This is a genomic window from Vibrio sp. J383 (assembly GCF_023503985.1).
Lineage (GTDB): Bacteria > Pseudomonadota > Gammaproteobacteria > Enterobacterales > Vibrionaceae > Vibrio > Vibrio splendidus.
Genome location: NZ_CP097293.1, coordinates 980,413 through 1,038,083 on the forward strand (window position 1 = coordinate 980,413; position 57,671 = coordinate 1,038,083).

At 44.8% G+C, this 57,671-nt stretch carries 46 protein-coding genes, 1 other RNA gene and 1 riboswitch (2 of these 48 only partly in view); of the genes, 28 read left to right on the top strand and 19 right to left on the bottom strand.

From position 1 onward, the window contains the following. The 3 genes from M4S28_RS04395 to M4S28_RS04405 form a co-directional block, all read right to left on the bottom strand. A protein-coding gene (locus M4S28_RS04395; RefSeq protein ID WP_249632367.1) for an MBL fold metallo-hydrolase crosses the window boundary here: on the bottom strand, window positions 1-567 show its 5' portion. Its footprint begins 789 nt before the window's first position; the window shows 567 of its 1,356 coding nt (coding positions 1-567); it begins with the start codon at window positions 565-567; its stop codon lies off the left edge, out of view. 177 nt (window positions 568-744) lie between these two features. Continuing rightward, a complete protein-coding gene (locus M4S28_RS04400; protein WP_249632368.1) occupies window positions 745-1,512 on the bottom strand; it encodes a 1-acylglycerol-3-phosphate O-acyltransferase in 768 nt (255 codons plus the stop codon). 197 nt (window positions 1,513-1,709) lie between these two features. Continuing rightward, window positions 1,710-2,648, bottom strand: coding sequence for a hypothetical protein (locus M4S28_RS04405; RefSeq protein WP_249632369.1), 939 nt, complete (start codon window positions 2,646-2,648; stop codon window positions 1,710-1,712). A gap of 255 nt (window positions 2,649-2,903) precedes the next feature. Between M4S28_RS04405 and M4S28_RS04410 the strand changes: the two genes are divergently transcribed. The 4 genes from M4S28_RS04410 (at window position 2,904) to M4S28_RS04425 (ending at window position 7,568) form a co-directional block, all read left to right on the top strand. Next, window positions 2,904-3,698 (top strand): YeeE/YedE thiosulfate transporter family protein, encoded by a 795-nt coding sequence (locus M4S28_RS04410; protein ID WP_249632703.1) that lies wholly within the window; start codon window positions 2,904-2,906, stop codon window positions 3,696-3,698. A 46-nt stretch (window positions 3,699-3,744) separates the two neighbouring features. Then, window positions 3,745-4,473 (top strand): DUF429 domain-containing protein, encoded by a 729-nt coding sequence (locus M4S28_RS04415; protein ID WP_249632370.1) that lies wholly within the window; start codon window positions 3,745-3,747, stop codon window positions 4,471-4,473. 99 nt (window positions 4,474-4,572) lie between these two features. Then, on the top strand, window positions 4,573-5,382 hold the full coding sequence (locus tag M4S28_RS04420) for a M15 family metallopeptidase (protein WP_249632371.1): 810 nt from the start codon (window positions 4,573-4,575) through the stop codon (window positions 5,380-5,382). 305 nt (window positions 5,383-5,687) lie between these two features. Then, on the top strand, window positions 5,688-7,568 hold the full coding sequence (locus M4S28_RS04425; protein WP_249632372.1) for an ATP-dependent zinc protease family protein: 1,881 nt from the start codon (window positions 5,688-5,690) through the stop codon (window positions 7,566-7,568). A 208-nt stretch (window positions 7,569-7,776) separates the two neighbouring features. Here the strand turns inward: M4S28_RS04425 and ssrA are convergent. Together ssrA and smpB are read right to left on the bottom strand one after the other, a co-directional pair. Then, window positions 7,777-8,143, bottom strand: a transfer-messenger RNA (tmRNA) gene (gene ssrA, locus M4S28_RS04430). A 66-nt stretch (window positions 8,144-8,209) separates the two neighbouring features. After that, complete coding sequence (smpB, locus tag M4S28_RS04435) at window positions 8,210-8,695, bottom strand: SsrA-binding protein SmpB (RefSeq protein WP_004735156.1); 486 nt, start codon at window positions 8,693-8,695, stop codon at window positions 8,210-8,212. 119 nt (window positions 8,696-8,814) lie between these two features. Here smpB and M4S28_RS04440 point away from each other — a divergent pair, with 119 nt between their 5' ends. Then, the gene (locus M4S28_RS04440) at window positions 8,815-9,243 is read left to right on the top strand and encodes an SRPBCC family protein (protein WP_004735157.1); all 429 of its coding nucleotides are present in this window, start codon (window positions 8,815-8,817) and stop codon (window positions 9,241-9,243) included. Window positions 9,244-9,246: 3 nt separating this feature from the next. Further along, window positions 9,247-9,558: an RnfH family protein gene (locus M4S28_RS04445; RefSeq protein ID WP_004735158.1), complete on the top strand. Its 312-nt coding sequence runs from the start codon at window positions 9,247-9,249 to the stop codon at window positions 9,556-9,558. A 150-nt stretch (window positions 9,559-9,708) separates the two neighbouring features. Here the strand turns inward: M4S28_RS04445 and bamE are convergent, their stop codons facing one another. From bamE to nadK, 3 genes are all read right to left on the bottom strand, one after another. Beyond that, window positions 9,709-10,068, bottom strand: coding sequence for an outer membrane protein assembly factor BamE (bamE, locus tag M4S28_RS04450; protein WP_009848326.1), 360 nt, complete (start codon window positions 10,066-10,068; stop codon window positions 9,709-9,711). A gap of 167 nt (window positions 10,069-10,235) precedes the next feature. Beyond that, entirely contained in the window at window positions 10,236-11,900 is a 1,665-nt protein-coding gene (recN, locus tag M4S28_RS04455; protein ID WP_054548067.1) for a DNA repair protein RecN, read from the bottom strand. Window positions 11,901-12,180: 280 nt separating this feature from the next. Further along, the gene (gene nadK, locus M4S28_RS04460; protein ID WP_004735161.1) at window positions 12,181-13,065 is read right to left on the bottom strand and encodes an NAD(+) kinase; all 885 of its coding nucleotides are present in this window, start codon (window positions 13,063-13,065) and stop codon (window positions 12,181-12,183) included. 143 nt (window positions 13,066-13,208) lie between these two features. Here nadK and grpE point away from each other — a divergent pair, with 143 nt between their 5' ends. The 6 genes from grpE (at window position 13,209) to dnaJ (ending at window position 21,942) form a co-directional block, all read left to right on the top strand. Then, complete coding sequence (gene grpE / locus M4S28_RS04465) at window positions 13,209-13,790, top strand: nucleotide exchange factor GrpE (protein WP_017059864.1); 582 nt, start codon at window positions 13,209-13,211, stop codon at window positions 13,788-13,790. A 392-nt stretch (window positions 13,791-14,182) separates the two neighbouring features. Continuing rightward, entirely contained in the window at window positions 14,183-15,457 is a 1,275-nt protein-coding gene (locus M4S28_RS04470; RefSeq protein ID WP_004735163.1) for a dicarboxylate/amino acid:cation symporter, read from the top strand. Between the two features lie 256 nt (window positions 15,458-15,713). Further along, window positions 15,714-16,751, top strand: coding sequence for a polysaccharide lyase family 7 protein (locus M4S28_RS04475; protein WP_249632373.1), 1,038 nt, complete (start codon window positions 15,714-15,716; stop codon window positions 16,749-16,751). A 160-nt stretch (window positions 16,752-16,911) separates the two neighbouring features. Beyond that, window positions 16,912-18,234 carry an IS4-like element ISVbsp1 family transposase gene (locus tag M4S28_RS04480; RefSeq protein WP_249632268.1) on the top strand — a complete coding sequence of 441 codons (1,323 nt, stop codon included), beginning with the start codon at window positions 16,912-16,914 and terminating at the stop codon, window positions 18,232-18,234. A 343-nt stretch (window positions 18,235-18,577) separates the two neighbouring features. Then, window positions 18,578-20,491 carry a molecular chaperone DnaK gene (gene dnaK / locus M4S28_RS04485; protein ID WP_004735165.1) on the top strand — a complete coding sequence of 638 codons (1,914 nt, stop codon included), beginning with the start codon at window positions 18,578-18,580 and terminating at the stop codon, window positions 20,489-20,491. A 305-nt stretch (window positions 20,492-20,796) separates the two neighbouring features. Continuing rightward, a complete protein-coding gene (gene dnaJ, locus M4S28_RS04490; protein WP_004735166.1) occupies window positions 20,797-21,942 on the top strand; it encodes a molecular chaperone DnaJ in 1,146 nt (381 codons plus the stop codon). Between the two features lie 137 nt (window positions 21,943-22,079). On the opposite strand, the gene M4S28_RS04495 is transcribed toward dnaJ, so the two are convergent. Continuing rightward, window positions 22,080-22,511 carry a type IV pilin protein gene (locus tag M4S28_RS04495; RefSeq protein ID WP_249632374.1) on the bottom strand — a complete coding sequence of 144 codons (432 nt, stop codon included), beginning with the start codon at window positions 22,509-22,511 and terminating at the stop codon, window positions 22,080-22,082. A 102-nt stretch (window positions 22,512-22,613) separates the two neighbouring features. Between M4S28_RS04495 and M4S28_RS04500 the strand changes: the two genes are divergently transcribed. From M4S28_RS04500 to tadA, 7 genes are all read left to right on the top strand, one after another. Beyond that, entirely contained in the window at window positions 22,614-23,120 is a 507-nt protein-coding gene (locus M4S28_RS04500) for a GspH/FimT family pseudopilin (RefSeq protein ID WP_249632375.1), read from the top strand. Beyond that, window positions 23,101-23,733 carry a PilW family protein gene (locus M4S28_RS04505; protein WP_004735169.1) on the top strand — a complete coding sequence of 211 codons (633 nt, stop codon included), beginning with the start codon at window positions 23,101-23,103 and terminating at the stop codon, window positions 23,731-23,733. Before M4S28_RS04500 ends, M4S28_RS04505 begins: the two co-directional genes overlap by 20 nt. Next, on the top strand, window positions 23,730-25,070 hold the full coding sequence (locus tag M4S28_RS04510; RefSeq protein WP_249632376.1) for a hypothetical protein: 1,341 nt from the start codon (window positions 23,730-23,732) through the stop codon (window positions 25,068-25,070). The genes M4S28_RS04505 and M4S28_RS04510 overlap by 4 nt, the downstream gene beginning before the upstream one ends. Then, window positions 25,060-25,509: a prepilin-type N-terminal cleavage/methylation domain-containing protein gene (locus tag M4S28_RS04515; protein ID WP_017079902.1), complete on the top strand. Its 450-nt coding sequence runs from the start codon at window positions 25,060-25,062 to the stop codon at window positions 25,507-25,509. The genes M4S28_RS04510 and M4S28_RS04515 overlap by 11 nt, the downstream gene beginning before the upstream one ends. Window positions 25,510-25,806: 297 nt before the next feature. Beyond that, on the top strand, window positions 25,807-27,369 hold the full coding sequence (locus M4S28_RS04520) for an AbgT family transporter (RefSeq protein WP_016792168.1): 1,563 nt from the start codon (window positions 25,807-25,809) through the stop codon (window positions 27,367-27,369). Between the two features lie 199 nt (window positions 27,370-27,568). Next, window positions 27,569-28,858: a hemolysin family protein gene (locus tag M4S28_RS04525; RefSeq protein ID WP_017091996.1), complete on the top strand. Its 1,290-nt coding sequence runs from the start codon at window positions 27,569-27,571 to the stop codon at window positions 28,856-28,858. A 100-nt stretch (window positions 28,859-28,958) separates the two neighbouring features. Further along, complete coding sequence (gene tadA, locus M4S28_RS04530; protein WP_249632377.1) at window positions 28,959-29,597, top strand: tRNA adenosine(34) deaminase TadA; 639 nt, start codon at window positions 28,959-28,961, stop codon at window positions 29,595-29,597. Window positions 29,598-29,655: 58 nt separating this feature from the next. Here the strand turns inward: tadA and M4S28_RS26450 are convergent, their stop codons facing one another. Together M4S28_RS26450 and mltF are read right to left on the bottom strand one after the other, a co-directional pair. Next, on the bottom strand, window positions 29,656-29,790 hold the full coding sequence (locus M4S28_RS26450) for a hypothetical protein (protein WP_004735176.1): 135 nt from the start codon (window positions 29,788-29,790) through the stop codon (window positions 29,656-29,658). 316 nt (window positions 29,791-30,106) lie between these two features. Continuing rightward, on the bottom strand, window positions 30,107-31,675 hold the full coding sequence (mltF, locus tag M4S28_RS04535) for a membrane-bound lytic murein transglycosylase MltF (RefSeq protein ID WP_249632378.1): 1,569 nt from the start codon (window positions 31,673-31,675) through the stop codon (window positions 30,107-30,109). Window positions 31,676-32,004: 329 nt separating this feature from the next. Here mltF and purL point away from each other — a divergent pair, with 329 nt between their 5' ends. Both purL and M4S28_RS04545 read left to right on the top strand, forming a co-directional pair. Beyond that, window positions 32,005-35,937 carry a phosphoribosylformylglycinamidine synthase gene (purL, locus tag M4S28_RS04540; RefSeq protein ID WP_249632379.1) on the top strand — a complete coding sequence of 1,311 codons (3,933 nt, stop codon included), beginning with the start codon at window positions 32,005-32,007 and terminating at the stop codon, window positions 35,935-35,937. 252 nt (window positions 35,938-36,189) lie between these two features. After that, window positions 36,190-36,723 (top strand): DUF3332 domain-containing protein, encoded by a 534-nt coding sequence (locus tag M4S28_RS04545; protein ID WP_004735180.1) that lies wholly within the window; start codon window positions 36,190-36,192, stop codon window positions 36,721-36,723. 119 nt (window positions 36,724-36,842) lie between these two features. On the opposite strand, the gene dapD is transcribed toward M4S28_RS04545, so the two are convergent. Beyond that, window positions 36,843-37,874: a 2,3,4,5-tetrahydropyridine-2,6-dicarboxylate N-succinyltransferase gene (dapD, locus tag M4S28_RS04550; RefSeq protein WP_249632380.1), complete on the bottom strand. Its 1,032-nt coding sequence runs from the start codon at window positions 37,872-37,874 to the stop codon at window positions 36,843-36,845. Between the two features lie 502 nt (window positions 37,875-38,376). On the opposite strand from dapD, the gene ushA reads away from it, so the two are divergent. After that, the gene (ushA, locus tag M4S28_RS04555; protein ID WP_249632381.1) at window positions 38,377-40,077 is read left to right on the top strand and encodes a bifunctional UDP-sugar hydrolase/5'-nucleotidase UshA; all 1,701 of its coding nucleotides are present in this window, start codon (window positions 38,377-38,379) and stop codon (window positions 40,075-40,077) included. Between the two features lie 71 nt (window positions 40,078-40,148). Here ushA and M4S28_RS04560 read toward each other — a convergent pair whose 3' ends face one another. From M4S28_RS04560 to M4S28_RS04580, 5 genes are all read right to left on the bottom strand, one after another. Then, entirely contained in the window at window positions 40,149-40,790 is a 642-nt protein-coding gene (locus tag M4S28_RS04560; RefSeq protein WP_249632382.1) for a MarC family protein, read from the bottom strand. A gap of 232 nt (window positions 40,791-41,022) precedes the next feature. Continuing rightward, window positions 41,023-42,012, bottom strand: coding sequence for a GGGtGRT protein (locus M4S28_RS04565; RefSeq protein ID WP_249632383.1), 990 nt, complete (start codon window positions 42,010-42,012; stop codon window positions 41,023-41,025). A 24-nt stretch (window positions 42,013-42,036) separates the two neighbouring features. Beyond that, window positions 42,037-42,729, bottom strand: coding sequence for an iron-sulfur cluster assembly scaffold protein (locus M4S28_RS04570; protein ID WP_065206889.1), 693 nt, complete (start codon window positions 42,727-42,729; stop codon window positions 42,037-42,039). Window positions 42,730-42,923: 194 nt separating this feature from the next. Continuing rightward, a riboswitch (Fluoride riboswitch) is annotated at window positions 42,924-43,008 on the bottom strand. Window positions 43,009-43,163: 155 nt separating this feature from the next. Then, window positions 43,164-43,457 carry a YebG family protein gene (locus M4S28_RS04575; RefSeq protein ID WP_004735185.1) on the bottom strand — a complete coding sequence of 98 codons (294 nt, stop codon included), beginning with the start codon at window positions 43,455-43,457 and terminating at the stop codon, window positions 43,164-43,166. An 89-nt stretch (window positions 43,458-43,546) separates the two neighbouring features. Continuing rightward, window positions 43,547-44,443, bottom strand: coding sequence for a LysR family transcriptional regulator (locus tag M4S28_RS04580; RefSeq protein ID WP_249632384.1), 897 nt, complete (start codon window positions 44,441-44,443; stop codon window positions 43,547-43,549). Between the two features lie 160 nt (window positions 44,444-44,603). Here M4S28_RS04580 and M4S28_RS04585 point away from each other — a divergent pair, with 160 nt between their 5' ends. From M4S28_RS04585 to recD, 5 genes are all read left to right on the top strand, one after another. After that, a complete protein-coding gene (locus tag M4S28_RS04585; RefSeq protein WP_249632385.1) occupies window positions 44,604-45,599 on the top strand; it encodes a TDT family transporter in 996 nt (331 codons plus the stop codon). A gap of 127 nt (window positions 45,600-45,726) precedes the next feature. Beyond that, on the top strand, window positions 45,727-49,239 hold the full coding sequence (gene recC / locus M4S28_RS04590; RefSeq protein ID WP_249632386.1) for an exodeoxyribonuclease V subunit gamma: 3,513 nt from the start codon (window positions 45,727-45,729) through the stop codon (window positions 49,237-49,239). A 6-nt stretch (window positions 49,240-49,245) separates the two neighbouring features. Then, window positions 49,246-49,407, top strand: coding sequence for a hypothetical protein (locus M4S28_RS04595; RefSeq protein ID WP_249632746.1), 162 nt, complete (start codon window positions 49,246-49,248; stop codon window positions 49,405-49,407). A gap of 242 nt (window positions 49,408-49,649) precedes the next feature. Beyond that, entirely contained in the window at window positions 49,650-53,324 is a 3,675-nt protein-coding gene (gene recB, locus M4S28_RS04600) for an exodeoxyribonuclease V subunit beta (RefSeq protein ID WP_249632387.1), read from the top strand. Next, complete coding sequence (gene recD, locus M4S28_RS04605; RefSeq protein ID WP_249632388.1) at window positions 53,324-55,525, top strand: exodeoxyribonuclease V subunit alpha; 2,202 nt, start codon at window positions 53,324-53,326, stop codon at window positions 55,523-55,525. Before recB ends, recD begins: the two co-directional genes overlap by 1 nt. Before the next feature lie 81 nt (window positions 55,526-55,606). On the opposite strand, the gene M4S28_RS04610 is transcribed toward recD, so the two are convergent. Both M4S28_RS04610 and argA read right to left on the bottom strand, forming a co-directional pair. Then, a complete protein-coding gene (locus tag M4S28_RS04610) occupies window positions 55,607-55,798 on the bottom strand; it encodes a hypothetical protein (RefSeq protein ID WP_004735192.1) in 192 nt (63 codons plus the stop codon). A gap of 283 nt (window positions 55,799-56,081) precedes the next feature. Then, window positions 56,082-57,419 carry an amino-acid N-acetyltransferase gene (argA, locus tag M4S28_RS04615; protein WP_065206883.1) on the bottom strand — a complete coding sequence of 446 codons (1,338 nt, stop codon included), beginning with the start codon at window positions 57,417-57,419 and terminating at the stop codon, window positions 56,082-56,084. A gap of 163 nt (window positions 57,420-57,582) precedes the next feature. On the opposite strand from argA, the gene M4S28_RS04620 reads away from it, so the two are divergent. Next, a protein-coding gene (locus tag M4S28_RS04620) for a DUF2850 domain-containing protein (RefSeq protein WP_249632704.1) crosses the window boundary here: on the top strand, window positions 57,583-57,671 show its beginning. The gene runs 385 nt beyond the window's last position; 89 of the gene's 474 nt are visible here — the first part of the coding sequence; the start codon lies at window positions 57,583-57,585; the stop codon falls past the right edge of the window.

Below are 57,671 nucleotides of genomic sequence, written 5' to 3' on the forward strand. Positions count from 1 at the left end.
CAGTGGTGTGTTACTTGGGCCTAAGTCGCCAGAAAACACAACTACTTCTTGGCTTGATAACTTAATCTCTATATAGGCCGAACCTAAGATATGCCCTGCAGGTTGAAAACGGGCATACAGAGTATTTGGCCTATGGTGATCCTTTCCGTTGTTTTGCTGTGTGGACGTGATGGGAAACCATTCCCCGTAAGGCTTGGGAGCTATCAACGAATGAATCTTTTTGAGTATCAGCTTCGATTGTTTATTGCTGAGCCCTTGTAGTTTTAACCCATCCTCAATCATTAAAGGAGCGAGTTCGGCGGTGGCTTGCGTGCAATAAATAGGTTGGTTAAATCCACTGGCGAGTAACCAAGGTAATCGGCCAATATGATCAATGTGGGTATGGGTCAGCAGCAGAGCGTTGAGGTGGGAAGTTTCAAATTCAATATCAAGAGAACGTGCATCCGAACCTTGGGACTCTTTACCTTGAAACAAGCCACAATCGATGAGCACCGCTTGGCCTGAATCTCTTAGTTCGTGACAAGATCCTGTGACAGTATGTTTTCCGCCATGGTGAATCACTTCCATCGTTTACTCCCATTGCTCTTTAAAGCCATTAACGCCTGTTTTTATTTTGCGGATAAGCGCCGGCATGTAAAACAAGAACAATGAGAGTTGCGATCGTTGAGTGTCTTTTAAAGTAATTGAGCGATGACTCAGTGTGTTCGTTGCGAGTTAGCTCTTGTTCTCTCTGTGACTACCTTGTTAGTTCGTAGAAGAACGGTCTGAATCCAGCTCTGGATTTTGCTGTGCTTCTAAACGAGCCACTTCGTCATCAAGCTCTGCTATTTTTTCTGCCATGATTGCGTGACAGCGATTGGCCAGTTCTCTAGCGTCGCTGATCTTGTATCCAGACACATCGATAGGTTCAAGCATCTCGGTGATCACAATGCCATTATTAACTCGGTTGAGGTCAATCTTATTGTGTGTGGTGCTGGTACACATCGGGGTGATAGGTACGCCAGCTTCAATCGCCATTCGAAAAGCGCCCGTTTTGAATGGCAGTAGTCCACGCCCTTTGCTGCGCGTTCCTTCAGGGTAAACCCAAACAGACAGATCTCGCTGATGAATGGCTTCTGCCACTTGCTTGATCGTATCGCGTGCTTTGGATTTATCTTCGCGGTTAATCATGATGTTACCTGTGATCCAATACAGCAGACCAAAGAAAGGCACATACAACAAATCGCGCTTGCCTAAAGAAACGGTACGAGGCCTTAGCATCCCAGGGTCAGTCACAAAGTCTAATATGCTTTGGTGGTTAGAGATGTAGACGCTTTTTTCTGATGTCGGCGCATTGTCTAGGCCGCGCTGCACCAGTTTTACACCGACGATCTTTTGTAGCTGGTTGAACCAACGACAGAAAACGTAAACATGCTTGGGGTTCTTGGGGCTAAACAAGCAGTAAACAAAAGCACAGAGGGTGGTGAAAATAATAAACACCGTAGCCAAAATAATACGAAGAACAGCAAGCACAATTCACTCCTTACTCACCGCAAGATTGCAGTGATTAAATAGTTTTAGATGCTTGAAGTTTTCACTCTATTTAACCAAATTGCAACAATTAACTGTTATAGGTGGTAATTTTTAGATCTTTATATAAAACAAAGACTAACAATAGATGTTTGACACACTTATCGAGCTTACACGTGTTCACCAGTAATGGTTAATGATCACCAATATTGTTTATTTGGGTCCGATTTTTCTACCCATTCAGGATCTTGACGCGACTCTAAATAGAGTTGTAGGCCGTTATAAGACATGAAAGCCGCAGGGCCACCAAGATGCTCGAAATAGTCAAAATAATCATCCTCGAGCGCGCAAAGGTGAGCTAAATCTTTAACGTTATTCATCATTGCCCATTGAATAGCGAACACCGGAGCCGTTGAACCTGAAATGCTGACCTTTTCGACATTCGGGTTGAACAGTGAGTTGGCTTGTTCAAGCAGTATCTCTTCTTGCTCAGACTCTTGCTGTAACACCTCTTCGACGATCTCTGAGCGTTTGGTATTAGAGACATTCTTGTTTAGCTTGGCGATTCGTAGTGCGTAGCTAAAACGGTCTGTTGAAACTACGTCGACAAGTTGCGATAGCAGCTCTTTGTCTACGCCCGCAGCCTTAGTGAAATAATCGATACATGAATTGATTGAAGCATAGCGAGTACCGTCGAATTCAAAGCCACTGGTTTCGTCGTAGACCTCTATTACAATGTCATCAACGGACAAAGGCCAACCTTTATAGTCGATTCGCTGTTTGGCTATTTGATACATCTTCCAAGCACTGCGCCCAAACCCGCCAAGTGTCGAGCCCGAGAAATCTGAATCAATAAGCTCTTGCTCCGTCCAGTTCTCACCGATGCCTAGGTGCTTTGCGTACTTATCGATGAGTGCGTGTTTTATCTGATCGCGCACAGCCCAAATCGAAGTTAGATCTTTTGCATACCTAACACTCGCGCACTCCTTACAAGCAGGCAGAGCAATCGGCGAATAGTCTATCTTGGCAATAGCCTGTGCAGTCTTAGGGAATTCAACAACATCATTGGAAGGTTCACCACAAAACCAACAGGTGTGGCGCAGGTTAAATGGGATGTCTATATACGAGTATGTGGTCATTAGTCTTTTATCGGCTGGGTGCTTGAGGGTGGTTAATTATCAAAACAATTATCCCTGTTCGGACTTGTCCTTGCACGCTGTTATTGGATGTTCTGACTACATTTAACCAACGACAATAATAAAATCAACGCAATTCGGAGGCTATGTATGTTGTTTATTCTCGCTTTGCTCTGCATCTTTCTGGTGGGGTACCTCGCCCAAACTACCGGCCTTTGCATGGTTCGGGGAGTTAAAGAGGCGACAAGCGGATCACCAATGCTGATTGTCGCGATTGTGTTTAGTGGCTCATTGGCTTGGGTGTTTATGGCATTGGGATCGGCTGTGGAAGGACGAACTTTATCCACTGCGTTTTGGCCGAGCCTGTTTTCATTGTTCGGCGGTTTTTTATTTGGTATCGGAGCTGCGATTAATAGTGGTTGCGGAGTTTCGACGGTTAGCCGTTTAGCTCGTGGCGAAGTGGTTATGTTGGCGACCATATTAGGGTGGTTCGTTGCTTGGCTGTTGTTTGCTCCAGTGTTGCCGACGGAGTTAAAAGGTTCTCGGTTGGTTTTATCTGATTTTTCTCGTTATGCATTTCTTGGGATCATTTCGTTCATTATTGTGGTGAGTTGCTACTTCATGAATGCGATAAATCGCAAGTTATGGTTCTCAATGTTAGGGATTGGGTTAATGGCGGGCTTTGTTTTCTTGTATGAACCGCATTGGACGCCAAGTGGGTTATTGAAATCAATGGGTACTTCACTCTGGCATGGAAAAGTTGAAGATTGGCCAAGCAGCGAGCGTTTTATATTAATGGCCATGCTATTGGTTGGCATGGTCAGCGCCGCGTTATTTACTGGGTCTTTTTCTTTGAGGTTGAGCTCTATACGTCGATTGGGCAAACATTTGGTTGCTGGTGTACTTATGGGGTTTGGAGCAGTAATGGCTGGTGGCGGGAACGATACTCAACTGTTAGTGGCGATGCTTGTGCTGTCGTTGGCGGGTGTTTTTTCTGTGTTGAGTATCATTGTGGGCATATACACCGGAGTTAAGTTGATTCAAAGCCGATAGTTAGAGACAGTACGTAAATAACATGAGCACGTAATTTGAGAACACAATGAAATACATCGGAATTGATGGCTGCAAGGCGGGTTGGATCGCTTGGATTGTCTCTGATAACGCGGTGCCAGCGTATAAAGTGGTAAACACGCTCGATGAGTTGGTTGATGAACTTGCAGGTTCGACGACGTTAATCGATATGCCGATTGGTTTTAGCGATTCACAGACTCCGGATAGATTATGCGACAAAGCAGCAAGGCGTTTTCTCACTAGCAAGCGTGGGTCTTCAGTGTTTCCGGTGCCGTGTCGTGAGGCGGTTTACCAAACCGATTACATTGCGGGATGTAATGCCAATGTGGAGCAGCTTGATAAGAAGTTTTCTAAACAGACTTGGGGAATTGTGCCCAAGATCCGCGAGCTTGATGAACTCATTGAAATTCATCCCAATCTTTCCTGCAGGGAATCACATCCTGAGGTCGTGTTTGCAGCTTTGAAAGGCGAACCGCTGACGTTTTCCAAACGAACGCAAAAAGGCAAAGAGGAACGGCTTTCTATTATTCAGCAGCTCGCCCCTCAATGGTGTGACCGCTTGTCGTTGGCCATTTCAAAGACCAAGCGTAAAGACGTGGCAATAGACGATATCTATGATGCGTTCGTGCTTATGTTGGTTGCCTATTACGCTCCGCAATTATCGACCTTACCTGAACCTTCTGATGTTGTTGGAGAAGCTGATGTCGACCAGAACGGACGAGCTAGAGAGATTGTCTATTGGAATAAAGCGCGCTAACAAAGCGTGCGCTCAACTTGGCTTAATATGCTATTTTCTAACTTATGCTATTTTCCAACTTCTGTTACTTTTCACTCTTACTATTTTTGAGTCTTTGATATGAAACGTTTTATTGTCGGCTGGCTGGCCATTGTGCTCAGTGCTGCGAGTTATGCCCAGGTTGCCCCTATATCTCAATGGCAATGCGACATGATGAAAAAGAACAATGTCTTGAGTAGTGGCGCGCCTGTTGGTTGTGAGCGACTATCTAAGGTGGATTTCGATTTCATTAATTTCAAAGGGGAAACGCAACAGGGTAATATGATCGTGCTTGATGTTATTGCGCCTGCTGTTGAACAAATCTTTTCAGATCTTAAACAGCGCAATTTCCCTCTTCATTCTGCTCGCTTAATGCGTGAATTCAGAGGTGACGATAACGCCTCAATGGACGCGAACAACAGCAGTGCGTTTAACGCTCGTCCTATTACAGGCGGAGGAGGTTGGTCGAAACATGCCTATGGTGTGGCAATCGACATCAACCCAGTTCAAAACCCTTTCTTAGAGTTTGATAGCAACGGAAGAATCACGGTAAAGCCTTCACAATCTGCGACAAGTTATGTGAACCGTACTCGCTTTCGTGCGCGTGATGAAATAGAACGCAGCGGCATGGCAGAAGATGTGGTGGAGCTGTTTGCCCATCACGGATTTATGATCTGGGGAGGGGATTGGAATAGCCCCATCGATACTCAGCATTTTGAGGTCGGCTCAAGAAAATTTGTTAACCAACTGCTTTCTAAACCACAACCTGAAGCCAAAGTGTTATTTGAGCGCTACGTCGAATCTTATCGACAGTGCTATCTCAAAAATAAAGGTGAGGACGCAGAAAAAGCTCGAGCTATCTGTGCAAAGGAAACAGTCGGGACTTTTTAGTGCTATGTTTATCTAGAACCGTTTGTGTTTTAGCAAGTTAAACTCGCTTCAGGTGTGTTTTGAATCGCTAAGGTCAGCGCTTGTCGTTGGCCTTTTTTGTATTCATTTCTCCAATAGAACACCGAGTATTGAAAAGATTATTGGGTATCCATTAGTCAATAATCGATAAGCGAATGCAGCGCAAAGTCATCGGTTTGTCATTAAAAAACTCATAGCGTTAACGTTTTGTGAGAACCATTACTGGTGGGGGAACTCTTTACCGAATCGCCAGTATTATTAGTGAACTGATCACAACGGACCAACTAATGAAAAAGATACCTTTGGCTCTAACTCTTTTAAGCACTCTACTTTTTTCACAATATACTTTGGCTACTGATACTTCACCTACCACTCAAAACCCGACTTACGAACTCGATGGTAAGGCGGTATTAGGCCGTACTGAGAATGTATACCTCTCTAGCGTTCAAGGGCTAAAAGACGTTCCTTTCATTGGCAAAATCGACACTGGTGCAGAAACTACCTCTATGCATGCTGAAGATATTCATGTGAAGAGCACGAATGCCGATTACAAGAATCTTAAAGACAAAGAGTTGATGGCAGCAATAACCGAAGACCTGTTGAATAATTCCGATGTTGATTACGATGATTGGGATGGCAGTACCTTTGCGAAATATGAGGCTGTGGTCTCTTTCAAGGTTCAAAACCCACGTACGGGTGACATGGTATTAATTAAAGCGCCTTTAGAGCGTGTCAGCATGATACGCAGCCGCACCAGCAGCACGCCTTTGCTTCGTCCTACCGTAAAAATGTCGCTCACCATTGCAGACCAAGAGCTAAAAACCGATGTTAACCTGACCGACAGAAGCCATTTCTCTGCGCCTGTGCTGATTGGTAAAACCTTCCTTGCGGATAACGCTTTAGTGTTTGCGGGCTATGACTACTTGCAAGAGCAGGAAAACGCGACCGTTGTTGGCCGAAAAGAGGTGGTGTCTATCTCTGGAATGGCGATGAACGCGACCTTCTCATTAAAAAATCGCTACAGCATCCTTCATGCAAAAGACATCGATGTAGATAAGAAGAACAGTGAAGTGACGTTTGATATGTTCGACAACGATGGCAAGCAGAAAGAGATGACACTGCCATTAGTTCGTATGTTAAGCGTGAGTGGTAAGAAAAGGCCTTTGGTGTATGTGCCGGTTCAACTCGATGAAAACACAACTAAAGACGTTCTGGTGTACCTACGTGAGCGCTCGAGTAGTGAGTCGCAGTTGAGATTTGGTACCAGTACCGCCAGTGAACTCTTCATGATTGATACCAATGCAGAAAATATTCTTTCTGAAGGTTCAGAAAGCTTTAGTGATGTCGCTAAAAAGAGTGAACCTTTGGTTATTTCCCCAGAAGAGGACATCACCCTTGATGACTTCCCACTCAAGGCTGTTGCCTCATTCACTGTCAACACGCCTTTGTTGAAGGTCGACAGTTTTGAAATGACAGGTAAAGGCAAAGATGCCTCCGTTGAATTTTATCTTACGGATGTAAACGGTGAGAAGCAGAAGGTGACCAAGCCAATTATTAAGAAGCTTAAAGTCGGTGATGATACTCGTCCGGTAGTGAGTGGTGAGTTTGCGGTCTCTGGAAACGTTCGTACGCAAGAGTTTGCCATCGATGTGCTCAATACGAATGAGAAAGAAGCGTACTTTATTTTAGGCAAGAAGATGGCAAAAGACGGTGTGTATGTGAACACTCGATCTGACTACCTTTTGAAAGCTGAGCCGCTGTTTAAAGTAGGGCACATCGAAGTTGTTGAAGTGAACGGTATGAAGTTCCCGGCCAAGCTCGACACAGGTGCGGATGTGAGCTCAATGAATGCAGTCAACATCAAACGATTTAAGAAAGACGGCCAAGACATGGTGAGCTTTACCTATCAAAACAACCAAGGCGATAAGCAAGATTTCACCAAGCCAGTGATTGATGTTATGCGCATCAAAGCCAAGAAAGGCGAGAAGGTGAACATTCGTCCTGTCGTTGAAATGAAGGTTAAGTTGGGTGACTTAGAGAAAGAGGTGAGGGTAAACCTTCAAGATCGCTCTCGCTTTGAATACAGCATGATCTTAGGTAAGAACTTCTTAAAGCACGGCGCAGTAGTGAGCAGTGATGAAGATTACTTGTTAGGTGATATGGAGTAACACCTAAACTTATCTAAGTTCGTATCAGAACAGTTCTAAACAGCCACACATTTCAGTCATGGGATGTGTGGCTTTTTATTGAGTGTCTGGTTTTATTGTTGATGTGCTAAAGGTAAGTCATTGTTAAAAAGAAACTTTCTTTGTTATGGCAAGTAAAATAAAGATAAAAAAAGGGCCAACTCTTTCGAGTTGGCCCTTTCCAAACGTTTGGTGGAGCTGGCGGGAGTTGAACCCGCGTCCAAAAATCATTCATCATTGGTACTACATGCTTAGTCGATCTTTAATTTCACCAGCAACCTGCGAACCGACACGCTAGTTAAAGGCTAACCTGAATTGTTATTCGCGCTTTTCCTCTCAGGTGGGAGAATCCGCGCTAGCTAGTTTGGGTTTGATCTCTTATTGGTCCCCGTCTTACGAGCGGAAGCTAGGGTAAGAGAGCTCTGAGCAGGTTATTAAGCTGCTAGTGCGTAGTTTTCGTCGTTTGCGACTATTTTTTTGCGGCTTTTAACGTGGCCAACCGCCCCACGGCATGCACCTCAGACTTCAAAATTCCTGTCGAATCCTAAATCAGCCCCAAGTGTTATTTGCATAATACCAGAAAAGCATTGCCTGTCTAGCACTGTGCGTTTAAGTGCTTAAAATTAACGCAAATTACTCTTCATAATTCGTGCTTTATCTCTCGCCCAATCTTTTTCTTTCATATCAGTACGTTTATCGTGCAGCTTTTTACCTTTCGCTACGCCAACTTTAATCTTCGCCCAAGAGCGAGACCAGTAAAGTGCGGTTGCGACAAGTGTCATGCCTTCACGGTTAATACGACCGATAAGGTTGTCGAGCTCTTTTCTCGACATAAGTAGTTTACGGATGCGTGTTGGGTTCGCCACGATATGAGTACTCGCCTGAGTGAGCGGAGTGATCGTCATACCACTGATGAATGCTTCGCCGTCTCGGATGTAGACGTAGCTTTCTGCGATATTGGTTTTGCCTTCACGTAGGGATTTTACTTCCCAGCCTTGTAGCTCAAGCCCCGCTTCTATCTCATCATCGATGAAATATTCGTGGCGAGCTTTCTTATTAAGCGCAATGGTATTACTACCGGCTTTTGATTTTGATTTATTCTTTGCCATAATGGCCTCATTATACGGATTGCACCCTAGTTGGGGAATCCTTTTTATTTGCGCTCTGGCCCAATACAATTAAAATTGCAGTTTGTGTTAATGTAACGCTGTCTTTAACAGGAGTCTATATGCCAAAGGTTACTCGTTCAGCATTAGTGTCGTTTAGTGCCGACCAGATGTTCAGCTTGGTCAATGATGTTGCTCGTTATCACGAGTTTTTGCCAGGGTGTTCTGGTTCACGTGTGATCGAATCTTCAGATTCAACTATGGTGGCTTCGGTTGATGTCTCTAAAGCTGGTATCAGCAAAACATTTACCACATCGAACCGTTTAGCGGATGGCGCTGAGATCTTGATGGAGCTGGTGGATGGCCCGTTCAAAAAATTGCAGGGCGGTTGGTATTTTACTCCGCTCGATGAGCAAGCGTGTAAGGTTGAGCTTAAGTTGGAGTTTGAATTTTCTAGCCGAATGATTGAAATGGCATTTGGTAAGGTTTTCAATGAGCTGACGAGCAATATGGTCAGTGCTTTTACTCAACGCGCGAAACAGGTTTATTAAGCCATGACTATTGAATCGGATATGATCCACGTAGAGGTTGTGTTTGCGCTTCCGCACGAGCAGCGTGTGTTTACCTTGGTGGTGAACAAAAACGCGACTGTGGAAGAGATTATTGCGCAGTCTGGTGTTTTGGAACTGTATCCAGAAATCGACTTAGCGAAAAATAAGGTTGGCGTGTTCAGCCGTAACGTTAAGCTAGATGCGACGGTTCGCGATAAAGATCGTATCGAAATCTACCGAGCACTGTTAGCCGATCCAAAAGAGATTCGCCGGAAACGTGCTGAACAAGCAAAAGCGGCCGCTGCTAAATCGTAATGCCAAACAAGTTTGACTAAGAAGAGAGCTCGCTATGTTGGCGAGCTTTTTTTGTGCTTGTTGGTTAGACAACGCACTTAATTTGTTAGCGGATATTAAAAAGCCTGCTCGTGAGCAGGCTTTTGAGATTTTGGCTTTGTCGACTGAAAGCTAGCGAAGGCTTTCGAAGAACTCATCACTGGCTTCAAAGTCACCATTGATCGTTACTAGAGTGCCAGTGGCATCAAAGTTCACGACAAGGTTTTTCTGAATAGGGTCGTTATGGCCTTTTTGGTGGTGGTAAATGTAATACCACGTATCTGGGTAGCCGTTTTCGATAAGCATTGGTGAGCCCATAACGTAACGAACTTGTGTTTTTGTCATGCCAAACTTGAGCTGATCGACAGCTTCTTGTTCAACATAGTTACCCTGATTGATGTCAATTCGATAAACCAACTTCTCTAGTAGAGAGCAACCGGTCAACATTGTTAGTGCAAGTGGAACTGCAACTAACCACTTTTTAATTCGCATAGTTTGAGATCTTTCTTCGCTAAAATACTGCCTGATAATAAACAAGCTCCAGCAAGAAGTAAAAAGCTCCTTGCGCTTTGAGCTTGTTATGACTGGCAATTTTGAATTAAGTTGCAAAATTGCCAAGAATTTTCGGTAAATTATCAGAAAGTTGCCGAATATGTAACCTAAGCTGCGATTAATAACTCTTTTGCATTGGCAAGTGTCGATTCGGTAATTTGGCTGCCACCAAGCAGTCGAGCAAGCTCTGAAACGCGTTGTTGTTCATCAAGCGTGTGCATTTGGGTCTCGGTTTTACCTGATTTCGTGTTCTTCGCAACAAACAGCTGTTGGTGACCGCAACCGGCAACTTGAGGTAAGTGAGTCACACACATCACCTGCGTAGATTCGCCCAGCTTACGTAGCATTTTCCCGACAACCGCAGCCGTTGGCCCACTGATACCCACATCGACTTCATCGAAAATCAGGCTTGGTGTATCCACTTTTTGCGCTGTAATCACCTGAATCGCTAGTGAGATTCGTGATAACTCACCACCAGAAGCCACTTTAGCAATTGGCTGCATTGGTTGGCCTGGGTTGGTCGAAACAATGAAGGTCACGTTATCCATACCCAATGGGGAAGGGTGCGTGTTGGTGTTGTTCACTTCAATGGCAAACTGCGCTTTTTCCATGCTCAGTTCGTGCATGCTTTGCGTGATCAGTTTGTTGAGCTCTTTTGCATAACGAGTTCGAGATTTATGAAGCTTCTCTGATTTGGCAACGAACGACTGGTATTGGTTCTCGACATCATTGGCCAATTCATCGAGTTTTTCATCCGAGCAATCAAGTGCTTCAACCTGTTGTAATAAGTCTTGATGGTGCTTGTAAAGCTCTTCTGGTAACACGTGGTGCTTACGAGACATCGACATCACTTTAGAGAAACGCTCTTCAACGTAAGCCATACGACCCGGATCGACATCAATGCTGTCTAGGTAGGTTCTTAATTCGTTATTGGTCTCTTCAATCTGAATAATGGCTTCAGACAATAAGCTCGGCAATTCAGCCAATCTTTCATCAAGCTCAGCTAACTGAATTAGGGAGTTATTGGCCGATTGCAGAATACCAAGCGCATTAACTTCTTCGCCTTCATAAATAAGCTCGATAGCTTGCTGACAGGTTGTGGCCAGTTCTCCGCTATTGGAGAGGCGCTTATGCTCTTGTTCGAGGTCTTCATATTCTTCCTCCCCAATAGACAGCTCATTTAACTCTTTGATTTGGTATTCAAGAAGTTGTTTTTGAGCTTGATTTTGCTGGCTATTTTCACGTAACTCTTTCAAGTGGTTATCGGCTTGTCGCCAGGCTTGGTAAGCATTACGTGTCGATTTCAACAGGTTCAAGTGGCCTGCGTATTGATCAAGCATGGCCATTTGGTAATCGCTCTTCATCAATTGATGGTGCGCGTGTTGACCGTGAATGTTGATCAACAGCTGCCCAAGCGATTTCAATTGTGAAAGAGGGACAGGACTGCCGTTAATGAATGCGCGAGAACGACCTTCTTTTGAGATGGTTCTGCGCAAGATGCATTCACCGCCATCAAGCAGCTCGTTGTCTTCTAACCAGCGGGTAGCGTGTAGATTGTTCTCAAGTAAAAAAGCAGCACTGACTTCGGTTTTTTCTTCACCTTGTCGAACCATTCCCGCATCTGATCTTCCTCCAAGACATAAGCCTAAAGCATCGATAGCGATAGATTTACCCGCCCCCGTTTCTCCGGTGATTGTTGTCATGCCTTTAGAGAGTTCTAGCTGTAAAGACTTAACAATAGCGAAATTATTAACACTTAGATGAGCCAGCATTTTTATTTACCTGTATAACTGAACAATACTGTATATAAGCTCAGTATATACTGTTTCTTTATACAGTAAAGTCAGCAGGTGAAAATTTTTTGTGACCGTTATCAGAATTGAGGTTGTTCGTAGATCACTGAAACCGCTATAGATTCCCAACCCAGTCGTTCCTCCCTCTTGGGAATGACGGTGTGGTGGATTGGCGTAAAGGTAGAGGCGGTGGGCTTTTAATCGGCAATAAAAAAGGCTGACGAATGTCGTCAGCCTTTTAAAATAGTTCGCTTTTCACTTAGAACAGCTTACTCGACCAGCCTAGTTTGTTACGTAGAACATGGTAGTAATTGTAGTCTTTAGGGTGGATTAGCTTGAGCACATTTGGGCTTTGGTAAATGTGGATCTCATCGCCAGGAGAAACCGGTAGCGAGATTTGACCATCGCAGCTGACTTCCTGTGTACCGCGGTTATCAGGCGATACGATCAGCTTGATACGACGCTTTCCATCCACCACAAGTGGGCGGCTTGAAAGGGTGTGCGGGAACATTGGCACTAGTGAGATAGCATTTAGGCTTGATGAAAGGATAGGGCCGCCGCCAGAAAGCGAGTAGGCGGTAGAACCTGTCGGTGTTGAGACGATCAAGCCATCAGAGCGCTGTGAGAAGGCGAAGCTGTCATCGATATACACTTCGAACTCGATCATGTGCGCGACTTGGCCGGGGTGCAGTACAGCCTCATTAAGGGCTGCATTGTGGCTTTTTATCTGGCCGTGACGATGAATTTCAGTTTCAAGTAAGAAGCGCTCTTCTTCCATGAACTCTCCCTTAAGCACATCAGTCAGCGCGCTCTGGAAGTTTTCAGGGTTGAGATCGGTTAGGAAACCAAGATTACCTCGGTTAACACCTATCACTGAAATGTCGAAACGTGACAAAATTCTAGCGGCACCGAGCATATTTCCATCACCACCCACAACAATTGCGAGATCGGCACGTTTACCCAATTCAATCAGGCTAGAAAAATGTTCTTGTGGGATATCGTCCAAAATGCTGGAGAGCCTATCATCAACAAACACTTGATAACCCTCAGTACTTAACCACTGATAGAGCTCTCTATGAGTCTGAATTGCTTGCTGATCTCGAGGTTTACCAATAATTGCGATGACTTCAAATGGCTTTTTCATAACGTTTCCAAACGAATTAGGCTTGAATCAAAATTCTTCATCCCCATAATAAAGGCAAGTTGAACGTCTATGCGAGTGTTTTATATCAATTTGAGGCGCAAACACGCCTGTCACTGGCATTGAAAACGAATTCTGGAGATATCATGAGCAACGAAGAAAACAAAGTAACCGAAGAAGAGCTAGATCAGATCATTGCTGAAGCTGAGAAAGTTGAAGAAGCTGAACTGAATGAAGACGCGGCTGATGAGCAGGAATCAAAAATTGCTCAACTAGAAGCCGCACTGCTTTCTAGTGAGTCTAAAGTGAAAGAGCAGCAAGATTCTGTTCTTCGCGCAAAGGCTGAAGTTGAGAATATGCGTCGCCGTACTGAGCAAGAAGTGGATAAAGCACGTAAATACGCGCTAAACAAATTCGCTGAAGGCCTACTACCTGTTATCGATAACCTAGAGCGTGCAGTACAAGCTGCAGATGCTGAGAACGAAGCGGTTAAGCCGATTCTTGAAGGTGTTGAGCTAACTCACAAAACGTTCGTAGATACAGTGGCTAAATTTGGTCTTACAGAGATCAACCCTGAAGGTGAAGCATTCAACCCTGAATTCCACCAAGCAATGTCGATTCAAGAAAGCCCAGACCACGAGTCAAACACTGTGATGTTTGTTATGCAGAAAGGCTACGAGCTTAACGGCCGTGTTATTCGCCCTGCAATGGTAATGGTTGCTAAGTAATTGAGTAGCCGCTTGCTAAGCAGTTGATTATTGCAATTGTGAAGTAAGACAATAGCGGCGACAAAATAATTCACTGGTTAACGTGAAATGAAAAGAGAGGCATATGCCTCTCTTTTTTTATGCCTGTAACTTGAGAGTCCACGTGAATAGTCACCAAAATCGCATTAAGAATGTCGTTCTTTTTATTTTATCCAGAACAATGATTTAGAGTTTTATATTATGAAACTGGTTGTTAGTGAAGAAATGTTTTGATGTCACACTTGTAATGTTTTTGTAAATAAATGCTTTTAATTGTTACCTTTGTATGTAAAATCCACTGCAATATAGCGATTTGGGTCGCATATATAACTATAAAAGTAAAATTTTTAAACACAACAAACTGGAGAAGAACGATGGATAAATCGCTCTCAAGTAAGATTTTTGTAGGCTTGTTTGCCGGCCTTATTATTGGTACTGCTATTCAGTACCTATTCAGCGGCATTGCTATTTTTGATACGTACCTACTCGGCGCTGCTGAAGGTGCTGGAGGTATGTTCGTATCACTTATCAAGTTGCTTGTAGTACCTCTTGTATACGTATCTATTGTTTGCGGTATCGTTGAGCTAAAAGATATTCGTTCATTCGGTCGTCTTGGTGGTAAAACCTTTGGTCTTTACATTATTAACACCATCATCGCGATTTCAGCTGCTCTAACGATTGGTCTTATTTTCCAACCGGGTGCTGGTGCGAATCTAGCGGGTACAGTTTCTGAGACAATTGCGCTTACAACAACTGAAACGCCAGATATCTTCTCTCTTGTTGTTAATATCGTTCCTAGCAACCCTGTAGAAGCATTTGCAAGTGGCGACATGCTGCAAATCATCTTCATGGCTATTCTGACTGGTCTTGCTATCCAAGCTCTTGATTCTCGTGGTGGCCCAGCTATCAAGACATTCAAGATGGCTAACGAAATCATGATGAAGCTTATCGGCCTAGTAATGAGCCTTGCGCCATACGGTGTATTTGCTCTGATGATTCAATTAGGTGCAACACTTGATGCAAACACGCTAATGTCAGTTGCTGGCTATGTCGCGCTTGTTGTGGCAATGCTTGTGTTCTGGATCTTCTTCTTCTACCCAATGATGGTTGGTTCATTCACGGGTATTTCTCCAAAGCAGTTCCTACGTGCAACTCGTGAGCAAATCCTTTTCTCACTATCGACTGCAAGTTCGAACGCGACGATTCCAGTAACAATGCGTACTCTGACGGACAAACTGAACGTATCTAAGTCAGTGGCAGGTTTCGGTGTACCACTAGGTGCAACAATGAACATGTCTGGTGTATCTATCTACATCGCACTAGCAACTATGTTCGTAGCAAACGCATTCGGTCAGCCAATCAACACTGCTGATATCTTTACTCTAGGTCTAACTATCTTGCTACTGTCTATCGGTGCTGGTGGTGTTCCTGGTGGTGGTGTGGTTATGGTCGGTGTTCTATTGCACCAACTAGGTTTGCCACCAGAAGGTCTAGCGATTGTTGCTGCTGTTGACCGTATCTGTGACATGTTCTGTACTTCTTCTAACGTTGTTGGTGATACTGCGGTTAACACTATCGTAGCGAAATCTGAAAACGAAATCGGCGTTGAAGCTAACGAAGAAGCTGAACTAAAGAAAGCAGAAGCATAATTCTTAATTAAGATTCGATAACTAGAAGCCCCGCTCAATGAGAGCGGGGCTTTTTTGTTTCTGCTGAGAAGTGCTTTGGGCTATCTGATAACTTGGCTAAAAAGATATTTGGTTGGTATTAAGTCTCATTTTTTCTTTTTATTCGTGCCGAATTGGCCATCAGTTTTCAATCTTTAATATAGATCACATATAATAATACAATATTATTTTATTGTTCTGGCAACCTACATTATGACGACATAAAGGAAACCCAATAATGAAGCTGTCTTACCTTAGTCTACTGACTGCCAGCCTTTTAGCCGCTCCCGCTCTTGCTTCTAATCACGATATTGGTCAACAGTTCAATCTTGACCCTGCAAAAGCACCAGCACAAAACTTCGATTTATCTAAATGGAAAATTAACTTACCGGAGCTGACGATTGAAGGGTCTAGAAAAGGTAAAACGCTGGAGATTGGAAAAAAGGAACTGTCGAATGTAGACACGCCTTACGTTCACCCTAAATGGTTCTACACGGATGCTGAATCTGGTGCGATGGTGTTTGTGGCTCCGAATACAGCTCCAACGACGCCAAACAGTAAAAACACGCGTAGTGAGCTAAGAGCGATGCTAGCGGATAGCTACTCTGCGCCGAGCAACAACTTCGCGATTTCAAGCCATAAGAACGCGGAAGAGTTTGGTTCTATCGGTGGGCAGATGACGGCGACACTTTCTGTTGATCAGGTCAGCACCAGCGGTAACTATAAGAAAACAGGCGCATTCTCAGTCGTAATCGGTCAAATCCACGGCTCGGATAATGAACCTCTGAAAATTGTTTACCGTAAACTGCCAGAACATGAGCATGGTTCGTTAACGTGGAACTATGAATTAAATCCGCCGACAGAGATGAAGAATGCGAAGGATGAAAATGGTAAGAAGCTTCGTAAAGACATTCGCCATGATGTATTTGGCCAATACAATCTGAAAAAAGGCAGCTCGGATCCTACTGATGGTATCAAGCTAGGTGAAGTATTCTCATACGATGTGAATATCAAAGATAACATCATGCACTTAACCTTTACGAAGAATCCAAACTCAGCGGATCCTATTGTGAAGACCTATGATGTTGACTTGGCAAAGGGCAAATATCAGGGGCATGATATCGATCTTGGCTATGGTCAAGATTGGATGTACTTCAAAGCGGGTGCGTATAACCAGTGTAATACTAAGAAGTCGAGCTCTGCCTGTGAGTGGCGTGGTATGGAAGCGGGTGACTACACCCAAGCAAGCTTCTACCAGTTAGTTCTTAATCAATAATATTGCCGAATCAAAAATAGTGCAGAATCAATAACGGTTCGACTCGCTGTTAGTTGAAAAAAGACCTTCCATATGAAGGTAATGCCGATCGTTTAAGAAGACTTGAACGATCTTGCAGTTAGCCGATAATCCCCATCAACAACGTTGATGGGGATTTTTTATGCTTGAACAAGAATTAGCAATGGCACACGAGACCATTGAAGATGCCGACAATTATGAATCTGTCGTCGACGCCATTCAGATTGAGTGGATAGAACAAGCTCTTCTTGAAACCAATAAAGCGAGCATAAGACGACGCCGACTTCCCGCTCAGCAAGCTGTCTGGTTAGTTATTTGGATGGGGCTGCAACGCAACATGTCTATCAAAGAGGTATGCAGTTCATTAGACATTGCGCTTCAGCCTAAACCTGAAGATAGCTGGTCTCGTGTTGCACCTAGTGTCCTAACTGATTCACGCCGACGTCTAGATGAGAGTCCATTAGCGGCTCTGTTTCACACAACGGTAAAGGCTTGGAACGGAGATATCCTTCAACAAGATAAAGACTTAGAGCTTAATGTTCTTGCTGTGGATGGAACAACATTTAGGTGCCAAGATTCCCCAGAGAACGCTGAAGAATTTGGGTTCATCTCTAAAAAATTGAAACCTTACCCTCAACTTCGTTTAGTCGCTTTGATGTCAACAGAAACTCGAATGATTATGGGGGCGGCTTTTGATGGCTGTCATGTCGGTGAAACGACCTTAGCTAAGCGTCTATTCAATGATATCCCCGCACATTCATTGACCTTATTTGATCGTTGTTATTTCTCGGCAGACCTCTTGTTGTCGTGGCAAGAGAGTGCGGAAAATGCTCACTGGTTAATGCCTGCAAAACGTAAGCTACGCTATGAAGTGTTGGAGAAATATGCGGAGAACGACATGCTCATCTCAATGCCCATCTCTCCTCAAGCTCAACGGCAGAATCCGAATTTACCCGCACGTTGGGAAGCCAGGTTAGTCCTATATCAAGAGCCAAAAGGTGAGATAAAAGGTTTTATTACTTCACTTACAGACCCTAGTAGATACTCGCTAGAAAGCCTGCTGCGTATTTATTGGCAACGCTGGGAGATAGAAGAAGGTTATGGTGAAATTAAACAGACTCAACTGCAAAGTCACGTCACTTTACGAAGTCGTTTTTCTGCCGGTGTGAAGCAAGAGCTTTGGGGCGTATTACTTGCCTATAACTTAGTGCGATTAGAGATGGTTAAGATAGCTTCAGAAGCCGGGGTTCGAGCGACTAGGGTCAGTTTTACAGCCGCAATTAACCTTATTGATGCGCAATTACGTTGGTTAGCTTTAAGTCCAAACGGAACTCTACCTGTAAAACTGAAAAGGATGAGAGACAGTTTGAGTCACTTCATTCTTCCAGATAAAAGAAAGGACCGAACGTTTCCACGTTCAGTCCTCTTTGTCCCAGCTAAATATCCGTTCAGGTTCAAGCAATAATGCTTATCCGAACGGCATTATTCCATATGAAGGTCTTTTTTATGCGAGATAGAATAGGGAGACATTTTATTTATGAAGATGAACGCGTGAATATGTCAACTTTCGAGCCTTAAGCAGTAAGGGGTAAGCCACTTTTTACCTTTAAGTGGAAAGATAGGGGGAAAAACAGATTTTTTTTACCTATTTCCCTTGAAAATTAGTTTGCAGCCCTTATCTATGGTGCATACGAAAGCAAAATACATTTGCATTTAAATTTTGTGTATTAGGGTTGAATCCCTGATTACTACCCCCCACATAGTGGGTATAGCAAAAAACTAAATAGAATTTATTCGGAGAAAGCCTGATGGGTCGAATCATTGGTATTGATTTAGGTACTACTAACTCTTGTGTTGCTGTTCTTGACGGTGACAAACCACGCGTATTAGAAAATGCTGAAGGCGAACGCACAACAGCATCGGTAATCGCATACACTGAAGGCGAGACGCTAGTTGGTCAACCTGCGAAACGTCAAGCAGTTACTAACCCTCAAAACACGCTATACGCAATTAAGCGTCTAATCGGTCGTCGTTTTGAAGATGAAGAAGTTCAACGCGATATCGAAATCATGCCTTTTAACATTGTTAAAGCTGATAACGGTGATGCATGGGTTGAAGCGCAAGGCCAAAAAATGGCTGCTCCTCAAGTATCTGCTGAAGTTCTTAAGAAAATGAAGAAAACAGCTGAAGACTTCCTAGGCGAAGAAGTAACTGGCGCAGTTGTAACTGTTCCTGCTTACTTCAACGATGCTCAACGTCAAGCAACGAAAGATGCTGGCCGTATCGCTGGTCTAGATGTTAAACGTATCATCAACGAACCTACTGCTGCTGCTCTGGCTTACGGCCTAGACAAGCAAGGTGGTGATCGCACTATCGCTGTATACGACCTTGGTGGTGGTACATTCGATATCTCTATCATCGAAATCGATGAAGTAGAAGGCGAGAAAACTTTCGAAGTTCTTTCAACTAACGGTGACACTCACCTTGGTGGTGAAGATTTCGATAACCGCATGATCAACTACCTAGTAGATGAGTTCAAGAAAGAGCAAGGTATCAACCTTAAATCTGATCCACTAGCAATGCAGCGTGTTAAAGAAGCAGCAGAAAAAGCGAAAATCGAGCTTTCTTCTACTACTCAAACTGACGTAAACCTACCTTACGTTACTGCTGATGCAACTGGTCCTAAGCACATGAACATCAAAGTGACTCGTGCGAAGCTTGAGTCTCTAGTTGAAGACCTAGTTCAACGTTCTCTTGAGCCACTAAAAGTTGCTCTAGCAGATGCTGACCTATCTGTAGGCGAAATCACTGACGTTATCCTAGTTGGTGGTCAGACTCGTATGCCTATGGTTCAAGCTAAAGTAACTGAGTTCTTCGGTAAAGAGCCACGTAAAGACGTGAACCCTGACGAAGCTGTTGCAATGGGTGCTGCTGTTCAAGGTGGTGTACTAGCTGGTGAAGTTAAAGACGTTCTTCTTCTAGACGTTACTCCTCTATCTTTCGGTATCGAAACGATGGGCGGTGTAATGACTAAGCTTATCGAGAAAAACACAACTATCCCTACTAAAGCGGATCAAGTGTTCTCTACAGCTGAAGACAACCAAAGCGCAGTAACTATCCACGTTCTTCAAGGTGAGCGTAAGCAAGCGACTTACAACAAGTCTCTTGGTCAGTTCAACCTAGAAGGAATCCAACCAGCACCACGTGGCATGCCACAAGTTGAAGTAACATTCGACCTAGATGCTGACGGTATCCTGAACGTATCTGCTAAAGATAAAGCGACAGGTAAAGAGCAGAAGATCACTATCCAAGCATCAGGCGGTTTGTCTGAGGAAGAGATCGAAGCAATGGTTCAAGAAGCAGAAGCTAACAAAGAAGCTGACAAGAAGTTCGAAGAGCTAGTAACTGCACGTAACCAAGCTGACCAAATGATTCACGGCACTAAGAAGCAAGTAGAAGAAGCTGGTGAAGCTCTACCTGCAGACGAGAAAGCTAAAATCGAAGCAGCTATCGAAGCTCTAGAATCAGTTAAGTCTGGTGACGACAAAGAAGCTATCGACGCTAAAGTTCAAGAACTTATGCAAGCAGCTCAAAAGCTAATGGAAATTGCTCAACAGAAAGCTCAAGCTGAACAAGCTGGTGCTGACGCTGGTGAACAACCTAAGCAAGATGACGACGTTGTTGATGCAGAGTTTGAAGAAGTTAAAGAAGACAAAAAATAATTTTTCGTCGCTATAACACGTGATTTCTGCGTCGAAGGTACTCACTTACACTTGCCTTTTGGTTGGTTAAGAAAGTCCGTGCCTTCTCCTTGAACTAACGTGTTTTAGCTTAGAAAAAGTCGTTTTTCGATTTCTAAAGATACGGGCGTCAGAGGTAACTCTCACGCCCGTAAATTTGTATTTAGACTTGTCGATCTAGATAATAGCTTTATTCGGCATTTCAGCCGGCAGAACTTTTATCTAGATTGATACATAGACTACTGAAGTGATCATTCGGTAGTAGCAATTATTTGGTGACCTAGAACATGTCAAAACGTGATTTTTACGAAGTATTAGGCGTAAGCCGCGATGCATCAGAGCGCGATATTAAAAAAGCGTACAAACGCTTAGCGATGAAATTCCACCCGGACCGTAATCAGGGTGATGACAGCGCAGCAGACAAATTTAAAGAAGTAAAAGTAGCGTACGAGATCTTAACCGATTCTCAAAAGAAAGCAGCTTACGACCAATACGGCCACGCAGCTTTTGAACAAGGTGGCATGGGCGGCGGCGGTTACGGCGGCGGTGGCCAAGGTGACTTCGGCGATATCTTCGGTGATGTGTTTGGCGATATCTTTGGCGGCGGTCGTCGCGGTGGTGGTCAAGCGCGTGCACAACGTGGTTCTGATTTGCGTTACAACATGGAGCTTTCTCTAGAAGAAGCCGTTCGTGGTGTATCTAAAGAAATCGAAGTACCAACTCTTGTAGAGTGTGATATTTGTGACGGTAGCGGCGCGAAAGCGGGTTCTTCTGCACAAACGTGTGGTACTTGTCATGGCCACGGCCAGGTACAAATGCGCCAAGGTTTCTTTGCGGTTCAACAGACTTGTCCTACTTGTAACGGTAAAGGCAAGATCATCAAAGACCCATGTAACTCATGTCATGGCCAAGGTCGCAAACAGAAAACGAAAACGCTTAACGTTAAGATCCCAGCAGGTGTTGATACTGGTGATCGCATTCGTCTATCTGGCGAAGGCGAAGCAGGGGAGCATGGCGCTCCAGCTGGCGACTTGTACGTACAAGTACACGTAAAAGAGCACAACATCTTTGAGCGTGACGGCAACAACCTTTACTGTGAAGTGCCAGTAAGCTTCTCTATGGCTGCTTTAGGCGGTGAAGTTGAAGTTCCAACACTAGATGGTCGTGTAAACCTTAAAGTGCCAGAAGAAACACAAACGGGCCGTATGTTCCGTATGCGTGGCAAAGGCGTGAAAGGCGTTCGTGGCGGCGGTGTGGGTGACCTAATCGTTAAACTAGTGGTTGAAACACCGGTTAAGCTAAGCTCTCGTCAGAAAGAACTACTGCGTGAATTCGAAGAGACATGTTGTGGTGAAGCGGCAAGCAAGCACAAGCCAAAGTCTGAAGGTTTCTTTAGCGGTGTTAAAAACTTCTTCGATGACCTAACTAAGTAATTGATAGTGATTTGAAAAATTTAAAGCCTGCCAGTGTGCAGGCTTTTTTGTATCTGTAGATCAGAGAAAAGAAGATCAGAGAAGAAAGAGTCGAGATTTCTCAGATAAATTATCGAGCCCTTTGGTGGTTGTTCTTGTTACTTCCAACACGCTTCTGGCTCTGAAACACCCGAGTGGTGTAATTCCAATATATCGGTATTCGAGTCTAAACATTCATCATTCACTTGCTGTGAAAGTGGTTCTGCTTGAATGGCATAGGTTGTACTACTCGCCGAAATTGCTAACGTGTATCGGCTGGTGTCGGTATCGCAAAACAAACATGTCCCTCCGGAAATAATATTCTCCGCTGCGGATGCATAGTTCCCCGTGTACAGCGTCTCTATTTCCAGTTGAATCTTGGTCATGTCGGCCATTGCAGTGACTCGATGCGCTTTAATTACATGGCTCGTATAACTTGGGTACGCAATGGCACCGAGTATCCCCACGATGGCGACAGCGATCAATAATTCGATCAATGTCATCCCTCCAATGCTTAAGTTGTTGTTGTTGCATATATTTCTTCGAATCATCGCGAGTAGTTTCCTTTAATATCTCTGCCTATTTTTCTCCGGTGGTAGCATCGGCGCAAGATTAAATACGGTTACGAGCGGTATTACATAGGAAATTGGGAAATGACTCGCGGGTTTACTTTATTAGAGCTTTTAATCACGGTGTCGGTGTTATCGATACTGATAGCGACGGCTGCCCCGAGTTTTAGTTCAGTAACGCAAACTGTGAAGATGCAGCGATTGGCTAGCGAGTTGAATGGTTTCCTTATTCAGGCTAAGTCAGAGTCAGTAAAAAGGAATCAAGATCTTTGGGTTCATTTCTCTATGGATAAAAATGAAGAGCAATCTACAGGGGAGTGGAGTCTGTTGTTGAAGCCGACCGAAGATCTCTCCGGCGAAACGCTGGTGATGCTATCGGGTCAACCGTTTCGAGATGTCTCGTTTTCTCATAACTACACAGGCGCAAGAATTAGCTTTGAGAGTGTGAGAGGAAGGCCAGCAAGAGGGACGATTTACCTTTCTCCTAATACAGCTTCAACCGATCGGATGTTGATCAAATTATCCAGCCCGCCGGGGCGAATTAATGTGTGCGGTGAATCGAGTGCACAGTATGGCTATGATGCCTGTTAAATCGACAGCGGTAGCTCCTAGCAAGCAGCAAGGCACATCATTAATTGAGTTAATGGTGGCGTCTGTGATTGGTGTGTTCGCGATTTCGATTATCGGTAGTGTCTTTATAACAGGGCAGAGAATAGCCAAAGACAAAGGCATTGAATTATTGCTGCTACAAAACCTAACAAGCACGATGCAGGTGATGAAGGAGGATATCCAACGGGCGGGCTACGATGGCTCTAATGGTTACTCAATCAAGCTGTCTGGAGCGAGTAACACCATCCAAGTGAGTGGCGGTGTTGCCGTTGGGTTTGTCTATTTCAGAGAGGGCTCGAACGGAAACAAAGATAATCGAAATATCGTTTATCGGAAAGATGGAACCAAGCTACAAATTTGTGAGAAGGGCACCACTGTATCTGAGGCGATTCCTACTTTTAATCAGGTTACTGGATGTTACTCACTTTTCGATGACAGCCTGATCGAGGTAGACGCATTCAGCGTTGATGCTCAGTTATTAGAGCAGAACTCTATTAAAACCACGCTTACCGATATCAGCATTACGGCTTCAATTCCAACCGCAGGTGTTACCAAATCGGTTTCGGTTTCCGTTAAACAAAGGAACTGGCAATGATGGTGTTTAGAAAGCAATACGGCGTGGTGACCTTATTGATCACATCGGTGCTTTTAATTGGTGCTTTAGTGGTGACATTAGGTACGTATCGCAGTGTATTCCATCAAATTAAAGTAGCTCAAAATGAGGTGCAAGGAAGGCAAAATCACTGGCGTTCAGAAGGTGGTTTAGAGTGTACTTATTCCTATCTACGTGAGCTCGATAAAGCCATTTTAGATATCAAAGACGCGAGTGCACGCCCTGCCGACTTTTCTGATTGGTGTTCTCCATATGACAACGCCCCCCAAATTGAGGTTTCGGATAGTGCGAGTTCCATTGCTTATATTGTTGCATCTACAACCGATACACAGCTGCTATCTAAAACCATTCGTGAGAGCTCTCAGTTAGGAAGTGGGGCGATTCAATCAACAGGGCCGATTGAGATCATCGGTACATTGAGCCTGAAGCCTACAGTTAAAGAAGAACCGATTAGTGGTAATGAATATGAATGCGTGAGTGTTACTTTTGCCGACCTTTTTACTTACCAATACGATTCAACACATGGTGATTCAGGACAAACGTTAGGCTTAGAAGTGCTTGACCCAAGTGCGGATGGTCCGTTTTCTGGTTTTGATGGCGTGTGTGATAGCGACTATAAGACGGAGATCCCTAAAGGCAGTTCGGGAAGTAGTTATTCAATCTATGCGCCTGATTCCTATCAAGGAACGAATCCGCTTCCCTTCAAAAAAGATTTTAATCCTGATCCTAATATGAACCCGTTTTATACCTTTTTTGGTATCGCTAAAACGGATCAAAATATTGTCGACTTATCTCAAGACACTGACCTTTTTAAGCACGTACAGATACTGAATGCGACAGAGTGTGGCACCGAAATCATGGACCATTTTACTCCTGGGCAAACCAAGGGATTGTGGGTTGAGGGAAATTGCTATATCAATTCAGCGGTTGCCGCCGCCAACAATCAATCTCAACTTCTAGTGATTCAAGATGGTGTGCTCGCGTTAAATGGTGCCATGGCTTACAACGGTGTGATTTATCATTTGGTCGATTATCAAAAGAGTCATGTTAAAACTCGTATAGATGACTTCTGGGAAGCGCTTGTTACTCCTAATGTATTTGCACCTTTTATCAAAGACATCGATGACGCTACCGTCCTGAAAAATAGTGTCGGGATTCAATTTGCTTCTGGTTTACCTTCAGGTGGCCTTATCTTCGATTCGCCACTTGGGGTGACAACGATTGTGGGTGATATGGATTTGGATTTTCGTTCAGAGTCTAATCCGAGTGATCCGCCTTCTATTTATCAATGGAAGCGAGGATCATGGAATGATTTCTAAACACTCAGGTTTTAGCCTGATAGAGGTTCTTATCTCTTTTCTATTGATCGGTGTAGCTTCTTTAGGGTTGGTTAAGCTGCAAGTTTATGCGGAACAAAAGTCGGACTTTGCGCTTCACAGTGTAGAGGCACTTCACTTTGCTGAAAGGCAAATGGAATATTATCGAACGCGAGTCTCGGATGTGAGTGGGGCAGTAGGGCTTATTCCTTTTTCGCAACTCAATCAAGCGAACTATTGTCTCAATACGGCAAGCTCAGATCCTTTATCCGGTTTGTCGGACTCTGGATATGCGATGACTTGTGAGGTGGAGAATGCTGCTGGCGCTTTGTCGGGGGCGTTAAAAAGCATTACTGTTTCCGTTGCATGGCAAGATCGTATGAACCGTTCGCAAAGCATTTACCTCGAGACTATGCTCTCCAAATACAGTGAATTTGATTGATCTATTAAGCAAACGTTTACTGCATGCCAAGGCCTACGCATCACCTTTACTGATAGTTTTCACTCCTCGGACATTGTTTACGTGCCAGTTAAAACTCTGTATATGGAATGGTGTTTTTTGTGTTTTTATATTGTTGCTGTTGTACAGTATTTTTGCAAAATATGTCTCCATTTATGGAAAATGATGTGGAACCTTGTGCTTTTTAACAGCGACTTTAATAGAATATGTGCTGTACCAATAGGCCATGGTCAAAACTTTTATTAGGCCTAAACAAACAACATCACATATGGAGTTACAATGAGTAACCAAGCTGTAAAAAAAGCACCATCGACTGAGAAGATCAGTGGGATGGACCGCTTTCTAAACTTCATTGAACGCGCCGGCAACAAAATTCCAGACCCTGCAATTCTGTTCTTCTGGGCTCTAGTTATCGTATGGGTAGCATCTGCACTTTTATCGAATCTTTCATTCGACCTAATCAACCCTCAAACGGGTGCTGCTCTAGAAGTAAACAACCTATTAACTGGTGAAGCGCTTGCTAGCTTCCTAGCGAATATGGTTACCACGTTCACAGGCTTCGCACCGCTAGGCATCGTACTTGTTGCTATGCTAGGTGTTGGCGTTGCTGACTCTTCAGGCTTCATTACGACTGGCCTTAAGAAGATGCTTAACTTCACGCCAGCTAAGCTACTAACGCCAATGCTAATCTTGGTTGCTATCGTGTCTCACACAGCAGCTGATGCAGGTTACGTTCTAGTAATTCCTCTTGGCGGTATCATCTTCCACGCTGCGGGTCGTCACCCTCTAGCGGGTATTGCAGCAGCGTTTGCTGGTGTATCAGGTGGCTTCTCAGCGAACTTCATACCTTCAGGTATTGATCCGCTACTAGCAGGTTTCACTCAAACAGCGGCAAACGTTCTTGACCCTGCATACGTGGTTAACCCCCTAGCGAATATCTTCTTTACTGGTCTATCTTCAGTTCTAATCGTTGGTATCGGTTGGTACGTAACAGAGAAGGTTATCGAGCCTCGTCTTGCTAACACTCCTGTTGATGAAGATGCAGAGCAAGCTCCTGACCTAGGTACGTTCACGGCGATTGAATCTAAAGCATTCAAATTTGCTGGTTGGGCAATGGTTGCAGGTATTGGTCTGCTTATCGCAGCTTTGGTTCCTGAAAACTCAGCACTTCGTTCGCCTGAAGGTGAGCTAACGGCGTTCTCAGCACCAGTAATGAAGTCTATCGTTCCTCTGATCTTCATTCTGTTTATTATTCCGGGTATCGTCTACGGCCGTGTAGCGGGTACATTCAAGAATAGTAACGATGTTATCAAAGCGATGTCTGAGACAATGGCAACGATGGGCGCATACATTGTAATGTCGTTCTTCTGTGCTCAGTTCTTATCAGCATTTGCTCAATCAAACATCGGTACTATGCTGGCGCTTTACGGTGCTGAAGGCCTGAAAGCGATGGATCTTCCTGGTGAAGCAACGGTTGTTGGTATGATTCTACTAACGGCTGCAGTTAACCTTCTTGTAGGTTCTGCTTCAGCTAAGTGGGCACTGATTGGTCCTATCCTAGTTCCTATGCTAATGGTTGTGGGTATCTCTCCAGAGCTATCTCAAGCGGCTTACCGTGTAGGTGACTCAGTGTCTAACATCATTTCTCCATTGATGGTGTTCTTCCCACTGGTTGTTGTTTACTGTCAACGCTACGTTAAGTCGACTGGTATCGGTACTCTAGCTTCTTTAATGATGCCATTCTCGATTGCTATGCTAATCGGTTGGTCTATCTTCTTGCTAGGTTACTGGGCTCTTGGTATCCCGCTAGGTATCCAAGCTCCTTACACTTACACAATGTAAGATAAGTAAAGCCAAACGAACTAACATAAAAATCATCGAAGCCCGCACCGAAATGTGCGGGCTTTTTTTCGCCATCTTTTTCCGTTTTTTATCCAAGATGTTTATATCCCAAACTTTTTATATTCAAAATAAAGGCACTCAGCTTATACTCCGGATCACGGCTAATTGTTGGCCGGTAAAATTAGGAAATCCAAACCACATGAAGATTCTGCTTTTAGTAGGGTTAATTGTTTTAAATGGTCTGTTTGCCATGTCAGAGATTGCATTGGTAGCAGCAAAAAATAGTCGGCTGAAACGCTTAGCCGAAAAACATCGCTCCGCTCAGATTGCTCTTGAGCTCAAAGAAAACCCAACTCGCTTCCTTTCAACCATTCAAATCGGTATTACGGTAATCGGCCTACTCAGCGGTATCGTGGGCGAGGCGACGCTCTCTGCGCCACTGGCCGTTCAACTTGAGCTGTGGGGATTCGACCCAACACAAGCGAATATCTTGTCTACTGCGGTAGTCGTTGTCGGTATTACTTACTTCGCGATTGTTGTGGGTGAGTTGGTACCAAAGCGTTTTGCTCAGTCTCAAGCTGAAAACATCGCCGTGTTAGTCGCGCTGCCAATCTTCTGGTTATCTAAAATCGCGACGCCGTTTGTGTTTGCGTTGTCTGCATCAACCGAAGGTATTCTCAAGTTAATGGGGCGTGGTGGTGAAGAAGACAGTGTGACTGAAGACGATATTCATGCACTCGTGAAAGAGGGCTCTGAATCAGGTGTGATAGAGCGTGGCGAGCAAGAGATGATTCGCAATATCTTACAGCTTGATGATCGCCTTGTGAGCTCGTTGATGACGCCACGCCGAGACGTCGACTTTCTAGATATTGAGCAACCTGTAGAGCAGATATTTAAGAAACTACGCTCTTCAAAGCACAGTGTATTTCCACTATGCCAAGACCATCTCAATAAAGTGGTCGGTACGGTGTCGTCCAAAGCCTTGCTGAATCAGGCGGGCAATTTAAGTATTCAAGTCATCATGGGACTGTCTAAGTCGCCGATCTATGTTCCAGAATCGATGAAGGCACTGCGGCTACTTGGCTATTTTAAAGAGTCGGGTACCGAGATGGCATTCATTGTCGATGAATATGGCGATGTGCAAGGCCTTGTGACTCATTACGATATTCTTGAAGCGATTGCAGGTGAGTTATCCAATAACCCCAATGACCTATGGACAGAGCAAGTGGAAGACGGATTGCTGGTGGATGGATTAATCCCTATCAGTGAGCTCAAGAACCGCTTAGAGCTGTCAGAGTTAGAAGGGGAAAGCGAAGGCTTCCAAACATTGAATGGCCTTGTGACTTGGTTAATCGGGCGTTTACCCGATACGGGAGAAGTCGTTCAGTGTCAGCAATGGCAGTTTGAAATTATCTCGGTCGAGAACAACCGTATCGTGAGTGTGAAAGCGACAAAAATAGTCAATGAGTTAGGCGATGCTGTTAGTTAGATAAGCCGCTAGCTAGAGATTAAACGAACAAGCCCGCGCTTGTTCGTTATCTCTTTATTGTTCAGAATCACTTTATTGTTCATTATTACTAAGATTAGGTATGCTTCTCCGCATACCTTTTTTTGTTCTTATCCTTTGTTTTCTGGAGTTCCCTTTGTCAGACCATCAATTCACCCCTCAAGATGAAATCTTCATGCGACGTGCCATTGAGGTGGCCAAGCAAGCTGAGAATGAGGGAGAGGTTCCCGTGGGTGCTGTGTTGGTAAAAGAGGGGGAGATTATTTCTGAAGGTTGGAACCGTTCGATTGGCAGCCACGATGCCACGGCACATGCAGAGATCGAAACCTTGCGTAAAGCGGGCCAAGCTTTGGAAAACTATCGCTTACTCGATACCACCTTATACGTCACGCTTGAACCGTGTCCTATGTGCGCTGGAGCCTTGTTACACAGCCGAGTAAAGCGCATTGTGTTTGGTGCCCCTGACTTAAAAGCGGGTGCAGCAGGTACGGTGTTAAATCTCTTTGAAAGCCAAGCCTCATACCACTATGCAGACGTGGAAAATGGTTTGTTAGAGCAAGAGTGCCGTGAGCAACTGCAAGCGTTTTTCAAGCGTCGTAGAAAAGAGATAAAAGAAAAACGAAAGCAAGACCGTCTGTTGGAAGAGCAGTGTTTAGAATCTGACAAGGCAAGTAATAAGAATAAGGTCAGTAACAAGAACAAGGTCTGTAACAAAAAATAGCAGCAAGCTTTCTGCACTCTCTATCGCAAGAGTGCCGCAGAAAACTTACTCGGTATATTTACTCAGAAAGTATCTGCATGAAAGCACGGTTGCGCCAAATGATTTTCTTCTTATTATTTGAAAGCATACGCTTACGACGGTTTGCAGCAACGGTCTTATCAAGGCGCTTCGATTTCAGTTTACTCTTCATCATTTCAACGATTTCCTATTTGTCGTCTAGCTTTGTAATTATGACTTCAGTTTTAATTATAGTGGTTATTTGTTTATGAGCTCTGTCGCGAACTTAGCGTTAGCTTTCTGAACCACTATTGCAATGGTTAGTATCTGAATCCAACCGAGCATGATGTCGCTTATGGTGTGACGTTATAAAGTTCGATTGTTACTGCAATATGACACCTCAAATTTAACGGTCACTTTGCTGGTTTAGTTTCTCAATGCGAACTAGCCAATACGAACCAGTGGCTCATGTATAAAAAAAGAGCAACGCTATATAGCATTGCTCTTTTTATTTATTTGGAAGACTCAGCTTCGTCGACAGCGGATTCAGCCGCACTGATTGTCGATTCAGCGCCCGAGATCTCTAAAGGTGGGATAACCACCAACCCTTCAAGGCTCGCTTCTTCTTCTTTATTTCGCTTATTCACATGACCAATAATGCTTTGGTAATAACGGCGAATGTTCTCAACGTAATTCCTTGCTTCATCACCACGCGCATAACCGTAACGAGTTTTGCTGTAGTACTTCTTCTGTCTTAGCAGAGGAAGCCTGTCTTTCACATCACCCCAAGCGTCAGGATCACCGCCTTGTGCTTTGGTTAAGCGACGAGCATCCATCATGTGCCCGTAACCTACGTTATATGAGGCAAGCGCAAACCAGATCTTTTCGTGTTGAGTGATTGAGTCGGGCACTCGGTTAACGATACGACGTAAGTATTCCACGCCACCTTGTACCGATTGTTTCGGGTCAAGACGATTGGTTACACCTACGCTCTTTGCGGTTGGCAGCGTCAACATCATCATGCCACGAACACCGGTTGGAGAACGCGCGACAGGATTCCAGTGTGACTCTTGGTATGCCAAAGCAGCAATCAAGCGCCAATCAAATTCTTGCGAATATTTCTGAAACAGTGGAGACCATTTTGGCAGCTTGCTATCCAAGGCGCGGATAAAGGCACGAGTATCGACATAATCGAAGGTGCCGATATGGCCAATATATTTCTCTTCCAGTGAAGCGAGCTCACCAGACTGCTTTAGGTTACCGAAAAACTCAATCAGCAGCGCATAAAGGCTTTCATCTTCTGAACGTTCTAAATACCAAGAGATCGGTTGGTCTTCTGTAAGTTCAAAAGCCAAAGCGACGTCTGGGTACAAACGCTGTGCGAGTGACAGCTCAATCGAATCCGCCACAGTAAACAAGCGTTCCCCTGTAGAGACTTCTTTTAGCAAGTCGTTGATATCAGCATTGCCGATCGCATCGTAGATAAAGTCATCGTGTGTGTTTTGCAGCTGTTTTAATGTTGGCTCAAAGTGTGAGTCTTTCACTACAACCAAAGATGGCGTCAATGTGTCAGTAGTCGCTATCTCTTCTGATTCAGTTTGTGCTTTGACGAAATCAGCCTGACGCTCATTCTCGAACTTGATCAGTTGCTCAAGGTTTCTTGGGCGCCACTGGCCTTTTTTGTACACGACCTGCTGGCTTACATAGTAATAAGCGGGCGCGGCGCGATAGGCACGTGTCAGGTTGCTGTTTTGTGTTAACCCCGTTGCGATAAGATCGATCTCGCCTTTCTTTAACGCAGGAAATAGGCCGGATAGACGGTAAGCAGGTTTAACCTCAAGCTTTACACCAAGCTCTTCTGCAAACTCGCGAGCTAACTCGTAGTCCAAGCCAGCAGGACCATCTGGACCGATGTAATAAGAGAGTTGGTTATTCAGGGTGCCGACACGAAGAACGCCACGCTCTCGTATCTGCTCAAGGACACTTTTAGGTTCAGATTCAATCTGGCATCCAGCCAACCCAAATAGGGCAATAGCGAGCAGAAGGAACTTAGACGAAAAGATGAGCGTAAATTTAGGCATCAAAATGAAATCTCGAAAAGTGGAAGCCCCTTTATACCAAACCCCGCAAGGCTGGCAAAGCAGGTTTATTTAAACAGTTGTAAAAGTGGTGATAAATGCAGCAAAAGTACCATTTACACAGAAAGATAAAAAAAATAACGCAAACGGTTGCTTTTGGTGTTACGTCACAAAAAGAAATGCTTTATAATGCGCTCGCATTGAAGAGGTGGAATCGGCATAGGTTTGGCAACCTTCGGGAATAGCTTCGAAGAAAACAGTTAGGTTGTTCCTATAACCCACTGAATTTATTCCAATATTACCTTAATCAACTGCATAAGAGACGTAAGCACATGAGAATTTTGCGTGGCTCCCCAGCTCTATCTGAGTTTCGTGTTAACAAGCTTTTAGAGCTTTGTCGTGAATTAAGCTTACCTGTAACAGGTATTTACGCTGAGTTTGCCCACTTTGCTGATCTAACGGCAGACCTAGATGAGTCTGAAGTTGAGAAGCTAGAAAAGCTACTGACTTACGGTCCAACGCTTTCTTGTAAAGAGAATGGTGAAGAGCATGAACCTGAAGGTTTACTGCTGCTTGCAACGCCACGCCCGGGCACTATCTCGCCTTGGTCTTCAAAATCAACAGATATCGCACACAACTGCGGACTGGCTAAAGTGTCACGTCTAGAGCGCGGTACTGCTTTCTACATTGAAACCTCTTCTGAACTTTCTGAGCTTCAACTTGTTGAGCTGAAAGCCATTCTGCACGACCGTATGATGGAAGTGGTTTTCACTGACTTCGAATCAGCGGCGGCACTGTTCACTGTTGCTGAGCCTGCTCCTTATGCGGAAGTTGACCTACTAACTGGTGGACGTAAAGCGCTTGAAAAAGCAAACGTTACCCTAGGTCTAGCACTTGCAGAAGACGAAATTGATTACCTTCTTGAAAGCTTCACTGAGAAGCTAGGTCGTAACCCGACTGACATCGAGCTAATGATGTTTGCACAAGCGAACTCAGAGCACTGTCGTCACAAGATCTTTAACGCTGATTGGACTATCGATGGCGTTAAGCAAGAAAAATCATTGTTCAAGATGATTAAGAACACCTTTGAAACGACACCAGAACACGTTCTGTCTGCTTATAAAGATAACGCAGCGGTAATGACAGGTTCTGAAGTCGGTCGTTTCTTCCCAGATCCAGAAACTCGCCAATACAACTACCACCAAGAAAAAACACACATCTTGATGAAAGTTGAAACGCATAACCACCCAACGGCAATCTCTCCGTGGCCGGGCGCATCAACAGGTTCAGGCGGCGAAATCCGTGATGAAGGCGCAACTGGTATTGGTGGTAAGCCAAAAGCTGGTTTGGTTGCTTTCTCTGTATCTAACTTAAAAATTCCTAACTTCGTACAACCTTGGGAAACTGATTTCGGTAAGCCAAGCCGTATCGTAACTGCGTTGGATATCATGTTAGAAGGCCCATTAGGTGGCGCAGCATTCAACAACGAATTTGGTCGTCCAAACCTATTAGGTTACTTCCGTACTTACGAAGAAAAAGTTAACTCTCATAACGGTGAAGAAGTTCGTGGTTACCACAAACCAATCATGCTTGCTGGTGGTTTAGGCAACATCCGTGATGCTCATGTTCAGAAGAAAGAGATCCCAGTAGGCGCTAGCTTAATCGTATTGGGTGGCCCTGCAATGAACATCGGCCTTGGTGGCGGTGCTGCATCTTCAATGGATTCGGGTTCTTCTTCTGAAGATTTAGATTTTGCTTCGGTACAACGTGAAAACCCAGAAATGGAACGTCGTTGCCAAGAAGTAATCGACCGTTGTTGGCAGCTAGGTGACAATAACCCTATCGCATTTATCCATGATGTGGGCGCGGGCGGTATCTCTAATGCACTTCCTGAGCTAGTCGATGACGGCGAACGTGGCGGTATCTTCAACCTACGTGATGTACCAAACGATGAACCAGGCATGAGCCCGCTTGAAATTTGGTGTAACGAATCTCAAGAACGTTATGTAATGGCGGTTGCAGATAAAGATTTAGCAACGTTCGAAGCGATTTGTAAGCGTGAACGCGCTCCATTCGCCATTGTTGGTAAAGCGACAGAAGAACGTGACCTTAAATTAGAAGATTCACACTTCGACAACACGCCAATCGATATGCCAATGGATATCCTTTTAGGTAAAACACCTAAGATGCACCGTGACGCGAAGACGCTAAAAGCAAACAACCCTGCGATTGATCGTTCTGGTATCGAACTAAACGAAGCGGTTGACCGTATTCTTCGCCTACCAACAGTGGCAGAGAAAACATTCCTTATCACTATCGGTGACCGCTCGGTTACAGGCCTTGTCGCTCGTGACCAAATGGTTGGCCCATGGCAGGTTCCAGTTGCTAACTGCGCAGTAACGGCAGCAAGTTACGACTCTTACCACGGTGAGGCGATGTCTCTTGGTGAGCGAACGCCAGTAGCACTTTTAGACTTTGGCGCGTCAGCTCGTCTAGCGGTTGGTGAAGCAATCACTAACATCGCAGCGACCAATATCGGCGATATCAAACACATAAAATTGTCAGCTAACTGGATGTCTCCAGCGGGTCACCCAGGTGAAGATGCAGGCCTTTACGAAGCGGTTAAAGCCGTAGGTGAAGAGCTATGTCCAGCACTGGGTCTTACTATCCCAGTGGGTAAAGATTCAATGTCGATGAAGACTAAGTGGGAAGAGAACGGCGAGCAGAAAGAAGTCACATCTCCGCTATCTCTTGTTATCACTGCGTTTGCACGTGTTGAAGATGTTCGTAAGACGATTACGCCACAACTTCGTACAGACAAAGGCAACACGTCACTGGTACTTATCGACCTTGGTAACGGCCAAAACCGCATGGGCGCAACAGCACTAGCGCAAGTTTACAAGCAGCTTGGTGATAAGCCAGCAGACGTAGACAACGCGGCACAGCTAAAAGGTTTCTATGAAGGCGTTCAAGCGCTTGTAGCAAACGACCAAGTTGTGGCTTACCACGATAAAGGCGATGGCGGTCTATTCGTAACACTTGCTGAAATGGCGTTCGCAGGTCACTGTGGTGTTAATGCTGATATTGCAGCGCTTTTATCTGCACCAGAGAATAGCGAAGATACGCTAGCAGCACTCTTCAACGAAGAGCTAGGTGCGGTAATCCAAGTTCGTAACGACGACCTAGACGCTGTTCTTTCTACTCTTGCAGCCAATGGCCTAGAAGCGTGTTCACACGTAATTGGTTCTGTTGAAGCATCAGATGAAGTAGTGATTAAGTCAGGCGCAGACGTTGTAATCCAACGTAACCGTACTGAACTACGTACTATCTGGGCTGAGACGACGCACAAGATGCAAGGTCTACGTGATAACCCTATCTGTGCAGACCAAGAGCACGAAGCGAAGAAAGACAACTCAGACCCAGGTCTGAACGTGAAACTAAGCTTCGACGTAAACGAAGACATTGCAGCGCCATTCATCAACACAGGCGCTAAGCCTAAGATGGCGATTCTACGTGAGCAAGGTGTTAACTCTCACGTTGAAATGGCAGCAGCATTCGACCGCGCAGGTTTCGAAGCGACTGATATTCACATGAGCGACATCCTAACGGGTCAAGCGGTACTAGAAGAATACAACGGCCTTGTGGCTTGTGGTGGTTTCTCTTACGGTGATGTACTGGGCGCTGGTGAAGGTTGGGCTAAATCGGTTCTGTTTAACGACTTTACGCGTGACCAATTTGAAAACTTCTTCAAGCGTGAAGATACTTTCTCTCTAGGTGTGTGTAACGGTTGTCAGATGTTGTCTAACCTGCGTGAACTCATCCCGGGTGCTGAGTACTGGCCACGTTTCGTTCGTAACGAATCTGAGCGTTTTGAAGCTCGTTTCAGTCTCGTTGAAGTTCAGAAGTCTGATTCAGTATTCTTCAACGGCATGGAAGGTTCTCGTATGCCAATCGCTGTTTCTCACGGTGAAGGCCGCGTAGAAGTGCGTGACAACGACCACCTAAACGCGATTGAAAACTCAGGTACGGTTGCCCTACGTTACGTTGATAACAACGGTAACCAAACGCAGCAATACCCGAATAACCCGAACGGTTCGCCAAACGCTATCACTGGTTTAACAACGACGGATGGCCGTGTGACTATCATGATGCCTCACCCAGAGCGTGTATTCCGCACGGTTGCAAACTCTTGGTCTCCAGAAGGTTGGGGCGAGAATGGTGCTTGGATGCGTATGTTCCAAAATGCACGTAAGAATGTGGGTTAATCTGGTTCTCTAAACAGACATTTTTGATAAAATGAGAAAAGCGCAGATCGAAAGGTCTGCGCTTTTTTATTTCCAAAATTTGAGGAGCCTGATCGAAATAATTAAGGTTTGCAGTTTGCTGTTCTAAAAATCTCCACTACGCTAAATGTTATGGAATCAATTTGTTAGGCGGATAATTTCTGTAATCGTGCAGGGAAAGCTTCGTTCGGCTATGCAAAAACTGAATCAATCATCGTGGCATAAGAGGGATCTATGAAAACAACAATCACAAAAGCAGTTGCAGTGGCAGCGATTGTCATGTCATTAGCTGGGTGTGTCGGTAGTAATGCCGTTACTGGGAAATTAATGAAATTCAACGTAGAGGTTGTGGACAACCGTTACGCTCGTGCTGGGGTCAACTTCTTGCTTGCTCCAGTTTACGCTCTAACATTCGCAGCCGATTACATCGTATTTAACTCGATCGAATTCTGGGCAGGTAAAAACCCACTCACTGGCGCGCCTCATATCTTCGATAGTAAAGTCGATACTATGATTGATGTGAACGATAGCCTTGACGATTCACTGAAAGATGCACCACTTGGGTTCAATAATCGCCATATTGAATGGGGTGAGATGCAACAGATCGATGAGAACACCATTCAAATGGACATCACCTATAACGATGGCCAGAAGGCTGTTTTGACGGGGGTTCGTGATGGTGACAAGGTCAGTTACTACATGGATGGAACATTGGTTTCAGAGACTTCGATTCAAGCTCTTGAACAGCTAGCAGCAGAAAAAGCATAACCTTCTCTGCTTTACCGCTATAAAAAGAAAAGCCGCTGGATTTAACCCCAGCGGCTTCGTATTTTCTAGCATTTAGCATTTAGCATTTAGCATTTAGCATTTAGCATTTAGCGCGTAGATTAGTTGTTGCTGTGTAGCTCGCTGTTCAGTTCAACAGCAGACTTGTTCGCAAGACATTCAATTTGGCCAGTAATCGAGTTACGACGGAATAGAAGGTCAGAAACGCCAGCAAGGTCACGGGCTTTAATGATTTCTACTTCGTTGCCTTCTTTATCTAGCATGCGAACTTTAGTACCCGCAGTCACGTAAAGACCAGACTCAACCGTGCAACGGTCGCCCATTGGGAAGCCAAGACCCGCGTTTGCGCCTAGCAGGCAGTTTTCGCCGATAGAGATAACCATAGTACCGCCACCAGACAGAGTACCCATGATAGAAGCGCCGCCGCCGATGTCTGAACCGTTACCCACAACAACACCCGCAGAGATACGACCTTCAACCATGCTCACGCCAGTAGTACCCGCATTGAAGTTGATGAAACCTTCGTGCATTACCGTTGTGCCTTCGCCTACGTGTGCGCCAAGACGAACACGAGAAGTGTCAGCAATACGAATACCTGTTGGTACCACGTAATCTACCATTTTAGGGAACTTGTCTACGCAATCTACAGACAGAGCGCGACCCGCAAGGCGAGCTTCGATTTGACGCTCTGGTAGCTCAGGAAGGTCGATTGGGCCTTCGTTTGTCCATGCGATGTTGTGCAGTAGACCGAAGATGCCGTCTAGTACTGTACCGTGTGGTTGTACTAGGCGGTTAGAGATAAGTTGTAGCTTTAGGAAGCCTTCAGCAACTGATGCTGGCTTCTCGTCAGTTGCAAGAACAACAAGAACAAGTGGCTGTTCAGACGCTGCCGCTTTTTCTGCGAAAGATGCGTTTGCTGCATCGTCGTTTGCTGCGAATGCTTTCGCTAGTTCTGCGCTTTGTGCAGCAGAGATTTCTATAGCTTGGTTGCCTTCAGCGTAACCTGACACTTCAGCCACAGCTGCTACAATAGCGTCGTTTGGGTTTAGAAGTGGGTTAGGGAAGAACGCTTCAATGATTTTATTGTCGCGGTTTTTGGTTGCCGTACCGAAGGCTAGTGAAAAGTAAGCCATGTTGAATCTCCATGTGTTGAGTCTTGATTTTGCCATTCATAGCAGTGACTCGAATAACAAGCGCTGCCGTTAGCAAAGTTAATTTAATTGCGTTCATCATAAAGAGAGCGCCCTCGTTATGAAAGGGCGTATCGGGATAAAGTCTGTAAAATGATATTGCTTGTCTTTTTAGCGATAGTTTTTATTTTCCGGATATTACTCCGTGGGCATCATGTCACTGTGCTTACATTAGCCACTTAGTACAACTTCGTTTTCATTTTCGACACTCTTTAGAGCTATCTATTTTGTTCGCCGTATCAATAGAGCTAGTCACATTTTCTTTATAAATTCATGTTTATTATCAGAATTAATCGAATTATGTTGATTAATCGCTTGTGCTTAAAGTTAGGGTAAATACTCAAATTATCAGCAGTGTAATTAAGAGAGTGATCACTAAAAACCTTCAATATATAAGTATATTTCCAGCCATAACGACATTAAAACGATTAATAAAGGATCTTCTATGAATTTTACTAAGTCTTTACTGGTGCTCTCTATCGGCGTAGCAATGGTTGGCTGTGGTTCGGACAATGACGACATCACGGTGACGTGTGACACCGCGGACTCTTGTACCAAATTTACGGTTTTGCATACTAACGATAACCATGGCCGCTTCTGGGAGAACAGTGAGGGTGAGTATGGGATGGCGGCTCGTAAGACGTTGATTGATAGTATTCGTGCGGAAGTGACTCAAAATGGTGGGGAGACGATACTACTGTCCGGTGGCGACATTAATACTGGTGTGCCAGAATCTGATATGCAGGACGCGGTACCAGATTTTGTAGGTATGAATCTTCTTGGTTACGACGCGATGGCATTAGGTAATCACGAGTTCGACAATAGCTTGGATGTGTTAGATATGCAGGCGGAATTAGCTGACTTCCCGATGCTAGCTGCGAATATTTACATAAAAGATGGAGATACAGTTACTGATGAACGCCTTTTCTCTCCATATAAAGTATTCACCATCAATGGCTTAAAAGTTGCGGTTATTGGCCTAACAACCAAAGATACGGCGAAATTAGTTAACCCTGACAACGTCGCGACGATTCACTTTGCCGACCCGCAAGTCGAAATCAAAAAAGCCATAAAAGAAATCGAGGCTAATGAAACGGTTGATTTGATTTTTGCTACCACGCATATGGGGCACTACGCAGATGGTCAGCATGGTAGTGAAGCACCTGGCGATGTATTACTTGCTCGTTCTTTAGAAGAAGGGCAGTTAGATGCAATTATTGGCGGGCACTCTCAAAATCCTGTCTGTATGGAAGGCAATGAATACGCTGATTTCAATCCGGGAGATAATTGTAAGCCTGATCAGCAAAACGGTACCTACATCATGCAAGCTCACGAGTGGGGTAAGTATGTAGGTCGAGCTGACTTTGAGTTTTACGATGGTAAATTGCATTTAGCGAAATATGATCTGGTCCCTGTGAACTTAAAAGAGAAGGATGAAAATGGTGATTACCAATTTATCCAATCTGAAATTGAACCTAATTCAACAGTAATTGCTACTCTTTCCGCGTATCAGCAGCAGGGACAAGAGTTGTTAGATGTGATCATCTCTAAGACCGATGCGAAGCTTGAAGGCGACCGTAATGTGGTTCGAACTGAGCAAACTAACCTAGGCCATTTGTTAGGGGAAGCTTATCGAACCTATAAGTTAGTTAATGCTGATTTTGGTGTGATGAACTCTGGTGGTGTTCGTGACTCAATTGCGGCGGGTGACATAGCTTATCGTGATGTGCTGAAGGTTCAACCTTTCGGGAACTTCGTGACTAAAGCAACGATGACAGGGGCTGAGGTTAAAGCATATTTAGACGTTGTTGCGACGATGACTGCAGGATCTGGCGCTTATGCTCAATTCGACAATATTAGCTTAACCGTCGAGTGTGATTTGAGTGATGTGACCATTCGAGATATCAATGGCAAAGGCTTTGACTTAGCGGGCACCTACACGTTCTCCGTGATCAGCTTTAGTGCCGCTGGCGGTGATGACTACCCAGTAATTGATGTTGAGTCGACGCAGTTGACGGATGCCGCTGTGCTGCGCGAGTTCTTTGTTAATAACCCTGATGTTACTGCCGCGCAGTACGCACCAGCAGATGGTGACCTAATCTATATTAGTAATGGTTTAGAAGTGAAAGGCTGCCCAGCGAACTAATTCACAAACAAGCCTTAAAAAATAGCCAGCAAATTGCTGGCTATTTTTGTATTGGAATTTCGAGGTATTAACTAGATAAACAGAGCCTTGTAAGCCTGTTCAATCCCTTCAATCAGCATCTGCATACCGATGACGGCAAGTATCAAACCCATCATTCGGGTTATCACGTTCAATGCACTTGGTCCGACAGCTTTAACGAAGCGTTCGCCGAATACAAATAAGACGTAGGTTAGGGTGCAGAGGAGGCCAAATGCCACAATGGTAATGATGGTCTCGTAAATACCTTCGGTACTGGCAAAATTCATCGCAGTTGCAATGGTGCCTGGGCCCGCCAGTATTGGCATGGCTAAAGGTGATACCGCGATACTCAATGCTGCATCTTGCTGCGCGTCTGAATTGACCTTCTCTTTTGCTTTGGCGTGTGTCGAGTCACCTTGCAGCATGTGAAAACCAATAAGAAATACAAGAATACCGCCGGTTATGCGCAGTGCGTAAAGCGTGATGCCAAACAGATCAAAGATGAGCTTGCCGGAAATTGCAAAGGTACTCACGATGATAAAGGCGATGAGCACTGAGCGAAAAGCGATCGACTTCACCATCTCTCTATTGTTATCAGCCGTTAAACCCAAAAATATTGGGGTATTGGCGATGGGATTCATGATGGCAAAAAAGCCCATGAATACGGTGATGGTATGAATGATCAACTCTTTCATATTATTCCTTTAAAAATATAAGGTTAAATACCTAGCGATAGGTGTATTTAATCTTATAGATAAATAACGATTAGGAATAGATAGTAGAGCAAATATGGATAAAAAACAGCCAGCTTTAAACTGGCTGTTTAGTTTTAGTGATAGATGTCGAGGTTCATTTTCGCGTTATTGTCGGTTTATCAATTAACGGTTTTCTTATGGAGCCTCTAATTAGATTTATGAAGTTCAGTGGTTAGGCGTTTTGAGCTTCACTAACAGCAACCGCGAGAGCGACTGTCGCACCGACCATTGGGTTGTTACCCATACCGATGAAGCCCATCATTGCCACGTGAGCAGGGACAGAAGAGCTACCTGCGAACTGAGCATCAGCGTGCATTCTGCCCATGGTATCTGTCATGCCGTAAGACGCTGGGCCTGCTGCCACGTTATCTGGGTGCAATGTTCTACCTGTACCGCCGCCTGAAGCAACTGAGAAGTAAGGTAAACCTTGGCGAGTACGTTCTGCTTTGTAGATACCTGCAACAGGGTGTTGGAAGCGCGTTGGGTTAGTTGAGTTACCCGTAATACTTACATCCACTTCTTCTCTGTGCATGATTGCCACGCCTTCACGTACATCATCAGCGCCGTAACACAAGATCTCTCCGCGAGGGCCTTGTGAGAAGCGGCGACGTTCTGTTTCAATAAGCTCGCCTGTTTGGTAATCGTATTGAGTGCGAACATAGGTAAAACCATTGATGCGAGAAATTAAGTAAGCCGCATCTTTACCTAGACCATTTAGTATTACCTTCAATGGGTTGTGACGTGATTTGTTGACGTTGAGTGCGATTTTAATCGCACCTTCTGCAGCAGCAAAAGATTCATGGCCCGCAAGGAAAGCAAAGCAGTGGCTTTCTTCATTGAGAAGACGCGCGGCTAGCGCACCGTGGCCGATACCCACTTGACGTTGCTCAGCAACACTACCGGGTTTGGTGAATGCTTGAAGGCCTTCACCAATGATATTCGCAGCTTGTTCAGCGTTGCTTGCTTTGCGGAATAGAGCTAGTGCTGAACCAAGGATATAAGCATCGGCAGCGCTTTCAAAAGCAATAGGTTGGGTGTCCATCACCATGGCTTTTGGATCAACGTTGTAGGCTTTACAGTATTGGTTCGCTTGCTCTAAAGAGTCGAAGTTCATTTCTGCCAATACGCGAGTTACTGATTCATTAAATTGAGTGTTCATCATATCTTTCCTCTAAATTGGCAAAAATTATTGTTGGCGTGGGTTAATGGTGGTTACGGCTTCATCGAAGCGACCATAAGTCCCCATCGCAAGGTCAGCTGCTTCATTGGCTGACATACCTTGATTAATCGCCTTCATCATTTTGCCGAGGTTGAGATATTCGTAGCCAATCACTTCACTATGATCATCAAGTGCAAGCTTGGTCACGTAACCTTCGGCTAGCTCAAGGTAACGAACGCCTTTCGCTGAGGTTGAGTAGCTGGTACCCACTTGGCTGCGTTGTGTTTGACCTAGGTCTTCTAATGCAGCGCCAATTTCTAGACCGCCTTCAGAGAAAGCAGATTGAGTTCGACCATAAACAAATTGCAGAAAGATTTCGCGCATGGCTACGTTAATAGCGTCACACACCAAGTCAGTATTCAGAGCTTCAAGAATGGTTCTTCCTGTGAGGATTTCGGCTGCCATCGCGGCTGATTGAGTCATGCCTGAACAACCAATCGTTTCGATTAATGCTTCTTCGATGATGCCGTTTTTTACGTTTAGCGTCAGTTTGGCTGCACCTTGTTGTGGTGCACAAGTGCCGACACCATGGCTTAAGCCAGAAATAGCGATGACATCTTTTGGGCTAACCATAGCGCCTTCAACTGGAATTGGAGCTGAAGTGTGAAGATCACCCCTTTGAATAGGGCACATTGATTGAATTTCTGAAGAGTAGTGCATAATGTTTTCTCACTGATAGAGCCAGTTAAGGCCTAGGGCGTTGAGAAAACAGGACGTGTTGGAAGAGGTGCGGCTAATTCACTACAGATCTTGAGTATCGGTAATCCAAAGGTGTCGTAGAGCTCGGTCTTGATAGACTAAGTCCATTTCAAAATGGAGGAGTAGCGATACATCCAACAGTATTACCTGTTTTCGATTCTGTAGGAGTCATTAGCACTGTTCGAAAAGAACGGGCGGTTGAAGCAAAAGCTTAGGTGGAACCCCATCACCTGATGACTATAGATTAGATCTTTATCACACTTTTGTGCAAGCGAATGTTTAGAGCGATTTCGACTATAAAAAAGCTTCATTATATTTCAATAAGTATAAAAAAACGCCAATAACGGACTCTTATTAGAGGCATTATTGACGTTTTTTAGAAAGGTATCAGCTAGTTATGCTGCATCTTCTTCTGCGTCTTCAACAGCTTCAAGTTTCTTTTCTTTTTTCGGAGCTGGTTTGCGCTTAGCACCTAGTGCGTAAAGAACTTCTTCTTTATTCTTCGCTAGGTACATTGCAAGTTCTTCTTGCTTGCCTTCATCTTCAACTAAATCGCTTTTGCTTAACAGTTCAAAAAGCTCATCAGCCATATCCAGCATTTTGTCGTATGCGTCAGCTTCGGCTTTAGAGGTAAAAGTCATTTTCTCTTCTCCGTTGCGTTCGACCACGTACTTGACGATAACAGCCATGGTTAATCCTCTAAGTTTGATAAAATTTTACTGGCTTTTTATACAGTTTCTGATGTTAAAAGTCCAGTTGGAGCCCTAACAATGTGGCCTCAATCTTGATGTGTAGCCCAGTCTTCACAATAACTCATGAAAGATTTCAGTAGCGGGCTTTGATATTTGTCTTTATGGACCAGCATCCAGAATCGACGTTTCATGTCGAGTGGGACATCGAGTGCTTTCACTCGGCCTGAGTCAATTGCTCGTTGCGCCGCCAACCGTGATAAACACGCGAATCCAAGATTGGCAGAAACAGAATTGATGATGGCCTCGGTGGTGTTGAGTTCAAAGGACTCATACCAATGTTCGATACGAGGTGCGACGGCACGCAGGAAAAACTCGCGAGTGCCTGAACCAGACTCACGTAAAATCCAATGACTATCTTCTAAATCGCTTAAAATCACTTTTTCTTTTGAAGTGAGAGGGTGTTGATTACTAACAATAATACACATTTCATCGCTGCTAAACTGACTCGAAATGAGTTCTGGATGGAGTGTTTTTCCTTCAATTAACGCGATATCCAGTTCATAATCCACCAACTTTTGGCAGATCAGCGCACTATTTGAAATAAATAAGCTCTGATCTTGATGCTGAGTACGCTCTCTAAAGCCTGACAAAATAAACGGTGCAACCTGATTACCAATCGTGTCACTCGCGCCAACCTTTAAATTGCCACTTAATGGTTGGTCATCTCGGAACAAAACATCGATACCTGCAGCTCTGTGAAGAATCTCGTCAGCCAAAGGAAGAAGCTTTTGTCCCTCTTGATTGAGAATTAATCGGTTGTTGACCCGGTCAAATAAAGAGTGGCCCAATTGTTTCTCCATTTCGCCCAGCGCCATGCTGACAGCAGCCTTAGACAAAAACAGTGCTTCCGATGCGGCGGTAAGAGTCGAATGTTGGGTAATGGTGACAAACACTTTGAGTTGTTTGATTGAGATATTAGCCATCAGGTTCCTAGTTTTACGCTACTGGCGGAAAGATCTGTTCAGTATTGATGAACGCTTGTTATATATAATTGGATATTGTTTAACGAAGTGCAAGCGTATTATGGCTTCAACAAGCTGATGAGTTCACAAGTTTAGTGAATTAAGTTTAAGAGAGGCTGACATGATTCAACGTATTAAATATAGATTAACAGGAGCTCCAACACCCATGGCAGGGTTAGCACTAGCAATCGCAAGCTTAGGCTGGTGCTGGGATGGCGTTTTAGTTGCACAAGGTATGTTGCACACTCCAGGCTTAGTGCAGTGGATCAGTGCAGGTATTGCAGCGGTATTGCTTCTTGTTTTAGCTGTGAAATTTTTGATTCATGGCCACCTATTGCGTGAAGATCTTGCTCACCCTGTTGTCGGCAGTGTGGTACCAACATTTGCGATGGGGTGCATGGTGGTATCAGCATCTTTGGCGCCAATCTCTCAATTTTTACAAGAAGCGATGTGGCTGGCTTCTGTGGCTTTGCACGTTGTGTTTCTAGTGAGCTTTTTGTACCACAGAGCTAAAAACTTTGAGATTCACCACATGGTACCAAGCTGGTTTGTGCCACCGATCGGTATTATCGTGGCTGACGTGTCTTTCTCTGGTAATCCAGTTTTAGAGGCAGTAGCGAACGTGACTTTGGTATTCGGTTTATTGGTTTACGCTGTGATGCTACCACTGATGGTTTACCGTTTGATCTTCTCTCACGAAGTGCCAGATGCTGCAAAACCAACCATCGCGATTATGGCGGCACCAGCAAGTCTATCTTTAGCGGGTTATCTAACGGTGACGGCAAACCCTTCGCCAGTGATCATTGGGTTACTCTTTGGTATTGCAGTGTTGATGACATTTATTATCTACATCGCGTTTTTCAAACTACTTCGCCTGCCATTCAGCCCGGGCTATGCGGCGTTTACCTTCCCTATCGTGATTGGTGCAACGGCGTTATTCAAATTGGCAGCTTGGATGCAAACCGTCGGGGTGGAAGATCATTACATTAAGCAAGTATTCAACTTAGCGTATTTAGAATTGATTGTGGCAACGTTTGTGGTGGGTTATGTGGCGGTTCGTTATTACATGAATTACAAACCTCACCGCGTTCTAAGTGCGGTAGGCAGTCGATTGTAAGAAGCAATAGTTCAAAAGATAAACGGACCTTAAGTTTTCAGTATTTCATAAGCTTATATTCCTAATCCAAACTCGGCACTTATGCTAATCTGGCTTTATATTGTGGCAAGATTAGCGTGAGTGCACTTTGTTTACTGTTTACCATTCCAATAAAGTCGATACTTTAAAAATCCTTCTCGTTCACTTAATCAAAAGTGACCCTTTAGCCAATCCTTTCGAAAAAGAGCAGATCTTGGTTCAGAGCCCAGGTATGTCTCAATGGCTTAAGATGGAACTCGCCAAAGAGTTTGGTGTAGCAGCAAATATAGATTTTCCTCTTCCAGCAACCTTCATTTGGGATATGTTTACCCAAGTGCTTCCTGATGTCCCTAAACGCAGTGCGTTTAACAAAGAAGCAATGACGTGGAAGCTGATGAGTTTGCTACCCGCTAAGCTTGACCACCCTGATTTTCTTCCTTTACAGCGCTATCTTGAAAACGACGAAGATGATTCGAAGTTGTACCAATTGGCAGAAAAAATTGCCGATATCTTCGATGGCTATTTGGTGTATCGACCTGAATGGATGGCGATGTGGGAAGCGGGAGAGCCCGTTGCTGAATTGGTCGATGATGAAGGGCAGCAAGAGCATCCTTGGCAGCCAATTTTGTGGCAAGCACTCTATGAGCAAACCTTGTCTCAAGGCCAATCAAAATACCACCGTGGTAACTTGTATCACGACTTTATTGAAGCGCTAGCTAATCAACAAGGACATTTGCAGCATCTGCCTAAACGCTTATTTGTGTTTGGTATTTCTTCGTTGCCGCCTCGTTACATGGATGCGTTGAAAGCACTCGGTGAGCAGATTGATGTGCACTTGATGTTTACCAACCCTTGCCAACATTACTGGGGCGATATTCGCGACCGTAAATATTTGGCAAGAGTTGAAGCCCAGCGTCGTAAGCAGTTTGCGTTGGTTGATGGTTTACCTGAATTGGAGGGTGAAGCTTCACCATTGAAAGATGGCATTGAAGCCAACGTTGAAGACGAACTACACACCAACCAAGCCGTGGGTAATAGTTTACTTGCGTCTATGGGTAAGCTGGGCAGAGATAACCTGTTTTTACTATCTCAATCAGACAGCGAAGAGCATGAGTTCTTTATTGATGTTGAGAGGGATAACTTACTGCATCAACTGCAAGCCGACATTCTCCAGTTAGAAGAGCATCAAGACGACCACATCTTAGATTCCAGCAACCATAAACAGGTGGTTGAACTTGGCGATCGATCGTTGACGGTACACGCTTGTCATAGCCCAATGCGTGAGGTTGAAGTCCTTCATGATCAGCTGTTGGCAATGTTTGATGCTGACCCGACACTGAAACCCCGCGATATCATCGTGATGGTGTCTGATATTAATGCTTATAGCCCAGCGATTCAGGCGGTATTTGGTAATGCTCCGGGTGAGCGTTATATCCCTTACTCGATCTCTGATAGAACCGCAGACCAAGAAAGCCCAATTCTGACCGCCTTCATGCAGCTGGTCGCGCTACCGAATACGCGTTGTTTAGCGTCTGAGTTACTAGAGCTATTAGAAATTCCTGCAATGATGGCGCGCTTTGGTATTGATGAGTTTCAATTCGAGCAAGCCAAACAATGGGTTGAAGAAGCGGGCATCCGTTGGGGTGTTGACGCTTCAACGGCGACAGAATTTGACCTACCTGCAACCGAGCAAAATACCTGGCTATTTGGCATTCAGCGCATGTTATTAGGATATGCGATGTCGGACTCTGCGGGTTTGTTTGAAACCGAACACTCTCCGATTGCTGCTTATAACGAAGTTCAAGGCATTAACGCCGAACTTGCTGGTAAGTTAGCGCACTTTATCGATCGTATTGCCCATTACCGTCAACGCTTAACTGAAACCCAATCTATCGATATGTGGCGTGAAACCTTGCTGCAAATGATTGATGATTTCTTTGCAGTGGAGCTAGAAGGCGAGGTGGTGCTCAAATCGATTCGCGATGCACTTTCGCAATTGAATGAACAGCTTGATGATGCCCTGTATGAACAAGAACTGTCGCCAAGCATTATCTACCAGTACCTCAATAATAAGTTATCTGGCGCGCGCATTAGCCAGCGTTTCTTAGCTGGCCAAGTTAACTTTTGTACCCTGATGCCGATGCGTTCTATTCCGTTCAAAACCGTTTGTTTGTTAGGTATGAATGATGGTGTTTACCCTCGCTCAATGCCGCCAGAAGGTTTTGACTTGATGAGCGGCCAAACTCGCTCGCCGAATGGCGTAGGCAAAAAGAGTCTAGCTCGACCTGGCGATCGTTCTCGCCGTGATGATGACCGTTATCTATTCTTAGAGGCGATGTTGTCGGCACAAGAGTGTTTATACATCAGCTATGTCGGCCGCTCGATTCAAGATAATACCGAGCGAGTGCCGTCGGTATTGGTTTCAGAGTTGATTGAATACTGCCAACAGAACTACTGCTTAAGTGAAGACCAAGCGTTGCCAAGCGATGATTCTGGTATCAACCTGACTCAAGCGATCAGCTTTGAACACACCATGACACCATTTAGCCCAGCAGCCTTTACTCAAGGTGATGCAAGCCATGTGCTGAGTTACGCCAAAGAATGGCTTCCTGCCGCTAACCGTTCTGGTGAGCGTAGTGGTGAATTCAATCGTGCTTTGGATGACTATTTGCTTGGTGCTACTTATCCATTGGAGCTTGACCTAGTTGAACTGCAGCGTTTTTGGCGTTTGCCAGTGCAGTACTTCTTTAATCGCCGTCTAAAAGTGGTGTTTGAGCCGCCACTTCCTGTGATGGAAGATGATGAGCCGTTCGTACTTAATGGTTTAGAGAGTTTCCAACTTAAGGATGCTTTGCTGCAAGTGCTGCTAGACCACCCTGAAGGCGCAGACGAAGCGGTTCGATTGTTTGTCTCTGAGCAAAAAGCACAGGGTCGATTACCGGTCGGAGCCTTTGGTGATATCGAATTTGAAACCAACCGTGTTCAAGCGGAAGACTTAGCCAAAGAGATTCGATTTGTGAGCGGATCACCGCAACAAGATCTCGAAGTTAATATCGAGTTTGATGTGTTGGGCGAAGGTAAACCTGTTCGCTTGATGGGTTGGTTAACTCAAAACTATCAATCAGGTCTAGTACGTTTCCGTAGCGGTAAAATACGCTCTCAAGATTATTTGGCAGCGTGGATTGATCATCTATCATGCGCTGTTATGGGGCACGGAAAAACGACCCATATTATTGGCTATGACAGAAATATGGGCGTGGTTCACCAAACACTACAACCTATTGGTGATGTACAGCAGGCGAAGAGTTTGTTGGCGGAGTTAGTGCGACTGTTTTACCAAGGCATGACAGCGCCATTGCCTTACTTCCCGAAAACGGCATTAGCTGGTGTTGAAGCGGGCTTTAGCCGTGGTAAATGGGTCGATGACGAAGAAAAGTCGCTTAAGAAAATGGCCGATACCTTTAATGACAGCTTCGCCTTCACGGGCGAGGGCAGAGATACCTACATCTCTCGAATCTGGCCTAAGTGGGATGATGAACTGGCTGCTGAGTCGCGTATGTATTCAACGCTTGTGTTACAGGCGGCAAGGTTGGCTGCTGCCGATCTGGAAGATCAGGAGTAAGTGGCTGTGATCGATAAGATCAATAGCGGGAGCGCTGAATTAATGAAAGACGAAAGAGAGTTACTGGTAAGTAGTTGGGATGCCTGCTTTCAAGATGAAGGGAATCAAGGTGAAGAGAAGCAAGGTACAGGAAATAAAGTGGCCGCCAGTAAATCATTATTAGTGTAGGGCGTTTGCTGTACGGCCACAGGTCAGAGGGACCATTATTCTGTGGTTCAAAGTAACGTTGTAAAGTACAAAACTCATACGCGCTCCTGAACTCGTGGGCGCATAGTAGCGAGGCGATCTGAATTGATCCGTGAGAGAGATCGCACTAACTATTAACAAATTGGCGTAGGACGTAAATTGAATGACGTTTTCTACGCTAGGTCACATTTGTAACAGACTAATTTATCAGAAGGCAGTAAGGCATGACGACCACAAGCAGTGCTCAGGTAATCGTTCCACAAACACTTGATACCATGACGTTTCCACTTCATGGCGCGCGTTTAATTGAAGCATCAGCGGGTACGGGTAAAACATTTACCATCGCTGGCTTGTATTTGCGCCTACTGCTTGGGCACGGTACCGCTGCGCCGCAAGGTGATCTGACTGAAGCCACTCGACACCATGAGCCGCTTACCGTAGACCAAATTCTGGTGGTGACCTTTACTGAAGCCGCAACGGCAGAGCTACGCGATCGTATCCGCGCTCGAATCCATGATGCACGTATTGCGTTTGCTCGTGGGCAAAGTGACGACCCAGTGATTGCTCCTTTATTACAAGCTATCGATGATCATGCTGGCGCTGCGAAAACTCTGCTCAATGCTGAAAGGCAAATGGATGAGGCTGCGGTTTACACCATTCACGGTTTCTGTCAGAGAATGTTGACTCAGAATGCCTTCGAGTCTGGAAGCCGTTTTGATAATGAATTTGTGACCGATGAAAGCCATCTGAAAGCACAAGTGGTTGCCGACTATTGGCGTAAGCAGTTCTACCCGCTGCCAATTCAACTGGCTGGTGAAGTGCGAAATATTTGGGGCTCTCCCGCTTCGTTATTGGCTGACGTAAATCGCTACCTGACAGGATCTCCGCTGAAGTTGACCGTAGATGCGATGTCGGGCGACCTGCAAACTCTGCACAATCAAAACCTAGACAAAGTTAAGCAACTTAAAGCGCTGTGGTGTGAATCCGAAGCGGACTTTTTGGCTTTGATTTCAGGTTCAGATGTGAACAAGCGCAGCTACACCAAGAAGTCTCTGCCGACTTGGTTAGAAGCAGTAACAGGATGGGCGCAGAGCGACACCTATGATTACCAGTTCCCAGATAAACTAGAGAAGTTCTCACAAGCAACATTAATCGAGAAAACACCAAAAGGCACCGCACCTCAGCATGCCGTTTTCGAAGCGATTGAAGATTTCTTAGATTCTCCTGCAGATCTGAAAGCCCCATTGTTGGCACATGCGATTACTCATTGTCGAATCATGTTAGCTAAGGCTAAACAGCAGAAACAATGGCTATCGTTTGATGACTTGCTGACTCAGTTATCTGCATCTATTGATGTGGATGAGCAATCACTGCTGGTGGAAAGAATTCGTACCTTATACCCAGTGGCGATGATTGATGAATTCCAAGATACCGACCCGCTGCAGTACAGTATTTTCAGCCGAATTTATTTAGATAACCCGCAATGTGGTCTGTTTATGATCGGTGACCCGAAGCAGGCTATTTATGGCTTCCGTGGCGCGGATATCTTTACCTATATCAAGGCGAGAAACCAAGTTAGTGCTCACTACACTTTAGGGACTAACTGGCGTTCGAGTGCTGATATGGTCAGCGCGGTAAACCAAGTGTTTATGAATTCGGATAGCCCGTTTATCTACGACCAAGACATTCCATTTTTGCCCGTCGCAGCCAGCCCATCGGCTGATAAACGCCAATGGGTAATGAACGGAGAAACTCAGCACGCACTGACCTTTTGGCTGCCAGATGCTGAAGATAAGCCATTACCAAAAGGCGAATATCACAAAGCCATGGCTGAGGCGACGGCGAGTCAAATTCAAACTATTCTGACTGCTTCTCAAAATCAACAAGCCTATTTTGATAACGGCAAAAAACAACATGCCGTGAATGCGGGTGATATTGCTGTCTTGGTTCGAACCGGTAGTGAAGGTCGCCTAATTAAAAATGCGTTGTCGGAACAAGGCATTGCGAGCGTGTACTTGTCTAACCGAGACAGTGTATTCACCAGCTTGGTCGCGCAAGATATTCAACGCCTATTGCAGGCGGTGTTGACACCGGAAAATGACCGTGCGTTGCGCGCCAGTTTAGCCTCCGAGTTGTTTGCTCTGGATGCCGCATCATTGGATGAACTCAACAACGATGAAGTAGTGTGGGAAAACGTCGTTAACGAATTTCGAGAATACCGCAAGCTGTGGATACAGCGCGGTGTGTTACCAATGCTGCGCAGTGTGATCAGTAAACGACATCTCGCGGAACGCTTACTGGAAGAAGAAAATGGTGAGCGCTCACTCACTGATTTGATGCACATTGGCGAATTGCTACAACAAGCAAGGCAGGAACTCGACAGTGACTATGGCTTGTTGCGTTGGTTGGCAGAAGCGATATCAGATGCACAAAATGGTTTAGGCGGTAGTGATGACGACATTCAACGCCTTGAATCAGAAAGAAACTTGGTTCAAATCGTTACCATTCATAAGTCGAAAGGCTTGGAATATGACCTCGTATTTTTGCCGTTTGTCGCGAGTTACCGTGAAGCGAGTGAAGGCAAGTTCTACGATCACGAGTCAGATACCACAGTGCTTGATATTACCGGTAGCGACAGTGCCTTAGCACAAGCTGATAAAGAACGATTGGCGGAAGACTTACGTTTAATTTACGTAGCACTTACTCGTGCGGTATACGGTTGTTTCATTGGCATGGCACCGCTACGTAAAGGCCGCTCAACCAAAGAGCCGACCGGTGTACATTTGAGTGCCATGGGCTATTTGGTTCAAAATGGACAAGAGCAAGGCATCGCCGAGTTACATCAAGCTCTGTCAGCGATTGAGGGTAAGAATTCAAGCGTATTACTGTCTGAAACACCAACCGCTCACGAGCAAGTGTTTGTTCAGGCAGAACAAGTGAGTGACGACTTACAGGCTAGCGAACTGAAGGCTTCAATTGACCGAGCTTGGCGAATCACCAGTTACTCGGGGCTTGTAAAACAAGGCAGCCACGGTGCAAGCCATGATGCGACGATTGAGGTGTCTGGGTTTGATATTGATTCAGCCGATGAGCAAGATGAGTCGGAACTGATTGAGCCTGAACGTTCTATATTCACGTTCCCTCGCGGCGCTCGCCCTGGTACCTTCTTACACACCTTGTTTGAGGATGTTGAATTTACAGAGCCTGCAACCAGTGACCATAACACGCAAGTAATCACTCACTTGTTAGAGTCAGAGCAATACGAGCTAGAGTGGCTACCCGTACTTCAACAGCTTGTCGATACGGTGCTTAACACCGCATTAGATGGCAAAAATCTAAAGCTGAGTGAGAAAGACTCAACTCAACGATTAGTCGAAATGGAGTTCTTGTTACCGATCGAAGTGTTGGCCGCATCTGAGCTCAATCAAACCATTCAATATCATGATCCGCTATCGGCTAAAGCGGGTGATCTCGGCTTCCAAACTGTACAAGGCATGTTGAAAGGCTTCATCGATTTAGTATTTGAACATAAAGGCAAATACTATGTACTCGACTGGAAATCGAACCATCTAGGTGATGATGTTGCCGTCTATCATGGTGAGGCATTGAAATCGGCGATGGCCGACCACCGCTACGATCTGCAATATCAAATCTATGCGTTGGCATTGCACCGCTTCTTACGCAGCCGTGTTGCGAATTATAGCTATGAACAACATTTCGGCGGGGTTTATTACTTGTTCCTAAGAGGGATGGATGGTCAATCACAACAAGGTATTTTCTCGGCTAAACCAACACTGGCTTTGCTCGATGAAATGGATCAATTGATTGACGGTAAAGTGATAGACAGACGTTCAGCGCAATTGAATAATAATGAAACTGGACAGATGGGGCTTCTATAATGACAACAACGACCACTAATACCAGCATAGAAACAGCGAACTCTGTTAAGCCAGTTTCACTTATCCCTGAGCAGTTAATGGATGTACTCAAGTTTCTTGCAGAAAAGGGTTCGATTCGTCAGTTGGATTATCAGTTTGCTCGTTTTATTGCGCAGCAAGCGACGAGTCATTATCAAGAGATCGGCTTTCTAGCTGGGGTGGTGAGCCATGAATTAGGCAAGGGGCATATTTGTATTCAGCTTGCTCAAGCGACAGACCTTGCTCCGTTGCTTGGCTTATACGGTGAAACGGCACTGCAATTGAACCAAAAGCTGTTGGGTATTGATTGGGTGACTGTTCTGCAATCATCTAACCTAGTTGGAACAACCAATGACTGTGTTAAGCCGCTGATGTTTGATGGACAGCGTGTCTACTTACAGCGTTATTGGAACTACGAAGTTGTGTTGGCTGAGACCTTAAACCGTTTAAGTAAGCCAGTAGAGTTCAATTCTGAGCAGAAAAAAGCGCTAACCAAAACGTTGAATCAGTTATTCGCACGCAGTTACCATTTTCTGTTTAATGCCTTAGCCAAGGCTGAAGCAAACCAACAAACGTCTCAGGTATTACGCCAGCAACTGGTGTGTGATCATCTTGATATCGTCGATGAGCAACCTCTGAATTGGGGCGCGATAGACCAAGCGATTGTCCAAGCTAAGCAGGTAACGGACTTAGATGTTTTAGACGGTTTGGTACCGCTATCGGCATGTTTGAACTGGCAAAAAGTAGCGGCAGCGGTGGCGTTAAGTCGTCGCTTCGCGGTGATTTCTGGTGGGCCGGGTACCGGTAAAACGACCACGGTAACTAAGTTGCTTTCGGCTATGGTCGAGCAATCACTCAGCCAAGGTAAAACACCGACGATCAAGCTGGTGGCACCGACAGGTAAAGCGGCAGCACGTTTAACTGAGTCGATTGGTAAAGCGATTGAACAACTGCCTTTAGCACCTGAAGTGAAGGCCAACATACCGACGGAATCGAGCACTTTGCACCGATTACTTGGTGCGATCCCCAACCGTGCCGAGTTTAGACACAACCGACGCAATCCACTTCACCTTGATATCTTGGTGGTGGACGAAGCATCGATGGTCGACTTATCGATGATGTATAAGCTGGTGGATGCACTCCCTGAACACGCAAGGTTGATTCTGCTTGGTGATAAAGATCAGCTCGCTTCAGTAGAAGCTGGTGCCGTGTTGGGTGATATCTGCTCGTTTAATTCAACAGGCTACAGCACAGCGCAAGGCAATTTGATTGCGGAAATGACAGGCTTTGATGCGATAGCTAATACAAGGCAGGTCAAAGCTGGATCGGTAAATCCGCCTGCGATTGCAGACAGCTTGTGTATGCTGCAGAAGAGTTATCGTTTCGATGCGCGTTCAGGTATCGGGCAGTTGGCAAAAGCGATCAATAACGGCTCGGCGAGTCAAGTAGACCAAGTCTTTGCGAAAGGGTTTGATGACATCGAAAACCATCCCCTGTCTAGTGACAGCTATAACTTGATGCTGCGAACTTTGGTCAATGAATATGGTGGATATCTCAATAGAATGAATGTACCGCTTGAAGAGCTAGAGACTCAAGAATCACGCGCAAAATCGGTTCTCGACCTGTTTAGCCAATGTCGATTGCTGTGTTCTATTCGTGAAGGTGACTTTGGTGTTAAAGGCCTAAACCACAGAATCGAAAGGGCACTTGCCGCAAGACGCTTGGTGAATCCGCACAACGATGAATTGTGGTATCACGGGCGACCAGTCATGGTGACGCGTAATGATCATGGTTTAGGTTTGTACAATGGTGATATTGGTATCTGTATGCTCGAAGCCGATTCAACGACTTTAGAGTCAAATAGTGCGAATTCCACACCTCGACTGAAGGTGTATTTTGAGTTGCCCGATGGCAGTGTGAAAGCCGTACTACCAAGCCGAGTACCCGAGCATGAGACCGCTTATGCGATGACCATACACAAATCTCAAGGCAGTGAATTTGATCTGACCTTGATGATCTTACCGCCAGACTTCAGCCCTATTTTAACGCGAGAGCTTATCTATACCGGTATTACGCGTGCTAAGAAACGACTGATGATGTTCAGCGACACAAATGTGTTGAAGCGTGGGATTAAGGTGAAAACAGAGCGAGTGAGTGGTTTAGGCAGTCGGTTAACGAATTAGTCGTTAATGGCCGCTAGAAAAGGGCTTGAACTTAGAACTAGATAAACACAAAGCAACCATCCCTGGTTGCTTTGAACGTTATTAAGACTCTTTGCTTAAAAACGCTCGAGTAAACGATATATGGTTTATCTTGTACTTTGCTTGGCAATTCAAAATAAACTCTTTTAGATTCTCGCTAACAGGGAACACGCAGTGTACGTCTAGCCCTTCTAAGAATTGGTTATCAGCCATATCCCAAAAACTTTGCAGCGAGTTACAAACAATGGTTCTCATATCAATGTTGCTCTTTTTGCTGTTTATATTAACGAGCAGAGCTAATAGTTAGCGTGCTGACCGTCAACGGGTATAGCAATCCGTGCAGTGACCATCTCAATGAGTTCGATATGACTATCGAGATGGCAATTCCAATAAAAACTTTTGTTAATATTATAAAGCGCCTAAATTCTATACAATTATTCGTGTGAGTGAAAGTGCATATTTGATAAATCTCATATAGTAAACGATTACATTTGCAATTATTTTTCTATTAAATTGAGATTCCGCTCCAAAACTTTATTTATACGTTTAGCGCTAAGATTTTTGAGTTTCTCTGATAGTTGTATAGCCCTTGTTTTTCCATCGGTAACTCGTCCACGCCTATCTCGTAAAACCCCTGCTCACGGAACCAGTGAAGGCTGTGCGTAGTAAGGACAAAGATCTGGTCGATATCACGAGATTTTGATTGGTGGCGCATGTAATCCAGCAGTAACTGTCCACGGTTTCCATCGCGATAGTCTGGGTGGATAGCAACACAGGCCATCTCTGCCATGTGGTCTTCTGGATACGCGTATAGCGCAGCGCAACCAATAATTAGGCCGTCTTTTTCGATAATGGTAAAGCGATGGATCTCTTGCTCTAACTGCTCTCTTGAACGGCGAACTAAGATGCCTTGTTCTTCCAGGGGACGAATGAGGTCAAAGATGCCACCGATATCATCGATCTGAGCTTGTCTTACTTGCTCGGCACTTGCCATGACCACTTGGGTGCCAATACCATCAAAAGAGAATAGCTCTTGGATTAATGCGCCATCCACTTTGTAGCTAATTAGATGGCAACGAGGTACCCCAGCACGACAAGCAGAGATAGCACCTTTTAAGAAGCGTAATGTACCAGTGCTCATATCTTCTTTAGGGTTCTGAGATTCCGTTAAGCGTTCTAGAATTTGCTTGGCGTCTTTAGGAAAGAGTTCGGCGAGCACATTACCGCTTTCATCGGTTACCCCTTGCTCTGAGCAAAAACCAATCAGCTTGTCGGCCTTTAAACGAATAGCCACTTGAGTTGCGACCTCTTCAGAAAGCAGGTTAAAGCTTTCGCCAGTCACGGAGCTAGCAATAGGCCCTAGAAGGACGATAGAACCTTGGTCAAGTGTGCGATTAATCCCTTCGATGTCTATTCGACGAATGCGCCCGCTGTGGCAATAATCCGTACCATCATCGACACCTAGCGGCTGAGCGGTAATGAAGTTACCACTCATTACATTGAGTTGAGTACCTGCCATTGGGGTGTTGTTTAGACTCATTGAAAGTCGAGCTGTGATGGCAAGTTGTAGTTGGCCAGCAGCCTGCATCGCGACACCTAAAGAATATTCGTCAGTAACTCTAATATTCTTATGGTAAGGCGTGTGGCAATCTTGCCTTGCTAATAGTTGGTTGATCTGTGGTCTTGCTCCGTGAACGAGAACAATCTTTACCCCAAGGCTGTGGAGTAAGGCTATATCGCTAATTATGTTGCCAAAGTTTCTATCGGCAACGGCTTCGCCACCAAGCATAATAACCATGGTTTTGCCACGGTGAGCGTTCACGTAAGGGGTTGATTGTCTGAAACCTTTTACTAGCGCTGTACTTCTTAATTTCACAGAACAAGTCCATTTGTGTTTATTTATTCGCTAATTTAGCATTTAAATTCAAATATAAACAACACCTTTTTTGGAATAAAGCGCAAACTATTCTCATCTAGGGTTCATTATATAAACTGTCTCAGTGTAGAATGCATATAGCATCTTTATGAGTCGTAACCGAATGCAACAAGCTCCAGCAACAAAGAACAAGATCGATGAGATTACCCAAGGCCTCTACAGTGAAGCTGAGCAACGCAATCAATCTAAGTT

Excerpts from the sequence above, each read along its gene's own strand:
- M4S28_RS04405 (WP_249632369.1), bottom strand. The coding sequence starts at position 2,648 with ATGACCACATACTCGTATATAGACATCCCATTTAACCTGCGCCACACC.
- M4S28_RS04410 (WP_249632703.1), top strand. The coding sequence starts at position 2,904 with ATGCTGATTGTCGCGATTGTGTTTAGTGGCTCATTGGCTTGGGTGTTT.
- M4S28_RS04415 (WP_249632370.1), top strand. The coding sequence starts at position 3,745 with ATGAAATACATCGGAATTGATGGCTGCAAGGCGGGTTGGATCGCTTGG.
- M4S28_RS04420 (WP_249632371.1), top strand. The coding sequence starts at position 4,573 with ATGAAACGTTTTATTGTCGGCTGGCTGGCCATTGTGCTCAGTGCTGCG.
- M4S28_RS04425 (WP_249632372.1), top strand. The coding sequence starts at position 5,688 with ATGAAAAAGATACCTTTGGCTCTAACTCTTTTAAGCACTCTACTTTTT.
- smpB (WP_004735156.1), bottom strand. The coding sequence starts at position 8,695 with ATGGCAAAGAATAAATCAAAATCAAAAGCCGGTAGTAATACCATTGCG.
- M4S28_RS04440 (WP_004735157.1), top strand. The coding sequence starts at position 8,815 with ATGCCAAAGGTTACTCGTTCAGCATTAGTGTCGTTTAGTGCCGACCAG.
- M4S28_RS04445 (WP_004735158.1), top strand. The coding sequence starts at position 9,247 with ATGACTATTGAATCGGATATGATCCACGTAGAGGTTGTGTTTGCGCTT.
- bamE (WP_009848326.1), bottom strand. The coding sequence starts at position 10,068 with ATGCGAATTAAAAAGTGGTTAGTTGCAGTTCCACTTGCACTAACAATG.
- recN (WP_054548067.1), bottom strand. The coding sequence starts at position 11,900 with ATGCTGGCTCATCTAAGTGTTAATAATTTCGCTATTGTTAAGTCTTTA.
- nadK (WP_004735161.1), bottom strand. The coding sequence starts at position 13,065 with ATGAAAAAGCCATTTGAAGTCATCGCAATTATTGGTAAACCTCGAGAT.
- grpE (WP_017059864.1), top strand. The coding sequence starts at position 13,209 with ATGAGCAACGAAGAAAACAAAGTAACCGAAGAAGAGCTAGATCAGATC.
- M4S28_RS04470 (WP_004735163.1), top strand. The coding sequence starts at position 14,183 with ATGGATAAATCGCTCTCAAGTAAGATTTTTGTAGGCTTGTTTGCCGGC.
- M4S28_RS04475 (WP_249632373.1), top strand. The coding sequence starts at position 15,714 with ATGAAGCTGTCTTACCTTAGTCTACTGACTGCCAGCCTTTTAGCCGCT.
- M4S28_RS04480 (WP_249632268.1), top strand. The coding sequence starts at position 16,912 with ATGCTTGAACAAGAATTAGCAATGGCACACGAGACCATTGAAGATGCC.
- dnaK (WP_004735165.1), top strand. The coding sequence starts at position 18,578 with ATGGGTCGAATCATTGGTATTGATTTAGGTACTACTAACTCTTGTGTT.
- dnaJ (WP_004735166.1), top strand. The coding sequence starts at position 20,797 with ATGTCAAAACGTGATTTTTACGAAGTATTAGGCGTAAGCCGCGATGCA.
- M4S28_RS04495 (WP_249632374.1), bottom strand. The coding sequence starts at position 22,511 with ATGATTCGAAGAAATATATGCAACAACAACAACTTAAGCATTGGAGGG.
- M4S28_RS04500 (WP_249632375.1), top strand. The coding sequence starts at position 22,614 with ATGACTCGCGGGTTTACTTTATTAGAGCTTTTAATCACGGTGTCGGTG.
- M4S28_RS04505 (WP_004735169.1), top strand. The coding sequence starts at position 23,101 with ATGGCTATGATGCCTGTTAAATCGACAGCGGTAGCTCCTAGCAAGCAG.
- M4S28_RS04510 (WP_249632376.1), top strand. The coding sequence starts at position 23,730 with ATGATGGTGTTTAGAAAGCAATACGGCGTGGTGACCTTATTGATCACA.
- M4S28_RS04515 (WP_017079902.1), top strand. The coding sequence starts at position 25,060 with ATGATTTCTAAACACTCAGGTTTTAGCCTGATAGAGGTTCTTATCTCT.
- M4S28_RS04520 (WP_016792168.1), top strand. The coding sequence starts at position 25,807 with ATGAGTAACCAAGCTGTAAAAAAAGCACCATCGACTGAGAAGATCAGT.
- M4S28_RS04525 (WP_017091996.1), top strand. The coding sequence starts at position 27,569 with ATGAAGATTCTGCTTTTAGTAGGGTTAATTGTTTTAAATGGTCTGTTT.
- tadA (WP_249632377.1), top strand. The coding sequence starts at position 28,959 with ATGCTTCTCCGCATACCTTTTTTTGTTCTTATCCTTTGTTTTCTGGAG.
- M4S28_RS26450 (WP_004735176.1), bottom strand. The coding sequence starts at position 29,790 with ATGATGAAGAGTAAACTGAAATCGAAGCGCCTTGATAAGACCGTTGCT.
- mltF (WP_249632378.1), bottom strand. The coding sequence starts at position 31,675 with ATGCCTAAATTTACGCTCATCTTTTCGTCTAAGTTCCTTCTGCTCGCT.
- purL (WP_249632379.1), top strand. The coding sequence starts at position 32,005 with ATGAGAATTTTGCGTGGCTCCCCAGCTCTATCTGAGTTTCGTGTTAAC.
- M4S28_RS04545 (WP_004735180.1), top strand. The coding sequence starts at position 36,190 with ATGAAAACAACAATCACAAAAGCAGTTGCAGTGGCAGCGATTGTCATG.
- dapD (WP_249632380.1), bottom strand. The coding sequence starts at position 37,874 with ATGGCTTACTTTTCACTAGCCTTCGGTACGGCAACCAAAAACCGCGAC.
- ushA (WP_249632381.1), top strand. The coding sequence starts at position 38,377 with ATGAATTTTACTAAGTCTTTACTGGTGCTCTCTATCGGCGTAGCAATG.
- M4S28_RS04560 (WP_249632382.1), bottom strand. The coding sequence starts at position 40,790 with ATGAAAGAGTTGATCATTCATACCATCACCGTATTCATGGGCTTTTTT.
- M4S28_RS04565 (WP_249632383.1), bottom strand. The coding sequence starts at position 42,012 with ATGATGAACACTCAATTTAATGAATCAGTAACTCGCGTATTGGCAGAA.
- M4S28_RS04570 (WP_065206889.1), bottom strand. The coding sequence starts at position 42,729 with ATGCACTACTCTTCAGAAATTCAATCAATGTGCCCTATTCAAAGGGGT.
- M4S28_RS04575 (WP_004735185.1), bottom strand. The coding sequence starts at position 43,457 with ATGGCTGTTATCGTCAAGTACGTGGTCGAACGCAACGGAGAAGAGAAA.
- M4S28_RS04580 (WP_249632384.1), bottom strand. The coding sequence starts at position 44,443 with ATGGCTAATATCTCAATCAAACAACTCAAAGTGTTTGTCACCATTACC.
- M4S28_RS04585 (WP_249632385.1), top strand. The coding sequence starts at position 44,604 with ATGATTCAACGTATTAAATATAGATTAACAGGAGCTCCAACACCCATG.
- recB (WP_249632387.1), top strand. The coding sequence starts at position 49,650 with ATGACGACCACAAGCAGTGCTCAGGTAATCGTTCCACAAACACTTGAT.
- recD (WP_249632388.1), top strand. The coding sequence starts at position 53,324 with ATGACAACAACGACCACTAATACCAGCATAGAAACAGCGAACTCTGTT.
- M4S28_RS04610 (WP_004735192.1), bottom strand. The coding sequence starts at position 55,798 with ATGAGAACCATTGTTTGTAACTCGCTGCAAAGTTTTTGGGATATGGCT.